Origin of the sequence: Amycolatopsis thailandensis (assembly GCF_002234405.1) — a bacterium.
Lineage (GTDB): Bacteria > Actinomycetota > Actinomycetes > Mycobacteriales > Pseudonocardiaceae > Amycolatopsis > Amycolatopsis thailandensis.
Genome location: NZ_NMQT01000041.1, coordinates 57,672 through 114,281, shown reverse-complemented (window position 1 = coordinate 114,281; position 56,610 = coordinate 57,672). Strand labels below are relative to the sequence as shown.

General features: G+C 69.3%; 12 protein-coding genes (1 of these 12 cut by a window edge). 2 read left to right on the top strand and 10 right to left on the bottom strand.

All coding sequences use genetic code 11. From position 1 onward, the window contains the following. Positions 1 to 289 precede the first annotated feature (289 nt). The 5 genes from CFP71_RS13095 to CFP71_RS13075 all read right to left on the bottom strand — a co-directional run bounded on the left by CFP71_RS13095 (position 290) and on the right by CFP71_RS13075 (position 35,516). Entirely contained in the window at positions 290 to 487 is a 198-nt protein-coding gene (locus CFP71_RS13095) for an MbtH family protein (RefSeq protein WP_093934128.1), read from the bottom strand. A gap of 13 nt (positions 488 to 500) precedes the next feature. Next, on the bottom strand, positions 501 to 1,736 hold the full coding sequence (locus CFP71_RS13090; protein WP_093934127.1) for an MFS transporter: 1,236 nt from the start codon (positions 1,734 to 1,736) through the stop codon (positions 501 to 503). Then, complete coding sequence (locus tag CFP71_RS13085; RefSeq protein WP_093934126.1) at positions 1,733 to 16,576, bottom strand: non-ribosomal peptide synthetase; 14,844 nt, start codon at positions 16,574 to 16,576, stop codon at positions 1,733 to 1,735. Before CFP71_RS13085 ends, CFP71_RS13090 begins: the two co-directional genes overlap by 4 nt. Positions 16,577 to 16,586: 10 nt before the next feature. Continuing rightward, on the bottom strand, positions 16,587 to 34,139 hold the full coding sequence (locus CFP71_RS13080) for a non-ribosomal peptide synthetase (protein WP_482746720.1): 17,553 nt from the start codon (positions 34,137 to 34,139) through the stop codon (positions 16,587 to 16,589). 78 nt (positions 34,140 to 34,217) lie between these two features. Further along, positions 34,218 to 35,516 carry a serine hydrolase domain-containing protein gene (locus CFP71_RS13075; RefSeq protein ID WP_244199656.1) on the bottom strand — a complete coding sequence of 433 codons (1,299 nt, stop codon included), beginning with the start codon at positions 35,514 to 35,516 and terminating at the stop codon, positions 34,218 to 34,220. Positions 35,517 to 37,478: 1,962 nt separating this feature from the next. On the opposite strand from CFP71_RS13075, the gene CFP71_RS13065 reads away from it, so the two are divergent. Together CFP71_RS13065 and CFP71_RS13060 are read left to right on the top strand one after the other, a co-directional pair. Beyond that, a complete protein-coding gene (locus CFP71_RS13065) occupies positions 37,479 to 38,114 on the top strand; it encodes a cupin domain-containing protein (protein WP_093934123.1) in 636 nt (211 codons plus the stop codon). Between the two features lie 55 nt (positions 38,115 to 38,169). Then, the gene (locus CFP71_RS13060) at positions 38,170 to 39,033 is read left to right on the top strand and encodes a LysR family transcriptional regulator (protein ID WP_093934122.1); all 864 of its coding nucleotides are present in this window, start codon (positions 38,170 to 38,172) and stop codon (positions 39,031 to 39,033) included. A gap of 47 nt (positions 39,034 to 39,080) precedes the next feature. Here CFP71_RS13060 and CFP71_RS44905 read toward each other — a convergent pair whose 3' ends face one another. From CFP71_RS44905 to CFP71_RS13035, 5 genes are all read right to left on the bottom strand, one after another. Then, the gene (locus tag CFP71_RS44905; RefSeq protein ID WP_093934121.1) at positions 39,081 to 40,562 is read right to left on the bottom strand and encodes a pentapeptide repeat-containing protein; all 1,482 of its coding nucleotides are present in this window, start codon (positions 40,560 to 40,562) and stop codon (positions 39,081 to 39,083) included. Between the two features lie 137 nt (positions 40,563 to 40,699). Further along, complete coding sequence (locus CFP71_RS13050) at positions 40,700 to 41,590, bottom strand: aminoglycoside phosphotransferase family protein (RefSeq protein WP_093934120.1); 891 nt, start codon at positions 41,588 to 41,590, stop codon at positions 40,700 to 40,702. 140 nt (positions 41,591 to 41,730) lie between these two features. Further along, positions 41,731 to 50,184, bottom strand: a complete 8,454-nt coding sequence (locus CFP71_RS13045; protein WP_244199655.1) for a SpvB/TcaC N-terminal domain-containing protein — start codon at positions 50,182 to 50,184, stop codon at positions 41,731 to 41,733. Between the two features lie 815 nt (positions 50,185 to 50,999). After that, positions 51,000 to 55,589 (bottom strand): RHS repeat-associated core domain-containing protein, encoded by a 4,590-nt coding sequence (locus CFP71_RS13040; protein WP_244199654.1) that lies wholly within the window; start codon positions 55,587 to 55,589, stop codon positions 51,000 to 51,002. Between the two features lie 253 nt (positions 55,590 to 55,842). Continuing rightward, a protein-coding gene (locus CFP71_RS13035) for an aldo/keto reductase (protein ID WP_093934118.1) crosses the window boundary here: on the bottom strand, positions 55,843 to 56,610 show its 3' portion. It continues 192 nt past the right edge of the window; the window shows 768 of its 960 coding nt (coding positions 193-960); its start codon lies beyond the right edge, outside the window — the gene reads right to left on this strand; it ends in the stop codon at positions 55,843 to 55,845.

Below are 56,610 nucleotides of genomic sequence, written 5' to 3'. Positions count from 1 at the left end.
AGGCGATCCACGAACATCTCGCGCCGAACACTCACCACGTGGGGCCTACTACTCTGCGCAGTTGAGTGACTGGGCCGCGATCGTGGCCCAGTGGGTGTCGAGCGACCCTGGGTCTCTCAAGGAGGCCTTCACGGACCGGCGCTCGACGGCGATCCGCGAGGCGAAGGGGACTTTCCCCTCATCACACGCGCGGAAAGTCCCCATCACCCCGGGGCATGCGGTCTCAGGCGGCGACGAAGGCCGGAGGTGCCCGGGCGGGTGCGGCCACCGCCGCGGGCACCGCGACCGGTCATTCGGCCGCCATGCGCTCCCTCAAGCTTCGGGGACGCATGTCCGTCCAGACCTCGTCCACGTGGTCCATGCACTCCTGGCGAGTGCCCGTTTTGCCATCGGGACGCCAGCCTTCGGGAATTTCCTTGTCCGCGGGCCAAAGCGAGTACTGCTCTTCGTCATTGACCAGGACCTGGAACGTGGTGTTGTCGTCCATCGGTTCTCTCTCCTCAACTTACGGTGGTTTTCACTTCGGATGGTGCGGACGTGGCGGAAAGCCCGCGCAGCGTGCGGTTGAAGGTGGTGAGCAACGTGACGACCGCGATGGCGCCCGCGCACGCCAGCACCGCCGTGGAGCCGGGCAGGAACTCGACCAGCCACCCGCCCAGTGCGGGCCCGAGCGCGGCGGCCAGACCGCCCGTCACCCCCAGCACGCCACCGAGGCGGCCGCGCAACTCGTCGGGTGTGGTGAGCAGCTGGTAGGTGCTGATGGCCGTGTTGGCGGCGGGCGGCAGAAAGGCGATCCCCGCGAACAGCAGGCCCATGAGGTATCCGCTGTGCACGAAGATCGCGAGCGGTGTCAGGACGGTCAGGGCCCAGAACACCCCGGCGATCAACACATACGGGCTGAACCTGCGGTACAGGACGGGTGCGGCCAGCGCGCCGAGCACCCCGCCGCCGCCGAGCATCGCGGCCATGACGCCGATCTCCCCCGACGGCATGCCCCGGCCGTCGGCGAGCACGATGATCACCAGGTAGTAGGCCGAAAAGAACAGGTTGAGACTGATCACGCAGAACGTCGTGACGCGCAGCGGCGGTTGCCGCCACACCCAATTCAGCCCTTCCGCGATCTCTCGGCCCAGATGCGCGGGTGGACGAGAGGCCGTGGTCCGGCGGACCGGCAGCCGGACGAACAACAGCGACACGAAGGCGACGAGGTGGGTCACGACGTCGAAAACGAACGGCACGAACCGGCCCAAGGAGAACAGGAAGCCGCCGAGCGCGGTACCCGAGAGCTGTCCGGCGCTCGTTCGCGCGGCGTTCAGCGAGACCGCCGACGGGACCTGGTCGGCCGGGACCAGCAGCGGCAGGCTCGCCTCCTCCGCCGGTTCGAACAAGGCCCGGCACACTCCCATCACGACCGCGACGACGACCAGGAGACCGACTCCCGCCACGTCCCGCCACAGCGCGAGGACGAGCACGACGGCCGCGATCGCCTGCATGGCCTCACAGCCGAGCATGATCCGTTTGCGGGACCAGCGGTCCGCCAGCGCGCCGGCCGGGAGCCCGGCGACCAGCTGGGCGATCGCCACCGCGCCGACCACGAGTCCCGATTGGACACCGGAGCCGGTGATCGCCAGTACCACCAGGGGAAAGGCGATCATGGTGGTGCTGAACCCGGCTTCGGACACGACCTGCCCGGTCCACAGGAGACGGTAGTCGCGATTGCTTCGCAGCCCGCTCACGTCTCGTCACCCCGGCAGTCGGCCGCGATGGCCCGCAAGGCGGCGGCGAAGTCCGCGGCGACGGCCGCCACCGTGGCGCGCGTGTTCAGATGGGGCTGGTAGTACCAGGAGAACTCCAGGCGGCCGTCCCGGACACCGCCGACCACTTCGAGCACGTGGGGCGGCCGGTTTTCCGGATCCTGTTCGCGGCCGAGGGGTGCGTGGGCTCGCCGGTAGAAGCCGGTCCCCTCGCTCGCGTGGTCGCCTTGCCCCAGGTAGTTGAACGCGACCTCCGGCGCGGTGTCACCGAGCTCGGGGAACCGGAAGTTCCGCAGGGCGCCGTAGCCGAAACCGTTGCGGGGCAGGGCGCGCAGCTGTTTCCGGGTCGCCTTGACGAGTGCTCGCCACCCGGCTGAGTCGTCGATCATGAGCCCGACGGGGAACAAGGTGGTGAACCAGCCGACCGTCCGGGAAAGGTCGACGTCGTCGAGGATCTCTTCGCGCCCGTGGCCTTCCAGGTCGACGGCGACGGCTCGCTCCCCCGTCCAGCGGGTGAGCGCCCTGGCCAGCGCGGTCAGCAGGACGTCGTTGATCCGGGTGCGATAGGCGCCGGGTGCCAGGTGCAGCAGGGCGTCGGTGTCCCGTTCGGCGACCTCGACGGTCACCGATTCCGGTGGCGCGGGCGGCACGTCCGTCCGGTCACGCGGAACGGTGCGGCCGGGCAGCTCGCGAGCCCAATGGCCGTGTTCGTCGTCCAGTCCCCCGCCTTGGACGAACTCGCGCAGGCGGTGGGACCACTCGCGGAAGGACGTCGTCTTGGTCCCGAGGTCGGTCTTCTCCCCGGCTTCGATCTGCCGGTACGCGCGTTCGAGATCTTCGAGCAGGATGCCCCACGACACGGCGTCGACGACGAGGTGGTGCGCGGCGAGCAGGAGGCGGGGATTCCCCGCTCCGTCCGGTTCGGTCAGCACCGCGCGCAGGTGCGGCGGCCGCGCGAGATCGAAATCCGCCTGCGCGACCTCGGCTTCGGCCTCCAACCGGTCGGCGGGCACCTTCTTCAGTACCGGCCCCGGCTCGGGTGGTTCGTTGTATTGCGTCCACCCCTCTTCGGTCCGCTCGAAGCGCAGGCGCAGCGCGTCGTGCTGGGTGATGACGGCGTCGAGCGCGAGCCGCAGCGATTCCTGTTCCACGGGTCCTTCGAGTTCGACGAGCACAGACTGGTTGAAGTGCGCCGGATTCGCCGGTTCGGAGGCGAAGAACCACTGCTGGATCGGGGTCAGCGGAACGTCGCCGACGACGACCTCGCGATCCGCGTCCGCCGTGTCCACCGGTTTCACCACTGTCGCGAGCTCGGCGACCGTCTGGTGGGTGAACAGATCCTTCGACCGCATCGCCAGCCCGGCCTGCCGGGCCCGGTGGACGACCTGGATGCTCAGGATCGAATCGCCGCCGAGGTCGAAGAAGTTGTCCGTGGACCCGACGCGGTCCACGCCGAGGACCTCGGTCCAGAGCTTCGCCAGCGACCTCTCCGTTTCGGTGCGCGGCTCCACGTGGTCCGCGCCCTGCGCCAAGGCCGGATCCGGAGCGGGAAGCGCCGCGCGGTCCACCTTGCCGTTGGCGGTGACCGGAACCGCGTCCAAGGGCACGAAGACCGAAGGCACGAGGTAAGCCGGCAACGTCTCGCCGAGGAAGGCCCGCAGATCCGCCGTCTCGCCGTCGACGTAGGCGACGAGACGCTTGTGCCCACCGATCTCGCGGGCGACCACGACCGCGTCGCGTACCTCCGGATGGCGTCGCAGGGCCGTTTCGATCTCACCGAGTTCCACCCGGAAACCGCGGACCTTGACCTGCTCGTCGACACGCCCCACGAACTCCAGCGCACCCGATGCCGTCCACCGGACCAGGTCGCCGGTCCGGTACATCCGGCTGCCCCGGCGCCCGAAGGGATTCGCGGTGAACCGGTCCGCGGTCAGGCCCGGCCGGTTCAGATAGCCGCGCGCCAGCCCTGCACCGGAGACGAACAGCTCGCCGGTCGTGCCGATCGGTACCGGCCGCAGCGCTTTGTCCAGGACGTGGACCTCGGTGTTCGGGATCGGTGTGCCGATCGGCGGCGGGGCGCCCGGGGTCAGCGGCTCGCTCCACGAGGTGACCACGGTGGACTCCGTGGGCCCGTAGGCGTTGATCATCCGCCGCCCGGGAGCCCATCGGTCCACCAGCACCGCCGGACAGGTGTCCCCGCCGACGATCACGGTCCGGAAGTCCGGGAGATCCGTCTCGGGCACGGTGGCCAGCGCGATCGGCGGGATCAGCGCGTGGGTGACCCGCGTGCGGCGCAGGACGTCGGCGAGGTCGGTACCGAGCAGCGGCCCCTCGGGCGGGACGACGAGCGCGGCACCGGCGGGCAGGGACAGGCACAGTTCCAGGATCGAGGCGTCGAAACTGGGCGAGCTGAAGGCCAGAACGCGGTCACCGGGCCGCACGTCGCAGTGTTCGATCTCGGCGGCTGAGAACGACGCGAGCCCGGCATGGGTGACGACGACCCCCTTGGGCCGGCCGGTCGAGCCGGACGTGTAGATCACGTAGGCGGGCTGAGCGGGATCGAACCGCACTCCCAGGTCAGTGTCGTCGTGGGCGCCCGCGTCGAGTTCGCCGTCCACCACCAGGACAGGGTCCGCGTCACGCAGCATGAACTCGATGCGCTCGGCGGGATAGCCGGGATCCACGGGCAGGAACGCGGCGCCGGTCTTGGCCACGGCCAGTTCGGTGACCACGAGCGCCAACGAACGCGGCAGCCGGACGGCGACGACCCGCTCGGGTGCCGCGCCCCGCTCCAGGAGCGAGCGCGCCAGCCGGTTGGCCCGCGCGTTGAGCTCCCCGAAGGTCAGCGAACCGCTGTCGGTCATCAGCGCGGGCGCGGTAGGTGTCCGCCGGACCTGTGCTTCGAAGAGTTCGGCCAGGGACGCGGCCGGGACGGCACGGGCGGTGTCGTTCCAGGCTCGCAGTTGGTCGAGCTCACCCTGGGGCAGCGTCGGCAGCGTGGCCATCGGGCGGTCCGGTTCGGCGGCGAGCGTGGTCAGGAGGGCCCGCAGCCGCGCGATGAGCCGCTCGATGGTCGCGGCGTCGAACAGTCCGGTGCTGTAGTTGATCGCCCCGTGCACCGTGTCGCCGTCCTGCTCGAACTGCACAAGGAGGTCGAAGGGGGCCGCCACCGCCGGCAGCGCGACCTCGCCCGCGACGAGCTCGCCGGAACCGGGCCGATCACCGGTGTTCTGCAGGACCACCATGGCCTGGAACAGCGGGGTGCGGCTCGGGTCGCGGACCGGCTGCACGGCGTCCACCACGCGTTCGAACGGGACGTCCTGATTGCCGAACGCGTCCAGTACCACGTTCCGCACCTGTGCCAGGAACTCCCGGAAGGACCGTTCGGTGTCCACAGTGGACCGAAGGGTCAGGGTGTTGACGAAGAATCCGACCAGGCGTTGCAGCTCGGTGCGCTCCCGCCCGGCGGTCACCGTGCCGACGGCGACGTCTTCCTGGCCCGCCCACCCGGCCAGCAGGACCTGGCAGGCGGCCACCAGGGTCATGAACAGGGTGCCGTCCTGGGCTTTGGCCAGTTCCCGGAGTCTCGCGACGACGTCGGCGGGAAGATCGAATCCGATCCACTCCCCCTCCGTCGTGCGCGTCGCGGGCCGGGGCCGGTCGGTGGGCAGCTCGAGGGGCTCGAGTCCGGCGAGCCGGTCCCTCCAGTGCTCCAGCTGCCCGGCGAGCGCGGAACCGTCGAGGAGTTCCCGTTGCCAGGCCGCGAAGTCCGCGTATTGCACGGGAAGCTCGGACAGCGACGGCTCTTCGCCGCGGACGAAGGCGGCGTAGGTCTCGTCGAGTTCGGCGGCCAGTACGCCCGAAGACCAGCCGTCGGTGACGATGTGGTGCAGCACCAGCAGCAGGACATGCTCCTCGGGCGTCCGCCGGAACAACCGGGCCCGCAGGAGGGGTCCGGTTCGCAGATCGAACGGACGGGACGCTTCCCGCGCCATCCTGTCCTCGTCGAAGTCTTCGACGGGAAGGTCGACGCGGTAGGGCTCGTGCACGAACTGCACACCGCGGCCGTCGATCGCGTCGAAGGTGGTGCGCAGCGACTCGTGGCGGGCTACCAGGAAGTCCAGCGCGCGGTTGAGGGCGACGACGTCGAGTTCACCGCGCAGCAGCAACGCGGAGGGCGACAGGTACTCGGTGCCACCCGGTTCGAACTCGTCCAGGAACCACAGCCGCTGTTGGGAGAACGACAACGGCAGGGCGCCGTCGCGGGCCACGACCGGGATCGGCCGCGTGCCGGCCCGCTGCTCCGGCAGGGCCGCGGCGAACCGGTCGAGGGTCGGTGCGGCGAACAACGCCCGCGGCGAGATGTCGACGCCCAGTTCGGCGCGCACGCGGGAGGCGATCCGCATGCTCAGGATCGAGTCGCCGCCGAGTTCGAAGAAGCTGTCCGTCGCGCCGACCCGGTCGACGTCGAGGACCTCGCCCCAGATGACGGCGAGACGACGTTCGGCCTCGGTTCGCGGCGCCACGTACTCGGCGGCGGTGTCGCGGCCCGGCGCCGGAAGCGCCCGCTTGTCGATCTTCCCGTTACGGGTGAGCGGAAGGGCGTCGAGTGCGACGAACGCCGACGGGACGAGGTGCTCCGGCAAGCGATCCCGCAGCCACTCCCGCAGTCCTCGCGGGTCGCCGACGATGTACGCGACGAGCCGTCCGTCGCGGGCGTTGACCGTCGTGTCCGTGACCGCAGGGTGCTGCCGCAGCACGGCTTCCACCTCGCCGGGCTCGACCCGGAAGCCGCGGATCTTGACCTGGTCGTCGACGCGGCCGAGGTAGTCGAGCCGTCCGTCGGCCGTCCAGCGGACACGGTCGCCGGTGCGGTACATACGGGTGCCCGGCGGGCCGAAGGGGTCGGCGACGAACCGATCCGCGGTCAGTCCCGGACGGCCGAGGTAACCGCGGGCGAGCTGAACGCCGGCGAGGAACAACTCACCGGGCATCCCCACCGGAACCGGCGTCCCGGTCGCGTCGAGGACGTAGGCGCGCAGGTTGGCCAGCGGAGAGCCGATCAGCGGCCGGTCCCCTGCCACCGGCGTATGCACGGAATCGACCGTGACCTCGGTGGGCCCGTAATAGTTGTGCGTGGTCACACCGGACGCCACCAGCTCACGCCACAGTCGCTCGCCGGTCGCCTCGCCGCCGACGAGCACCGTGCCCGGCCGATGGTCCCCGGTCAGCAGGCCCGCTTCGAGCAGCTGCTGGAGATAGGTCGGGGTCAGGTCGAGCAGGTCGATCCGGTGGTCGCGGACGTAGTCGACGGCGGCGCGGGGATCGAGCCGCGTGTCGTCGTCCAGCACGTGCAGCTCGTGGCCGTCGATCATGGCCAAAAGCGCTTCCCACGAGGTGTCGAACGACAGCGACGCGGTGAGCGCCACCCGTCGGCGCTCTTCGGTGAGGAAGACACGGCGGTGCGCGGCGAGCATGTTCATCAAGCCGCGGTGCTCGATGACGACGCCCTTCGGCGTCCCGGTCGAACCGGAGGTGTAGATGACGTACGCCGCGGTGTCCACGCTCGCCCTGACCGTGGTGGCTGTCGCTCGAACGGCCTCCGGCTCGCTCAGCACCACCACCGGGCGCGCGTCCTCCAGCAGGAACCGTTTCCGTTCCTCCGGCAGACCGGGATCGATCGGCAGATACACCGCGCCCACCTTGAAGATCGCGAGGATCGCGATCACGGCTTCGGCCGAGCGGGGCAGCGCGACGGCCACCACCGTCTCCGGCCCGGCGCCACGAGCGGCCAGTTCACCCGCCAGTCGCGTGGCGCGGGCATCGACCTCGGCGAAGTCCAAGACCGTGCCGCGGAAGACCAGCGCGGTCTCGTGCGGAACGCGGGCGACCGTCGCCTCGAAGACGTCCAGCACCGTGCCGGACGGCACGTCGATCACCGGGCCGCTGCCCGAGGCCAGCAGTTCGCGCCGTTCGGACGACGACAGCGGCGACAGCGCGTCGAGCCGGCTCCGCGGATCCGCGACGATCGCGCGGACGAACCCGGCGAGCTGATCCGCCAGACGGCGGACCGTGGCCGCGTCGAACAACCTCGGGTCGTACGACAGCTCGAGCCCGAGTTTGTCGTGCAGGTAGGCGGTGAGGTTCAGCGGGAAGTTCGTCGTGTCCAGCGACTCGACGTCCAGCACTCGCACGTCGGCCTGCCCGCTGTCCTCGATCGGGTAGTTCTCGAACACCACCACGCTGTCGAACAGGGCAGTTCCGGCGGGCACGTCCGTGAACGCCTGCAGTTGCGAAAGGGCGAGGAAGTCGTACCGGCGCGCGTCGGCCTGCGCCGCCTGCGTTTCCCGCAGCCAGTCGAGGGCGGATTCCTCGCCACGGACCTCCACGCGTGCCGGGACCGTGTTGATGAACATGCCGATCATCGACTCGACACCCGGCATCCCCTCCGGGCGGCCGGACACGGTCGTGCCGAACAAGACGTCGGTCTCCCCGCTGTACCGCGCGAGCAGCAGCGCCCAAGCGCCCTGCACGATCGTGTTGACCGTGAGCGCGGCGGACTTCGCCGTCTCGTGCAGGCGCGCGGACTCCTCAGGCGTCAACTCGACGAGGACGGCTTCCGCGGACTCGGCGCGGTGCGCTTCCTGCGGCCGCCGGTCGAAGGGCAACGGGGTCGGGGTGGTGAATCCGTCCAGGACCGCGCGCCAATGGGTCTCGGCCTCGGGGTGGTCCTGCCGGGCGAGCCACGCCAGGTAGTCGCGGAACGGCCGGCGCGGGTCCAGCCGCGCGGCGCGGCCCTCCACGATGGCCGCGTACTGCTCGCACACCTCGCCGAAGACCTGCGCCGTGCTCCAGCCGTCGAGCAGGACGTGATGCGAGGTCCAGACCAGCTGTACTTCGTCGTCGGCGACCCTCGCGATCGCCAGGCGCATCAACGGCGGGGCGGCCAGGTCCATTCCCGCCGCCACGTCGTCCGTCAGCAGCTTCTTCAGTTCCCGGTCCTGCTCGTCCGACGTGAGCGAGCGCCAGTCGTCCTGCCGGACCGGGACCCGGACCTCGCGGTGCACTCGCTGGACAGGCTCCTCGATGCCTTCCCAAGCGGTACTGCTGCGCAGGATCGGAGTGCGGTCGACCACCCGCTGCCAGGCTTCGGCGAGCGCGTCCGGACGGCTCACCCCGGCGAGCCGGAGCCGGAACTGGTCGAAGTAGGCGGTCGAACCGGTGTCGACCAGGCTGTGGAACAGCATGCCCGTCTGCAACGGCGTGAGCGGATAGATGTCCTCGACGTCACGGCCGTCACCGGCGACGCGGTCGACGTCCGCCTGCGCGAGCCGGGTCAGCGGGAAGTCCGACGGCGTGCGTCCCCCGTTGTCTGCGCAATGCGCGATGATCCCGCGTAACGAGTCGAGTGTGGCGTCGGCGAGCGCGCGTACCGTGGCTTCTTCGTGCACCTCATCGGAATACTGCCAGGTGAGATGGAGTTCGCCGCTTTCGACGACACCGATGACGTCGAGCAGGTACGGACGCACGCTTTCCGGGTCGCTGTCGTTCCCCAGGGCTTCGGCCCTGCCCCGGATCCATCCTTCGGCGGGACTCCCCATGTCCCAGCGGCCGTGATAATTGAAAGAAATTCGCGGTTCGGGAGCTTCGCGCAACGCGGAACCCGGCGTTTCTTCGGTGCTCAAGTAGCGCAAAGCCTCGAAGCCCGCGCCTTTGGCCGGAACCGCGCGCAGTTGTTCCTTGACGGCTTTGAGCACGTCGCCCCAGTCACCTTCGGGAACAGCGAGCGAGAGCGGGTACTGGGCGGTGAACCAGCCGATCGTGCGCGAAAGGTCGAAGGGGCCGGCGAGGTCTTCGCGACCGTGCCCCTCCATGGCGATCCCGACCCTCGACCGCCCCGTCCACCGGGCCAGCGCCCGGCCGAGGGCGCTGACCAGGACGTCGTTGACCTCGGTGCGGTACGCGTCGGGTACGTCGCGGAGGAGCGCGGTGGTCTCGGCCCGGCCAAGTGACACCGAGACACCGCGCTCCGACTTCGCGGTGTTGCGGCCCGGGCGGTCAACCGGAATGTCCATCCAGGCTCCGCGGAGCGAAGTTTCCCAGTACCCGATTTCCTTGTCGAGTCTTCCCATTTTCACGTTCTCGGCGAGAGAACGGGCCCAATACGTGAACGATGTCCGTACCGGTGCGAGAACCTCGCCCCGGTACGCGCGTTCGAGGTCGGACAGCAGAATCCGCCACGAAACCCCGTCCATGACGAGGTGATGGGCGGTGAGGAACAGTTGCGGCGCCCGATCGCGGAAGGTGAACAACACAGCGCGCCACAGCGGCCCGGTGGTGACGTCGAGCGAGGTCTGTGCCCGCACGGCCTCCGCGCGCATGGCCGTCGCCACGTCTTCCACGGGATCCACATCGGACAGGTCCACGTGCCTGAGGATGCTGTCCGGATCGACCGGGGCGGGCTCCTGCTCCCAGCGCCCCTCGGTACGGGAGAACCGCATGCGCAGCGCGTCGTGCCGCTCGGCGACCCGGTTCAAGGCGGAGATCAGCTTCGGCCTGTCCACGGACGACAGCACGACGTGCACGGACATGGACAGCCGCCACGGCGCTTCCAGCCGTTCGAACAGCCAGGACTGGATCGGGCCGAGCGGAGCCGGCCCGAGGTTCTCCGCCTCGACGTGCTCGGCAGGGGTTTCCGGCAGGGCGACATGTGCGAGTTCGGCGATGGTCTGGTTGCGGAACAGGTCCTTGGACGACAGCGTCAGCCCCGCCTGCCGGGCGGCCGCGACGACCTGGATGCTGAGGATCGAGTCGCCGCCGAGCCCGAAGAAGTTGTCTTCGACGCCGACCCTGTCGACCCCGAGGACTTCCGACCAGACCGCGGCCAGCACGGTCTCGGCGTCGGTGCGCGGTGCCACGTAACGGTTCTCGGTCCGCGCGCCCGGCTCGGGCAGCGCCCGGACGTCGAGCTTCCCGTTGGCGTTGAGCGGCAACCGCTCCAGCGGCACGAACACCGCGGGCACCAGGTGGGCGGGCAGGGAACGGCCGAGGAACTCCCGCAGCGCGGTCGTCCCCGGCACCGCCCCGGTCAGGTACGCGACGAGCCGCCGGGTGTCCCCCGCGCCGTGGGCGACGACAGCCGCCGTCTCGACGTCGGGATGGACGATCAGCGCCGCTTCGATCTCGCCGGGTTCGATGCGGAAGCCGCGGATCTTGACCTGGTGGTCGGCGCGGCCCCGGTAGTCCAGTTCACCGTCGCCGGTCCACCTCAGCAGGTCCCCGGTGCGGTACATCCGCGTGCCGGGCCCGCCGAAGGGGTCCGCGACGAAACGCGACGCGGTCAGTCCGGGACGGTTGAGGTAGCCGCGCGCGAGCCCGGCCCCGGCGACGTACAGTTCGCCGGTCACCCCGGGTGGGACTGGAGCGAGATCGGCGTCGAGCACGTAGGTCCGCAGGTCCGGGATCGGGACGCCGACGGTGGCCGTTCCGTCCGCCTCCAGCGCCCGGTGCGTGACGTGCACCGTGGTCTCGGTGATGCCGTACATGTTCACCAGCCGCGGCCCGTCCGGGTGCCGCCGGTACCACTCCGCCAGCCGCGCGGGATCCAGCGCCTCGCCGCCGAAGATCACGTACCGCAGACCGAGTTGCCGCGACGGCAGTGCGCTCAGCCGGTAGAACGCCGACGGCGTCTGGTTGAGGACGGTCACCCGCTGCTCGGCGAGCAGTGCCAGGAACTCTTCCGGTTCGCGGACCGCGTCCTGCGGGACGACCACGAGCCTGCCGCCGTGCAGCAGCGCGCCCCACAGTTCCCAGACCGAGAAGTCGAAGGCGTAGGAGTGGAAGAGCGTCCAGACGTCGTTCTCGTCGAAGCCGAACCAGTGCGCGGTCGAGGAGAACAGCCTGGTGACGTTGGCGTGCGGGATCAGGACGCCCTTGGGCACACCGGTGGACCCGGAGGTGTAGATGACGTAGGCCGCGTTTCCCGGCTCGACACGCGTCTGCGGAGCGGTGTCCGGCCGCCCGTCGGCCTCGACGGAGTCGACGACGCAGACCGGGCGCGCGTCCGCCACCGTCGCCTCGATCCGCGCCGCCGGGTAGGCCGGGTCGATCGGCAGGTACGCGGACCCCGACTTCAGGACGGCGAGTACCGCGACGACCAGATCCGCCGACCGCGGCAGCCGTAACGCCACCAGCCGCTCCGGCCCCGCGCCCTCCTCGATCAGCCGGTGGGCGAGGCGGTTGGCGCGTCTGTCCAGTTCGCCATAGGTCAGCTCGGTGCTCCCGCTCGTCACCGCGACGGCGTCCGGAGTGCGCGCGGCGCGTGCGGCGAACAGCTCGTGCAGCACCGGCGACGGTTCCGCGGCCGCCTTGCCGTTCCACTCCACCAGCACCCGGTCGCGTTCGGCCGGGCTGATCCAGGGCTGCCCGGCGAGCGGCAGCTCCGGAGCCGTCGCGATGCCGTCGAGCATCCGGCGAAGCCAGCCGGTCAGCCGCTCGATCGTGGCGGCGTCGAACAGATCGGTGTTGTAGTTGACGAGCGCGTCGAGCCGCCCGGCGGTCTCCTGGAAGTGGATCGTGAGATCGAAACCGGCGGTGACGACGGGCGGCGCCAGCTCTTCGACGTCCAGGCCCGTCATCGACGGCCGGGTGTCCGGGGTGTTGTGCAGGACCACCAGCACCTGGCACAGCGGCGTCCGGCTGGTGTCCCGTTCCGGCTGCAGGTCGTCGACGACCCGGTCGAAGGGCACGTCCTGGTGCGCGAAAGCGTCCAGGACGGTGTCCCGCACGTCATCCAGGAAGCTGTCGAACCCGAGCGTCAAGTCCACAGTGGACCTCAGGACGAGCGTGTTGACGAAGAAACCGATCAGGCCTTCGACTTCGGTGCGCTCGCGGCCGGAGACGACCGTGCCCACGGCGATGTCGTCCTGGCCCGACCAGCGGGCGAACAGCAGCTTGCTCGCGGCGAGCAGCGTCGTGAACAAGGTGCCGCCCTGATGCCGGGACAACTCCTTGAGCCGGGCCGCGGTCCCGGCGGGCACGCTGAATTCGTGCAGGGCGCCGTTCTTCGTCCGGACGGCGGGCCGGGGCCGGTCGGTGGGGAGGTCGAGGGTGGGCACGCCGTCGAGCCGGTTGCGCCAGTAACTGAGCTGGGCGTCGAAATCGTTGCCCCGCAGCCGTTCTCGCTGCCAGACCGCGTAATCCGCGTACTGCGCGGACAGGGGCGGGAGGACCGGCGCCTCGCCGCGGACGAACGCGCTGTAGCACGTGGCCAGCTCGGCCAGCAGCACGCCGGAGGACCAGCCGTCGGTGACGATGTGGTGCAACACGAGCGTGAGTACGTGGTCGCCGGGCGCGAGCCGGGTCAGCGCGACCCTCAACGACGGTCCGGCGTGCAGATCGACGGGGCCGGTCGCCGCTTCCAACGCGGTGTCGAGATCGCCGTCGGTGACGGGCACGTCGACGGCGTAGGGCGGGTGGATCACCTGGACGCCGCGGCCGTCGACGGTCGCGAAGGTCGTCCGCAAGGACTCGTGCCGGGCGACCAGAGCGGTCAAGGCGCGGTTCAGCGCGGCGAGGTCCAGCTCTCCGCGCAGCCTCAAGGCCGTCGGCGAGACGTACTCGGAACTGCCCGGTTCGAATTCGTCGAGGAACCACAACCGTTGCTGGGCGAAGGAGAGCGGCGCTTCGAACCGGCCGCCGTCCCTGGGCAGCACGGGGATCGCCGCCTGCGGCGCGGTGCTCTCGGGCAGCCGCCGGGCGAGGCGGGCCGGAGTGGGCGCGGTGAGGACGAGCCGGGCGGGCACCTCTGCGCCGAGCGCGTCCCGCAGCCGCGCGAGGACCCGGATGCCGAGAAGGGAATCCCCGCCGAGGTCGAAGAAGTCGTCGTCGACACCGACGCGTTCGACGCCGAGGACGTCGGACCAGATGGCGGTCACCAGCCGTTCACGGTCGTTCCGGGGAGCGACGTAGGGCGTAGTGGTGGTGTGTTCGGGATCGGGCAGGGCGCGGCGGTCCAGTTTTCCGTGTCTGGTCAGCGGCAGAGCGTCCACGCCGACGAACACCGACGGGACGAGATGGCCGGGCAGGACACGGCTCAGCTCCGACCGCAGCCGGGCGGGTTCGGTGTCACCGACGACGTAGGCGACCAGTGTGCCGTTCCGCGCGTCCACGGCGGCGTCCGTGACGGACGGCTGCGCCCGCAGCACCGCTTCGACCTCGCCCGGTTCGATCCGGAAGCCGCGGACCTTGAGCTGATCGTCGACCCGGCCGAGGTGCTCCAGCTGCCCGTCCGCGGTCCAGCGTGCCCGGTCACCGGTGCGGTAGAGCCGGGCTCCGGGCGGGCCGAACGGGTCGGCGGTGAAGCGGTCCGCGGTCAGCCCCGGACGGCCGAGGTAACCACGGGCGAGCTGGGCGCCGGCGAGGCACAGTTCGCCGGGGACGCCGACCGGGACGAGCCGGGATCCTTCATCGAGGACGTAGGCGGTCACGTTCCCCAGCGGCCTGCCGATCACCGGCCGATCGCCGATGACCGGAGCGCGCGTGGCGTCCACTGTGGACTCGGTGGGCCCGTAGTAGTTGTGGGCTTCCGTTCCGGACGCGGCGAGTTCGCGCCAGAGATCGCCGTCGAGGGCCTCGCCGCCGACCATCAGGAACTTCGGCCGACGCTCTCCTTCGAGCAGTCCTGCGGGCAGTAGCTGCCGCAGGTACGACGGTGTGACGTCGAGGAAGTCGACGTGCTCGTCGCGGACATAGCGGGTCAGCCCGGCCGGGTCGAGCCGGGTCTCCTCGGTGATGACGTGCAGTTCGTGGCCGTCCGCCAGCAGCAGCGGGCCTTCCCACGAGGTGTCGAAGGAAAGGGTCGCGGTCAGCGCGACGCGCATCCGGTCGCGGCCGAACACGGTGCGGTGGTTGGCGAGCAGGTTGACCAGGGCCGCGTGGCCGACGACGACGCCCTTCGGCGTCCCCGTCGAGCCCGAGGTGTGAATGACGTACGCGGCGTCCGAAGGCCGTGGCGGCGCCGGTCGCGGCCCGTCGGTGGTGACCTCGAAAGTGCCGTCGAGCACGACCACCGGCCGGGTGTCCTCCAGCAGCGTCCGGATCCGCTCGGGTGGCAGACCCGGATCGATCGAGAGGTGCACGGCGCCGGCCTTGAGCACGGCGAACAACGCGACAACCGCTTCGGCCGAGCGGGGCAGCAGCACCGCGACGACCTGGTCCGGACCGGCGCCGCGGGCGGCCAGCTCCGCGGAGACGCCGTCAGTACGGGCGGCCAGTTCGGCGAAGGTCAGCCGGGTTTCGCCGCAGACCAGCGCGATTTCGCCGGGCCGGGTCTTCGCCTGGTGGTCCAGCAGGTCGACGATCGTCGTGGCAGGCACCTCCAGCCCGTTGCTCCCCCAGAACAGCAGACGGCGTTCCTCGTCGTCGTCGGTCAGCGGCAGGTCGGCGATCCGGCGGCCGGGTTCGGCGGCGATCCCGGTCAGCAGCCGCAGCAGGTGGCCGATCAGGCCGTCGACCGTGGCGGCGTCGAACAGTTCGGTGCTGTACTCGACGAGCCCCGCCAGCTCGCCGCCGGACTCCTCGAACTCCACCGAGAGGTCGAAGTTCGCCGCGTCCCGCGCCACCTCCGCCGGTTCCACGGTCAGGCCCGGGAACTCGGGTCCGGCCCCGGAAGCGGAATGCAGCAGCACCATGACGTCGAACAGCGGGTTGCGCCCGGCGTCGCGGCCGGCCTGTACGGCGTCGACGACGGCGTCGAACGGCACGTCGTCGTGCGCGAAGGCATCCAGGACGGTCTGGCGGGCGCGAGTCAGATGCTCGGTGAAGGTCGCGGCCCGGTCGACGGCCGAACGCAGGACGACGGTGTTGACGAAGAAGCCGACGACACGTTCGAGTTCCGGCTTTTCGCGGCCCCGCACGACGGTGCCGAGCGCGATGTCGTCCTGCCCGGTGTAGCGGGCGAACAACGCCTGGCACGCGGCCAGCAGCACCGTGAACAACGTGGTCTCCGACGAGCGCGCCAGCTCCGCGAGGCGCCCGGCCACCTCCACGGGCACGGTGAACTCGCGTACCGCGCCGTCGGTGCTTCGCACGGGCGGCCGGGGCCGGTCGGTGGGCAGCTCCAGGGGGACGACGTCGGCGAGGTGCGCCTTCCAATAGTCGAGACCCGCTCCTCGTAACGGCCGATTTCGCTGCCATACCGCGAAGTCCGCGTACTGCACCGGCTGGTTGGGAAGCCGCGCGTGTTCGCCGTCGCGGTAGAGCAGGCCGAGTTCCTCGGTCAGTACCCCCATCGACGCGCCGTCGGTGGCGATGTGATGCACGCACACCAGCAGCACGTGCTCGGTTTCGGTGAGCCGCGCCAGCATCGCGCGCAACAGTGGCCCGCGGCCGAGGTCGAACGGCCGGGTGTACTCGGCGCGCAGGACGTCTTCCAGGTCGTCGGGCGTGACCTCCACGACGGGCAGTTCGACTTCGTGAGGCGGCCCGACGATCTGGAAGCCCTCGCCGTCGATCTCCTCGAAGGTGGTGCGCAACGGCTCGTGGCGCCGGACCAGCGACTTCAGCGCGGTGGCCAGCGCGGCGTGGTCGAGCATTCCGGTCAGGCGCAGGGCGAACGCGCTGTTGTACTCGGGGTCGTCCGGCCGCAGCCTGCTGAGGAACCACAGGCGCCGCTGGGCGGACGAGAGCGGGATCGGGCGGGAACGGTCGGCGGCGGCCGGGATCTCCGGCGCGGGCGCGGCCGTTCCCGCCATCCGCGCGCGCAGCGCCTCCCGCAGGTGGGCGGGCAGTGCCGCGATGCGGTCCTGTCGGGACGAGGTCATGATGGCGTCCTCACGCTTCCGTTTCGGAGGCGAGGCTTTCGAGCTCGCCCAAAATGAGTTCTTCGACCGTTCCGGCCAGCCCGGCGACGGTGCGCGCGGTCAGCACGTCGGCCGGGGTGAGCCGGACGGCGAACAACGCGCCGGCCTTGGCCGCGATGTGCAGGCTCCGCAGTGAATCCCCGCCGAGGGCGAAGAAGTTGTCCTCGACGCCGATCCGTTCCACGCCGAGTACGTCAGCCCAGATCCCGGCCAGCGCCCGTTCGGTTTCGGTTTCCGGCTCGACGTGGCCGGTCTTCGGCGCGGCGGGCGCGGGCAGCGCGTTCCGATCGAGCTTTCCGTTGGCGCTGACCGGGATCCGGTCCAGCGTCACGAACGCCGACGGCACCAGATAGTCCGGCAGCGTCGCGGCCAGGGAGTCCCGCAGGACCTCATGCCCGGCTTCCGAGACGACATAGGCGACGAGCTGCTTCACTCCGGGCGCGTCTTCGCGGACGACGACCGCGGCCTGCGCCACGGCGGGATGCCGCGCCAGGACGGCCTCGACCTCACCGGGTTCGACACGAAACCCGCGCAGCTTCACCTGGTCGTCCGCCCGGCCGAGGAACTCGAGAACGCCCTCCCCGGTCCAGCGGACGAGGTCGCCGGTGCGATACATCCGTTCTCCGCCCGGAGCGGCGAGGAAACGGTCGGCGGTCAGACCGGGCCGGTTCCGGTATCCGCGAGCGAGGCCGGCCCCGGCCAGGTACAGCTCTCCAGGGACTCCCGGCGGCACTGGGCGCAGATCCGGGTCCAGAACGCGGGCGACGATCCCGTCCAGCGGCCTGCCGATCGGGATCCGGTCCGGGACCGGGCCGTCCATCGGATGGGCGGTGGCGAAGGTGGTCGTCTCGGTCGGGCCGTAGCCGTCGACGACGCGCAGTCCCGGGCACGTGCCCAGCACTCGCCGCACCGACTCGGCCGGTACGACGTCGCCGCCGGTCCACACCTCCCGCAGTCCGGTGAAGCAGTCCGGGCTTTCCTGCGCCAGCACCCGGAACAGGCCCGCGGTGACCCACATGCCGGTCAGGCCGTGCTCGCGGATCAAGGCCCGCAGCCGGTGCGCGTCGAGGTCGCCGTCCGGCGCCGTGACCACACGGCCGCCGGTGAGCAGCGGAACCCACAACTCGTAGGTACTGGCGTCGAAGGCCGCCGGGGAATGCAGCAGCACGCGGTCGTGTGCCCCGCCGCGGAACCTGCTGTCCCTGGAAAGGGTAACGACGTCGCGGTGCCGCACGGCGACTCCCTTGGGAGTGCCGGTGGACCCGGAGGTGAACATGACGTACGCCAGCCGGTCGGGATCGACGACGACGCCGGGATCGCCGTCCGGTTCGTCGTCCACGGAGGACAGTCGGATGCTGTTCGGGTAGTCCAGGTCGGAGACGACGAACCGGACCCCGTCGAGCAGTGCCCGTTGCCGCTCGGCCGGGGCCCGGGTGTCGATCGGGAGGTAGGCGCCACCCGCCTTGACCACGGCCAGTTCCGCCACCACCGTGCCCGCCCTGCTCGTGACGAGGCCGACCGGTTCCTCCGGCCGCAGACCGAGCCCGATCAACCGGTTGGCGAGCCGGTTCGCCCGCCGGTCCAACTCGGCGTAGGTGACCTGCTCGCCGTCGAGGACGGCCGCCACCGCGTCCGGCCGGGCACGCACCTGGGCGGCGAACAGCTCCGGCAGCGACCGGGCCGGAGCCTCGGCGCCGGAGTCTGTCCACTTCGCCAGCTGAAGCTGCTCTTCCAGGGTCAGCATCGACACCTCGGAGAGCACCCGGTCGCCGTCCTTGGCCAGTTCCTGGATCAGGGTGAGGAGGTGCCCGGCGAGGCGGGTCACGGTCGGGGCGTCGAACAGGGCCGGGTCGTAGCCCAGGTCGACGTTCAGCTCGCGGCCCGGCGACGCGACGACGGTGAGCGGGAAGTTCGTCGTCTCGCGGGCCGACAGGTCGCGCACGGTCAGGCCGTGCCCGGCCTCGGCGTCGGTGATCGGATAGTTTTCGAACACCACCAGGCTTTCGCAGAGGTTCACTCCCGCGGGCAACTCCGCCCAGCCCTGGACGAGCGCGAGCGGAAGATGCCCGTGCCGGCGCGCCTCGGCCTGGCTCGCCTGCAGACCCGCGAGCCACTCCGCGACCCGGCTGTCCCGGTCGATCCCGACCCGGACGGGCAGCGTGTTGATGAAGATGCCGGTGATCTCGTCCACGCCCGTCACCTCGGGCGGGCGGCCGGAGACGGTGGATCCGAACACGACGTCGTCGTGACCGCGGTAAGCCGACAGCAGCAGGGCCCAGGCCCCTTGCAGGACCGCGTTGTGCGTGAGGCCGTGGCGTTTGACGAACTCGTCGAGCTCCCTCGTCGCCGTCTCGTCCAGGCGGACGGGCAGCCAGTCGGACGAACAGGCGATGTGGCCGGCCGTGGCCGCCCTGTCGCCGGGGACGGGTGAAGGAGCGTCGATCCCGGCGAGGGTGGCGCGCCAGAAGCGTTCGGCGTCGGTCCGGTCGAGGCCGTCGAGCCACGCGAGGTAGTCCCGGAACGGCGGCCTGGTGGGCAAGCTCTGCCCGGCGTACGCGCCACAGACGTCGGAAAGGACGTGGAAGACACTCCAGCCGTCGAGCAGCGCGTGGTGGAACGTCCACAGGACCTGGACCTCGGTCGCCGACAACCGCACGAGCGCCACGCGCGTCAGCGGTGCCTCCGCGAGGTCGAGTCCTTGTGCGCGGTCCTCGGCCAAGAGCCGCTGGAGATCGTGACCGGTCCCGTCGAGCACGCGGATCGGGAGCCTCACCTCGCGGCGCACCACTTGCAGCGGCTCCTCGACCCCGGACCAGACGAACGCCGTCCGCAGGACCGGTGTCCGGTCCACGACCCGTTGCCACGCCGCGGCGAGCCGGTCGAGGTCCGTGACGCCTTCGAGGACGAACGTCGCCTGCTCGACGTACATGCCTTGCGTGGTCTGGGACAGCCCGTGGAATACCATCCCGCCCTGCATCGGCGTCGCCGGGTAGACGTCCTCGACCGCGCGGCCGTCGCCGACCAGAGTGTCCACTGTGGATTGATCGAGGGCGGCCAGCGGGAAGTCCGACGGCGTGCGGCCACCCGCTTCCGGCGCGGCACAGTGCGCGATGATCTCGCGCAGGGCCGCGAGCATCTTTCCCGCCAGGTCTTCGACGGTGCCGCGATCGTGCCGGGTCGTGACGTGGGCCCACGTCAGCTCCAGCGTCCCGGCCACGACCCGGCCCACGATGTCGAGTGCGTGGACCGCGGGAGCGGCCGGGTCGACGTCGGCGTCGAGGGAACCGGTCCGGAACAGGCCCGCCTCCGCGTCGTCGAAGCGGCCGAGGTAGTTGAAGCCGATCTGCGGATCGATGTCCGGCGCGGTCCCGGTGAGGTACCGCAGCGCGCCGTAGCCGACGCCCCGCCGCGGCAGCGACCGGAGCTGTTCCTTCACCGACTTCAGCGCCGCGCCCCAGTCGTGCGGGACGTCCAGCGCCACGGGGAACATGCTGGTGAACCAGCCGACCGTACGGGACAGGTCGACGTCCTCGAACAGCTCCTCGCGTCCGTGGCCCTCCAGGTCGATCACGGGTGTCTGCCCGGTCCAGTCCCGCAGGACCCGGCCGAGCGCGGTGAGCAGGACGTCGTTGACCTGCGTGCGATAGACCTCCGGCACGTCTTGGAGCAGCGCACGGGTTTCCTCGGCGGTGAGCCGCACGGTCACCTCGCCGAGGTCGGCGATCGTGGCCGGTTCGGCGGCCGGCGAAGGCGGGATCCCGCGCCAGTGCGCCAGTTCGTCGTCGAAGCCACCGGCGGCGGCGTGCTCGGCCAGCCGCTCCGCCCACGCCAGGAACGACGTCGTCTTCGGGCCGAGCTCGCCGCCGCGGTAGGCGGTTTCCAGGTCCTCCAGCAGGATCCGCCAGGAGACACCGTCAACGACGAGGTGATGCGCGGCCAGGGTCAGCCGCCGCCCGTCGAGCACCGCCGCCAGCAGCGGACCTCGTTCGAGATCGAAGGCGATCTCGTCGGTGAGCAGCTCGGCGGGCCAGACCGGCTCACCGTGCTGGACGCCTTCGCGCTCGAACCGTAGCCGCAGCCCGTCGTGATGCGCCCAGACGGTCTCCAGCGCGCGGCGCAGCGCGGCTTCGTCGACGTCCTCGGTGAAGTCGAGCACCACCCGCTGGTCGAACCGATCCGGCTGGGTGGCGAAGTACCAGCGCTGGATCGGGGTGAGCGGAGCCGTTCCGGTGACCGGCCCCTGCTCGGCGCGCGGACCGGTGCCACCACCGGCGTGCGCGGCCAGCGCGGCGAGCGTCGGATGCCGGAAGACGTCGTGGGGCAACAGGATCAGCCCGGCACGGCGAGCGCGCGACACGACCTGGATGCTGAGGATCGAGTCGCCACCGAGTTCGAAGAAGTTGGCCTGGGCCCCGACGTCCGGGACACCGAGGACGTCCGCCCAGATCCCGGCCAGCGCCCGTTCGGCCTCCGTCGTGGGTGCGGTCCGGGCGGTCTTGTCGCCGAAGTCCGGCGCGGGCAGGGCGCGCCGGTCGATCTTCCCGTTGGCGTTCAACGGGAAGCGGTCGAGCCGGACGAACGCGGCCGGGACCATGTAGTCGGGCAGCGTCAGGCGCAAGAACCTGGCGAGGTCGTCCGCGTCGCCGGTGTGGTAGGCGACGAGCCGTTTGACCCCGTGATCCTCCCTGGTCAAGACCGCGGCCTGGCCGACGCCGGGATGCGCGGTCAGCGCGGTCTCGATCTCCGCCGGTTCGATCCGGAAGCCGCGGACCTTGACCTGCTCGTCGGCGCGGCCGGTGTACTCCAGCTCTCCACGCGGGTTCCAGCGGACGAGGTCGCCGGTGCGGTACATCCGCTCCCCCGGCGGACCGAACGGGTCGGGCCCGAACCGGTCGGCGGTCAGCGCCGGATCACCGAAGTACCCGCGAGCGAGCCCGGCGCCGGCGATGTACAGCTCGCCGGGCGCGCCCTGCGGCACGAGCCGCAGATCGGCGTCGAGGACGTAAGCCCGCATGTTGTCGAGCGGTTTCCCGATCGGCACGGCTCCGGCGACGTCGTCCGGGATGGGGTGCGACGTGGCGAAGGTCGTCGTCTCGGTCGGTCCGTAGCCGTCGACGACGATCGTGCCCGGGCACGCCTCCCGCACCCGCCGGACCGCGGCGGCCGGGACGACGTCACCGCCCGCCCAGACCTCGCGCATCCCGCGGAAGGTCTCCGGAGCCTCCTGGGCGAGCAGCCGGAACAGGCCCGCGGTGAAGAAGGCCCCGTGGACGTCGTACTCGGCGATGACGCGCCGGAGCGTGTCCACGTCGAGATCGCCGGGTGGCGCCAGGACGACGGCACCGCCGTTGAGCAGTGGGACCCAGAGTTCGTAGGTGGAGGCGTCGAACGCCGGCGAGGCGTGCAGCAGGACCCGCTGGTGCGCGGCGAATCGCCGGTCGGCCGCGAGGGCGACCACGTCGCGCTGACGCACTGCCACGCCCTTCGGCTTGCCGGTCGAGCCCGACGTGTACATCACGTACGCGAGGTTGTCCGGCGACGCCTCGGGAAGCGCGACCTTCGCGGTCCGGCCGTCGGGGACGACGATCTGCCCGTCATGGACGACGGAGCGGGCGCGGGTCCGGTCGGTGACCAGGATCGGCACACCGTCCAGCAGTGTCTTCAGCCGTGCTGCGGGCGCGCGGGTGTCGAGTGGCAGGTACGCGGCACCGGCCTTGACGATGGCGAGTTCGGCGACGACCAGGTCCGCTGTGCGGTCCATGAGCACCCCGACGACGGTTTCGGGGCCGGCCCCGAGCGACACCAGATACCGCGCGAGGCGGTCCGCCCGCACGTCCAATTCCGCGTACGTCAGGCGAGCGTCGTCGCCGATGAGGGCGAGGGCGCCGGGAGCGCGCGCGACTTGCCGGGCGAAGAGCCCGGCGAGACTGCCCTCCGGCAGCGGGTGGGCGGTGTCGTTCCAATCACCGAGGATCTGCAGCCGTTCGGCGTCGGTGAGCAGGTCGATCCCGTCGAGCGGCCGGTTCAGGTCGTCGGCGAACGCGTCGAGCACGCCGACCAGCCGGGCCGTGATCCGCTCGGCCGTCGCGGCGTCGAACAGATGAGGGTCGTAGCCGACGTCGATACTCAGCCGCTCTCCCGGCGACGCGACGATACTGAGCGGGTAATTCGTCGTCTCGGCGGCGTCGACGTCGCGCAACCGGAGCCCGTCCCGCGTCGCCGCGTCGATCGGGTAGTTCTCGAACACGACGATGCTGTCGAAGAGACCGCCGTCGGCCCCGCTCCACGCCTGGAGCTTCGTCAGCGGCAGATGCCCGTACCTGCGGGACTCCACTTGCCGGTCCTGCAGCGCCGCCAGCCACTTCGCGACCGGAGAGCGATCGGTGGTGACCCGCACCGGCAGCGTGTTGATGAAGATGCCGGTGATGTCGTCGGCGCCGGCCAGCTCCACCGGACGACCGGACACGGTGGTGCCGAAACAGACGTCACGTTCCCCCGTCAGCCGGGACAGCACCAGCGCCCACGCGCCTTGGAGGACGGTGTTCATCGTGAGCCCCGCCTTGCGTGCGGCTTCCCCGAGTCGCGCGGAGCTTTCGACCGGTACCCGCAGCCATTCGGCGGACCGGCTCGTGTGGTCCCGCGCCGCGAGCCGGGCGGAAGCGGTGAAGTCGCCGAGTTCGCGACGCCAGTGCCGTTCCGCTTCGGTGTCGTCCTGGCGGTCCAGCCACGCCACGTAGTCGCGGAAGGGCGGCCGATCGGGCGGTTCTTCTCCGGCGTACGCGGCGAAGACGTCGGACAGCACCCCGAAGACGCTCCAGCCGTCGAGCAGGACGTGGTGGAACGTCCACAGGACGCGGACTTCCGTGTCCGACAGTCGCGCGAGGGTCAGCCGCAGCAGGGTTTCCCCGTCCAGGTCGAGCCCCTCGGCCCGATCAGTGGCGAGGACTTCCTGCCAGAACCGCTCCTGAGCCGCCGGCGTGTGGGCGCGCCAGTCGAGCCGGGTGACCGGGACGGTGACCCGGCGCCGCACCACCTGCACAGGCTCCGGCACGCCTTCCCAAGCGATCCGTGTGCGCAGCACGGGCGTGCGGTCGACGACGTGCTGCCACGCGTGTGCCAGCACATCGACGTCGCCGACGCCTTCGAGGACGAATCCGACCTGCTGGAAGTAAAGCCGTTCTTCCTGCTGGGAAAGGGAATGGAACACTATGCCCGCCTGCATCGGCGTCAGCGGGTAGACGTCCTCGACGTCCCTGCCGTCACCGACCAGGTAGTCCACTGTGGATTGGTCGAGGGCGGTCAACGGGAAGTCGGACGGGGTCCGTCCACCGGCGCCCGGCGCGGCGCAGTGCCCGATGATCTCCCGAAGCGCCGTCAGCATCGCCTCGGCAAGCCTGTCCACAGTGGACTCTCGATGGACGCCTTCGTTGTAGTACCAGGTCAGTTCCAGTTCGCCGGACTCGACACGGCCGACGACGTCGAGCAGATGCGCTCGCGCCGAAAGCTCGCTCTCGTCGGATTCCAGCCTGCCCGACGTGAAGCGGCCGAGGTAGTTGAAACTCACCACCGGGTCGATCGCCGGCGCGGTTCCGGCGAGGTGCCGCAAAGCGCCGTAGCCGATTCCGCGCCGGGGCACCGCCCGGAGCTGTTCTTTCACCGACTTCAGCGCTGTGCCCCAGTCTTCGGGAACGTCCAGCGCGACCGGGAAGACACTGGTGAACCACCCCACGGTGCGGGACAGATCGACGTCGTCGAACAGATCCTCGCGCCCGTGGCCCTCCAGATCGACCACCGGGACCCTGCCTGTCCAGTCCCTCAGCACCCGGCCGAGCGCGGTCAGCAGGACGTCGTTGACCTGCGTGCGATACGCCGCGGGCACCTCCCTCAGCAGTGCCTCGGTCTCCGCCTCCGAAAGCCGCGCGGTGACCTCGCGCATCGAGGCGACCGTCGCCTCGCCTTCACCGTCGACGGGGATCGAGGTGTCCTGGGGAATCCCTCGCCAGTACGGCAGTTCGTCGTCGAACCCGCCGTCGGCGGTGTGCTCGGCGAGCCTGATCGCCCACTCCCGGAAGGACGTGGTGCGCGGTCCGAGGTCGATCGGCTCGTCCCGCAGCGCCTGGGCGTAACCGCGGTCGAAGTCCTCGGCGAGCACCCGCCACGAGACGCCGTCGACCACGAGGTGGTGCACGGCGAGGATGACACCGTGCTCGGAGAGATCGAGGCGGATCAACGGTGTCCCGGCGCCGACAGGCCCGTTCTCCTGCTTCCGGCCGTCGTCGGTGAACCGCATCCGCAGCGCGTCGTGGTGTTCCAGCAGCGCGTCCACGGCCTTGCGTGCCACGGCGGTGTCGATCCGTTCCGGACCCAGTCGGACGAATTGGTGGAAGTGGTCCGGATCGGCGGTCTGGGTCGCGAAGAACCACCGCTGGATCGGGGTGAGCGGCACCTCGCCGTCGACCGGGCCGCGCTCGATGGCCTCGGTGGCGGTGCGCGCGGCGGCAGCGAGCGCCGCCGGGGTCCGGTGAGTGAACAGGTCACCGGGCAGCAGTTCCAGCCCGGCGCGACGGGCCCTCGACACCACCTGGATGCTGAGGATCGAGTCGCCACCGAGTTCGAAGAAGTCGTCGGTCGCCCCGACCCGTTCGACGCCCAGTACCTCGGCCCAGATCCCGGCGAGCACGCGTTCGCGGTCGGTGCGCGGCGCGACGTGGTCACCAGCCCCGAAATCGGGGGTGGGCAACGCGGCGCGGTCGAGCTTTCCGTTGACGTTGACGGGGAACTTCTCCAGCCGGACGAACGCGGCCGGGATCATGTAGTCCGGCAGGGTCCGGCGCAGGAACTCCCCCAGCCCTTCGGTCTCGCCGACGACGTAGGCGACCAGCCGTTTCACCCCGCCGTCCGCGCGGGCCAGCACGGCGGCCTGCTCGACGCCCGGGTGTTCGCCCAGTGCGGCCTCGATCTCGCTCGGTTCGACGCGGAAGCCGCGGATCTTGACCTGTTCGTCCACCCGGCCGACGAATTCGAGGGCCTCCTGCTCGTTCCAGCGCACGACGTCGCCGGTGCGGTACATCCGCTCCCCCGGCGGGCCGAACGGATCCGCGACGAACCGGTCGGCGGTCAGCCCGGGACGTCCGAGGTAGCCGCGCGCGAGCCCGGCCCCGGCCAGATGCAGCTCGCCGGGCGCGCCCGGCGGGGCGAGCCGGAGGTCTTCGTCGAGGACGTAACCGCGGGTGTTGTCCAGCGGCGCCCCGATCGGCACGACGTCGGGCACCTCGTCCGGCAGCGGGTGGACGGTGGCGAAGGTCGTGGTCTCGGTGGGGCCGTAGACGTCGGCGACCAGGGTGTGCGGGCACGCGGCCCGGACCCGGCGCAGCGCGACGGCGGGCACGGCGTCCCCGCCGGTCCAGACCTCCCGCACCCCGGCGAACATCTCCGGCGCTTCCTGCGCGACCAGCCGGAACAGACCGGTCGTCATGAAGACACCGGTGACGGCGTGGGCGGTGATCACCCGGCCGAGGGTGTGGACGTCGAGGTCGCCCGGCGGGGCCAGCACGACCGTGCCGCCGTTCAGCAACGGCACCCACAGCTCGTACGTCGAGGCGTCGAAGGCCTGCGGCGAGTGCAGCAGGACGCGGTCGTGGGTCGCGAAACGCTGATCGGCGGCCAGCGCGAGAACGTCTCGATGCCGGGCGGCGACGCCCTTGGGTTTCCCGGTCGATCCCGAGGTGTAGATGACGTAGGCGAGCTGCTCGGGGTCGATCCTCACGACGGGCGGTGTGTCCGGCGCGTCGCCCGCGTCGGTGACGATCACACCCTCGTGGATCTCTTCCGCCGTGGACAGCCAAGCCTGATCGGTGACGAGGACGTCGGCCTCGGCCTCGCTCAGCAGCAGCCTCAGCCGCTCGGCGGGTGCGCGCAGATCCAAGGGCAGATAAGCGCCGCCGGTCTTCAGGATCGCGAGTTCGGCGACGACCAGGGCGGGCGAACGGTCCATCAGGAGCGCGACCCGGTCTTCTGGGCGGATCCCGAGTTCACGCAGCCGGTTCGCCAGCCGGTTGGCCCGGACGTCGAGTTCGCCGTAGGTGACTGTCTCCGTGTCGGACAGCAGCGCGACGGCGTCGGGATCCCGGCGCGCGCGGGCCTCGAACAGCTCGGGCACCGCTCCCTCCCGCACCTCCCGGGCGGTGACGTTCCGCTCGCGGAGCAGGTGCCGGATCTCCGGCTCCGACAGCATCGGCACCCGCGTCACGGGCTCGTGCGGTGTGTCCGTGAAGGCGCGGATCAGCGTTTCGAGGTGTCCGGCGAGCTGCCGGGCCAGGTCCGGGCCGATCAGCCCGGGGTCGTGGGTCAGCATCAGGGAAAGCTGCCGTCCCGGGTACGCGACGACGCCGAGCGGGTAGTTCGTGCGTTCGGCCGCGCGGACGTCCCGCAGCCCGGCGACGTCCGCCACCGGGTAGTTCTCGAAGACGATGATGCTCTCGAACAGGCTGCCGCCGGTGTCGCTCCAGGACTGCAACCGCGGCAGGCCGACGTGGCCGAAGCGGCGCGATTCCGCCTGCGCCGCCTGTAGTTCCCGTAACCAGTCGACGAGGCCGCGCTCCGCGTCCAGCCTGACCCGCACCGGCAGGGTGTTGATGAACAGACCGGCGATGTCGTCCGCTCCCGGCAACTCGACCGGGCGCCCCGAGACCGTCGCGCCGAAGCACACTTCGGTCTCACCGCTGTAGCGCGCCAGGAGAACCGACCAGGCGCCCTGGACGATCGTGTTGAGCGTCAGGTGGTGCCGTCGCGCGAACGCGTTGATCCGGCTCGTCGTGGCGTCGTCGAAGGTCACCGGGACCCGGGCCGACGAGCTGGCCGTGTGGGCGCGGGCACCTCGATCACCGGGCAATGGGGTCGGCGTCACGCCGGCGAGTTCGGCCCGCCAATGGGTTTCGGCGGCTTCGTCGTCCTGCGCGGCGAGCCAGCCGGCGTAGTCGCGGAACGGGCGCCGCACCGGCGGCTCTTCGCCACGCAGTTCGGCGAGGACGTCGGACAGGACGCCGAAGACGCTCCAGCCGTCGAGCAGCACGTGGTGGAAGGTCCAGATGACCCGGACCGAGGTCGCCGACTCCTTCGCGATGACCAGCCGCATCAGCGGAGCGCTGGTCAGGTCGAGCCCTTCGGCGAGGTCTTCGGTGAGTCGCTGTCGCAAGGACTCCTCGGCGTCCCCGGCGGACCAGTCCGGGTAGAACACCGGGATCCCGACGGACCGCCGCACGATCTGCAGTGGCTGTGGCACCCCCTCCCAGACGATCGAGCTGCGCAGGACCGGTGTTTGCTCGACCACCCGTTGCCAGGCCGCGCCGAGCGCCCTGGGCCCGGGAACGTCGTCGACGGTGAAGGAGACCTGCTCGAAGTAGTTGCGGTCGCCGGGCTGGGCCAAGCCGTGGAAGACCATGCCCGCCTGCATCGGCGTCAACGGATACACGTCCTCGACGTCCCTGCCGTCGCCGACGAGGGAGTCCACTGTGGACTGGTCGAGACCCGCGAGGGGGAAGTCCGACGGCGTCCGGCCGCCCGCGCCGGGTTCGGCGCAGTGCCCGAGGAGTCCGCGCAGGTTCTCCAGCATGCCGTCGGCCAACCGGGTCACGGTGGCTTCGTCGTGCACGCCTTCCGCGTAGTGCCAGGTGAATTCCAGCGTGTCGCCGGTGACCTGGCCGACCACGTCGAGCAGATGAGGACGGACGCCGCCGGGGTCGGCGGCCAAGGACAGTTCGCCGTGCGAGCCGGTGTAGAGCTCACCGGCCAGGTCGAACTGTCCGAGGTAGTTGAAGCTGATCTGGGGATCGATCGCCGGCGCGGTATCGGAGAGATACCGCAACGCGCCGTAGCCGATACCGCGTCGCGGGACCGCGCGCAGCCGCTCCTTCACGGCCTTGATCGCCTCGCCCCACTCGTCCGGGACGTCCAGCGCCACCGGGAACAAGCTGGTGAACCAGCCCACCGTGCGCGACAGATCCACGCCGTCGAACAGTTCCTCCCGGCCGTGGCCTTCCAGGTCGATCACCGGAACCCGGCCGGTCCAGTCCCGCAACGTCCGGCCGAGCGCGGTCAGCAGGACGTCGTTGACCTGCGTCCGATAGACCTCGGGGACCTGTCGCAGCAGTGACCGTGTCTCCTCGGCGGTCAGCCGGACCGTCACCGCGCGGGCCCTGCCCACCGTGTTCGCACCGATCCCGTCGACGGGGATCGGCGTGACGTCGGGGATCGCGCGCCAGTGGGCCAGCTCGTCGTCGAAACCGCCGGACTCCGTATGCGCGGCGAGGCGTGCCGCCCACTCGCGGAACGACGTCGTCCTCGGCCCGAGATCGGCCTGCCGGTACGCCTGGTCGAGGTCGTCGAGCAGGATCCGCCAGGACACGCCGTCGACGGCGAGGTGGTGCGCCGACAGGTGCAGCACACGCCCTGCCGGAGGACCGGACAGTGACCAGCGCAGCAGCGAATGTCCCTCTTCGACGCCGGCGATGCGCAGCCGCCACTGGCCGCCGTCGCGGGTGTAAGTCGTGCGCAACGCGTCGTGATGCTCGGTCACCGCGGCGATGGCGACGGCGAGCGCGGCTTCATCGGTGCCCTCGGCCAGTTCGACCGCGATGGCCTGGTCGAAGGTGTCGGGTCCCGCGATCGTGTCGAAGAACCAGCGCTGGATCGGGGTCGGCACGACGTCACCGGACACGGGTCCCCGGTCCGGGGCCGTGGAGACGCCGGTCAGGGTGGGGGCGAGGGCGGCGATGGTCTGGTGCCGGAACAGGTCCGCCGTGGTGATGGCCAGCCCGACCTTCCTGGCCCGCGCGCTGACCTGGATGCTGAGGATCGAGTCGCCGCCGAGGGCGAAGAAGTTGTCCTCGACACCGACCCGGTCGAGGCCCAGGACGTCCGCCCAGATCCCCGCGAGCACCGCTTCACGCTCGGTCCGCGGCGCCCTGCCTCCGGTCGCGGCGGGCTCGAAGTCCGGTTCCGGCAAGGCTCGTCGATCGACCTTTCCGTTGGCGCTCAGGGGAAGCGCGTCAAGGACGACGAACGCCGACGGAACGAGATAGTCCGGCAGGGACTGTCGCAACGCTTCGCGCAGTGTCCCGTTGTCCACTGTGGAGCCTTCCGCGGCCACGACGTAGGCGACGAGGTGCTTGCGACCGGCGCCGGTACGCGCCGTCACCACCACTTCCGCGACCTCGGGCCGGGCCGTGAGGGCACGTTCCACTTCACCGGGTTCGACCCGGAAACCACGGATCTTGAGCTGGTCGTCGGCCCGGCCGGCGAACTCCAGGGTCCCGTCGGCACGCCACCGCCCCCGGTCACCGGTGCGGTACATGCGCTCGCCAGGGGCGCCGTACGGACAGGCGACGAAACGATCGGCCGTCGCGCCCGGCCGGGCGGCGTAACCGCGGGCGAGCCCCGGACCGGCCACGCAGATCTCGCCGAGCGCGCCGCGCGGAACCGGCCGCAGCCCTTCGTCGAGCACGTAGACGCGCATCCCGGTCAGCGGGGTCCCGATCGGGATCGTCGAGGGGACCGTGTCCGCCGAGGTCATGCGGAACGAGGTCGCGAACGTGGTGGTTTCGGTCGGCCCGTAGCCGTCGACGACCGTGAGGCCAGGGCAGGTGTCCAGCACGCGGCGCACGGCTTCGGGCGGGACGACGTCACCGCCGGTCCAGACTTCCAGCAGGCCACGGAAACACTCGGGCGCGTCACCGGCGAAGAGCCGGAAGAGACCGGCGGTGAGCCAGAGCGCGGTGACACCGTGCCGTGCGGTCAGCTCCCGGATGACGTGCGCGTCGACGTCCCCCGGTGGCGCGACGACCACGGTGCCGCCGTTCAGGAGCGGGACCCACAGCTCGTAGGTGGAGGCGTCGAACGCGAGCGGCGAGTGCAACAGCACGCGTTGGTGGGCGGCGCCGGTGAAGTGGGGGTCGGTGGCCAGCGCGACCACGTCGGTGTGCCGGACCGCCACGCCCTTCGGGACGCCGGTGGAGCCCGAGGTGTACTCGACGTAGGCCAGGTTCCCGGGGTCGACCGTAGCCGTGGCCGCCTCCCCCGACGTCGGCAGCGTCAAGATCTGTCCGTTGTGGACGGTGGCGGCGGTCTCTTGCCAGGTCTCGTCGGTGAGCAGAACGGGGGTGCCGTCGAGGAGCAGGCGCAAACGCTCGGCCGGGGCACGCAGATCCAGCGGCAGGTAGGCGGCACCCGCCTTGAGGATCCCCAGCAGCGCCACCACCAGATCGGGCGACCGGTCCATCAGCACGCCGACCCGGTCTTCGGGGCGCACGCCGAGCTCGATGAGCCGTCCCGCCAGCCGGTCGGCTTCGGCACGCAACTCGCCGTAGTCGAGGCGGTCCTCGCCGAAGAGCACCGCGGGGTCGTGCGGGTGCTGTTCGGCGTGCTGGTCGAACAGGCGCGTGATGGTCATCAACGGAGCGGGGTCCGGCGACGGCAGGAGCCCGCGGTCGGCCTCGGCGAGCAGCGGAAGATCGCCCACCAGGCGGTCGGGATCGGCGGCGATCCCGGTGAGGAGGACTTCCAGGCTCGCGGTCAGCCGCTCGATCGTCGCGCTGTCGAAGAGCGCGGTGGCGTACTCGACGGTGACCCGCAGGCCGTCTTCCGTCGGCCAGAACTCGACGACCAGGTCGAACCGGGCCGACGGCCGGGGCAGGTCGTGTTCCGAGACTCGCAGGCCGTCGACCTCACGTGGGCGGACGAGCGGGTTTTGCAGGACGACGACCGCCTGCACCAGCGGCGTCCGCGACGGATCGCGCTCGGGCTGTGTCTCTTCGACGACGCGGTCGAAGGGGACTTCGGCGTGCGCGAACGCCTCCAGCACCGTTTCCCGGAACCCGGCCAGGAACTCCGGGAACGGCCGGGCACGGTCGACCCGCGAGCGCAGGACGAGGGTGTTGACGAAGAACCCGGTCAGCGACTCCCATTCGGGCCGGTCGCGTCCGGCGACAGCGGTGCCCACCGCGATGTCGCGCTGATCCCCGTAGGCCGACAGGAGCAGCTGCACGGCCGCGGTCAGGGTCATGAACAAGGTCGCCCCGTGCGGCCGTCCGGCGGCGGTGAGACCTCGGACCAGATCCGCGGGCAGATCGTGGCGGTGCACCGCACCTGCCGTACTGCGCTCGGCCGGCCGCGGGCGATCGGTCGGGAAAGCGAGCGGTTCGAGCCCGTCGAGCGCTTCACGCCAGTAGCCGAGCTGGGCGTCGTCGTCGGACTGACGGCGCCAGTGCGTGTAATCGCGGTAGCCCGACTCCAGCGGCGGCGGGGCCACACCGGCGTAGAAGTCCAGCAACTCACCGGTCAGGATTCCGATCGACCGGCCGTCGGTGACGATGTGGTGCTGACACAGGACGAGCAGGTGTTCTTCCGGCGCCTGACGGTAGAGCGTGGCCCGGGTCAGCGGGCCGGTGCGCAGGTCGAACGGGACGCTCAGGTCCGCCGCCAGCGTGGCGTCGTCCGCGGCGGTTTCCTCGACGCGCAGGGGTATCCCGGCCGTGTCGGCGATGCGCTGGAAACCCTCGTCAAAGGTGGTTCGCAGGGATTCGTGACGGGCACAGAGCGCGGCCAGCGCACCGCGCAGGGCGTCGAGATCCAGCGGCCCGGAAAGCCGGAGACCGACCGCGGTGTTGTACTCCGCGCTGTCCCCGGTCAGCTCGTCGAGGAACCACAGGCGCCGCTGGGCGGGCGAAAGCGGCGACATCCGGGATGGCGGTGCGGTCGGGATCGTGTCGTTCGCGGCCGGCTGTGCCTCGTCGACCAGCCGGGACAGTCCGGTCACGGTGGGCGCGTCGAACACCGCGCGAGCGGACAAGGTCACGCCGAAGGTCCGGCGCAACCGGGACAACGCCTGCACCGCGAGGATCGAGTCACCGCCCAGGGCGAAGAAGTCGTCATCGACGGCGAGACCGTCCGTTCCGAGCACGCCGGCCAGGACCTCGGCGACGGCGCGTTCGGTGTCCGAGCGCGGCCCGGTATCGGTCCGGATCTCTTCCAGCGGAGCGGGCAGTGCGCGGCGATCGACCTTCCCGTTGGCGCTGAGGGGAAGCGCGTCGAGGACGACGAACGCCGACGGCACCATGTAGTCGGGCAGCACCGCCGCCGCGGACTCCGCGAGGTCGCCGAGCGCTTCTCCCGGCTGGGCCACGACGTAGGCGACCAACCGCTTGACGCCCGGCCGTTGCTCGCGGGCGACGACCACGACCTCGCCCACTCCCGGCGCGGCGGCGAGCACCGATTCGATCTCGCCGGTCTCGACCCGGAAACCGCGGACCTTGATCTGGTCGTCGGCCCGGCCGAGGAATTCCAGTTCGCCGTCGTCGTTGTACCGCACCAGATCGCCGGTCCGGTACATACGACCGCCGGGTACGCCGGGATCGGCCACGAAGCGATCCGCGGTCGCGCCGGGTCTGCCCCAGTAACCGCGGGCCAGACCGGCTCCGGCCAGGTGCAGCTCCCCCGCCTGCCCGGCCGGGACGGCGTTCAACGCGTCGTCGAGGACGTGGGCGCGGACGCCGTCGAGTGGACGGCCGATCGGCACGGAGTCCGGCACACCGTCCTTTGACGACATGGGCCGTGACGTGGCGAAAGTGGTGGTTTCGGTGGGGCCGTAGCCGTCGGTCACGGTGAGGCCGGGGCAGGCGTCGAGCACCCGACGGACAGCCGCCGCCGGGACCACGTCCCCGCCCGTCCAGACTTCCTCCAGGCCGAGGAAACAGCCCGGCGCCTCCTGTGCCACGACACGGAAAAGCCCGGCGGTCAGCCAGAGCGACGTGATCGCGTACCGGCCGACGATCTCGCGCAGCACCTCCACGTCCAGGTCTCCCGGAGGCGCGATCACCACCGTCCCGCCGCCGAGCAGCGGAACCCACAGCTCGTAGGTGGACGCGTCGAAGGCGGCGGGCGAATGCAGCAGGACGCGGCGGTGCGCGCCGCCCGCGAACCGGCTGTCGGCCGCCAGCGCCGCGACATCCCGATGCCGGACCGCGACTCCCTTCGGGGCCCCTGTCGAGCCCGACGTGTGCATGAGATACGCCAGCTGATCCGCGTCCACTCGCGGCGGCGCCGCTTCCGGCGCGGGAAGCGATCCTCCCGCGACGACGACATGTCCACTGTGGATCCGTGCCGCCCGCTCCGGCTCGTCGGTGACCAGCACCGATACCTTCGCCGAAGTCAGGACCAGCCGTGAGCGCTCGTCGGGAGCACGCCGGTCGAGCGGCACGTAGACCCCGCCCGCCATCACGATCGCCAGTTCGGCGACGACGAGTTCGGCGGATCTTTCGAGCAGCAATCCGACCCTGTCCTCGGCACGCACTCCGAGCCGCGTCAGCCGGGCGGCGAAGCGTGCGGCCCGGTCGGCCAGTTCGGCGTAGGTCAGCTGTCCACCGTGACCGTCCACGGCGACCGCCTCCGGGGCGGAACGCACCCTCGCGGCGAACAGTTCCGGCAGGGCGGCGGCTCTTTCCGCTTGAGGGGCGGCCGTCGTGTCGAACACGGTCATCTTTTCGGTACCTTCCGGGCACAGCAAGCAAACCCACCGAGATGGGCAGGGGGACGGGGAGGGAGAAACGGCTCAGTGACGCCGCGCGAGGCGGCCACCGATTTCGATCGCGGTGGCCGCGCCGGGCGTTCCGCGCAGGCGGCCGCACGGCGTCGGGCGCCCGGTGACGGGGTCGCGCACCGTGAACGAGGCGTCGTCGTGGAGGGTGAACTCGGGGAATACCTCGCCGTCGACGACCAGGTCGGCTCCGGCATGTCCGCCGGGACGGATCGTGTAGTCGAGAGCGCCGTTGCGGTAGGTGCCGAAGTCGCCGGCCGGGAACGGGACGGGACGGGCCGGTACGGGCTGCCGTCGTTCCGGGATCGCGATATCGAGCGCGCGGAGCTCGGCGACGAGGTCGTGCCACATGTCCGTGCCTGCGGCGCCGTTCGCCGTGAACGCGACGACGCAGGCGCCCCCCTGATCGATCCGCAGCTGGCAGGAGGTGCCGTCGGCGGTGCCGTCGTGGCCGAGCCAGACTTCACCGTCTTCCTCGTAGTGCGCGATCCCCAGACCCCAGCCGTCGGCCAGACCGAACGGCTCGGCGTCGGGCACCCGCCGGTGCATGTCCGCCGCGGTCACGACGTCGAGCAATCCCGGCTTTCCCAGGTGGACCCGGCCCAGTTCGATGAGGTCCGCGGCGCTCAGCGCCAGCGCGCCCGCGGGTTCGAGCATCGGCGGCAAGGCCTGCTCGACGGGGCGCGCACCGGACGGTCCGGTGGCACGGCCGTGTCCGGTGACGGTTCTCGGGCTTCCGGCGTAGGAAGGCTCGATCTTCAGTGGTCGCAGGAGTATCGCCTCGACGGCTTCACGCCAGGTCATCCCGGTGACCGCTTCGATCACCGATCCCACCAGGGCATAGCCGAGATTCGAGTACGAGAACGCTGTCCCGGGCGGGGAGACGGGAACCGCCGCCCGGATTTCACGCAGGCATGCGCCGGTGACGTCGGCAGGATCGGAGGGCAGGCCGCTGGTGTGGCTCAGCAGATGCCGTGGCGTCATTCCCTCGGCGAGACCGGGGTCGCCCAGTATCTCGCCGACCGGCTGGTCCAGTTCGAGGTCGTCGTCCGCGATCAGCGCCATCACGACCGTGGCGGTGGCCAGTTTCGTGACCGATCCGATCGGTACGGCGGAAGACGGGCTCATCGGTCTCCGTCTGTCCTGATGTTCCACACCGGTCTGGACCACTGTCGTCAGGCCGGCTTCGAGCACCGCGAGCTGTGCTCCCGGAACGCCGTGCCTGCTCGCCAAGCCGGCCAGTACTTCTTGGAACCGCCGCGTCGGCACCTGTTTCCGTCCAGTGTGGCCGTACTGTTCTGGCGCAGGCCGCATGACCGATTCCTCCCCTGTCAACAGAAAATCCGAGTTGAGAGCCGCGTTCCGTACCGCGTCACGTTCCTTGTTCCCCCACCCGTGGAACGGTGTGTCCACATCGGGCCGGAACAACACGCTGCCCGGGGAGGGAGATCGTCTGTACCGCCAATGGTGGGAAAGGCTGCTCGACCGAAAAGCTCTCGGCACTACACAGGGTGGCAATATCTGGCATTCATTTAATTGAACCAGTGTCAACCCGACGCACATCCTGGAACCACATCGAGCACCGAACACAAAGAAGGCAAGCTCGAAGTAACACATCCACGGGATGGCGGATGCGTTAAGAACAAACGAAGAGGGAAGTTCCACCCGCCGGACTCGGCGCCCGACGGAACAATCGCAGACCCCCTCCCTTCTTCGACTTTTTCCAGTTCAGGCCGTTTTTCGACGTAGGCGACGCCATGACGGCGCCTCCTGGTTCCCTGCGGACCGTCGATTCAAACGCGGAAAAGCGGAAACGGGAGCCCGAAGATCACTTCTCCCCCGTCCACAACGCCACCAACTGCGGAAACGCGAAAATGATCTTGCCAATCCGGATTCTCATCATGTGAGCAGCACGGTCATGCGCACGTGCAGCGTATTGTGCAACCCCCGAAAACGGCCTTATAACGGCCACTCTCGATCATCGATGACATCGGGGTGATACGGAAGAACGCGAATTCACCCGGTTGCCTGTAACGGAATCTGCTCCATGACTGACCCGACCTTCGTCGGTTGCCTACTCGAACCTCCATTGGTAGATACGGACCCGCTCTCGAATGTGGTCCAGACCACAATGGGAACTCGCCCAGGCGCGCCGGACAGCAACAAGGCTTCGACACCGGGGCGCGGCCGACACCCGAAATCGAGTCGATGCCGGTGAAGCGCACTTCGACCACGGTCACGCGTCCGTACCGCTAGACGTCCTGAGAACGCGGAGGTCTTCTTTCCGGTGGAAGGAGATCATCGGTTCGGAGTCGTCGCCAGGCTTCACGACATGGACTCGGCGCCTCACCGCAACCCGGTCGGCAAGCTGATGAACAGACAGGCGAACCCGAGTTCGCTCTACAACGCACACAGGAGAACCAGGATCCGTGCCTGGATGGTGACGTCGAGGGCGCTCGTCGGCCTAGTCGGTCCGGATCGAGCGCCAGCTCCCTGGCGATGCAGACCCGCTGGCGCTGCCCTCCGGAGAGCTGGTGCGGATGCCGGCCGCGCAGATCAGAGGAGAGCCGCACCGATTCGAAGAGCCCAGCGAGCCGGTCAGCCGCAAGCGCCCCCAACTCGGAACCCCAATCAGATCGACCACGCCTACTACATCCGCTCGGGCGTCTGCCCGGTGTAGCCGCGTCCGAGGGGCGCCTCCTGCGACAGACACCCAACGGCACCCTCGGCGCCATCAGTGAGGTCGAACCACAAAGCTCCCGGCGCACGGTTGGCGACGGGGTCGAGACGAGCGAGCCGGACGGTGCGCGGTACCCCTTGCCACGCGTCGATCGCCACCGTCATCCGACCACAAGACCGGCTGCCGCTCCACGAGATGGATCGAGCGATCCGCCTCCGACGGAAACAGCCCCTTCTCGTCCGGCCAATACGCCACCAGCGTCTCAAAGAGTCCGCTCTGTGAAAGTTCGTGTCCTGTTCAACATGGTTCGGGTACAGCGATGATGGCCATCCGGCGAACCCCGACGTCGGACAGCTCCGGCGAGAGCCTGGACCATACCCGAGCCGCACCCTCGGCCGGCCGCCTCCGCCGCTGCGGCCTCGACGGCCTCAGACCGAGCGCGCCGGAAATGTCGTTGTTCCACAGATTCAGGAGCGCGGCCGCTCATCGCGGCACGCGATAGCAGTGATCCGCGCGAGACACTTTCCGGTCTTCGTATTTCTGGAAAGAATCATGAGGAAGCTAATCTTCCTCGTTCTTTGGGAAAGGCGGAGAGAATGTCGGAAATCAGCAGGCGGGGTGCGCTCGGCGCGGGTGCGGGAATCGCCGCCGCGACTGCGCTCGGGGCGACCGGGACGGCGGGGGCGAGCTCGGCGGAACCGGCCAAAACGACCACGCCACCGTATGTTTTCCCGCTCGTCAAATCCGCGCCGGTTGTCCATGACGGTGGGACGTTGCGTGGAGCCCACGAGAAGAACTTCCCGGTGCTGGCCGGTCAGCAGGGCTCGGTGTATCTGGTGCACCTCGACCCCGGCGGGGTCCGCGAACCGCACTGGCACCCCTCCGCGTGGGAGCTGAGCTACATCATTTCCGGCAAAGCGGACTGGAGCATTCTCGGCACGCACGAGGACGGCAGCTATCACAACCAAGTTTTCAGCGCGAGTACAGGGGAACTCGTCTTCGCCCCGCAGGGGTTCTTTCACTATTTCGCGAATGCCAGCACCACCGAAGGTCTGGACGTGCTCGTCATGTTCAACACCAGTACCGGGGAGCCGAACGACGACATCGGCATCGTCGGGACGCTGAACTCGCTACCGAGGGAGATTCTCGCCGCCTCGTTCGGGGTTCCGGTGTCCGCGTTCGCCGCGATCCCCAAGGACCTCAAGCCGGTGGTGATCACCCGCCGCCGGTAGTGGCAGCGCACACACCTGGTAGACGGTCGTGCACTGACAGTGGTACTCCGGAGTAGTGATCGATCCGGTGCTGCTGCGCACTTTTCTCGCCGTGGCCGAGGCGGGCGGGTTCTCCGAAGCCGCCCGCCGGCTGGATCTCGGGCAGTCGACGGTGAGCCAGCATGTCCGCCGTCTCGAGACGGCGCTCGGCAGCGTGCTGTTCGAGCGCGACACGCACAGCGTGCGGCTCACCGGCGATGGCGAGACGATGACCGGATTCGCCCGTGGCATCCTCGACCAGCAGGACCGCGCACTGCGATATTTCTCCCGGCCGGGCCCACGCGGACGGGTCCGGTTCGGGGTGTGCGAGGACTTCCTGCTCGGCCACGCCGCGGACGTCCTCGGCCGGTTCCGCAGCGCGCATCCGGGGATCGACCTCGAACTGTCGGTCGAGCTGAGCGAGGTGCTGCACTCCCGGCTCGCCGACGGAGACCTCGACCTGGTGCTCGCCAAGCGCGACTCCGGACAGGGCGTGCGACGGGATCCGCTCGTGTGGGTGAGCTCGCCCGGACTGGACCTGATCCCGGGCGAGCCAGTGCCGCTGGTCCTCTACCCGGAGCCGAGCGTCACCCGGGCCCGCGCGCTGAACGCGTTGCGCCGTAACGGTGTCCAGTGGCGGATCGGCTGCGTCAGCGAACGGCTCAACGGCCTACGGGCCGGGCTCGAAGCAGGACTCGGCGTCGGCCTGTTCGCGGCGTCCGTGGTCCCGGACGGGCTGGTCCCGGTCAGCGGGTTGCCCGATCCGGGATCGGTGACGTTCGTGCTGAGCCACCGGGGAACGGCACGGGGATCGACGGCGGCGTTGGCGGACACGATCCTGTCGGCCCAATGGAGTCGATCGCCGCTCACGTTCCGGCAGCCACCGCTTCCGCAGCGATAGCCGAAGTGGGCCGGAAGACCTCCCGAAAACACCTTCACCAGCGTCAGTCAGCCCTGGCTGGTGGGGACATCGCCTGTTCTGGAGAGGCCAGCGAGGCTAAAGGCCTTGTCATCGACCCTCGAGTCGTCAAACGAGCATTCACCGCTGAAGGTCGCCTCATCGAACTCGGGGATACCGGAGAAGGTCGCCTTGTCGAACCAAGCGTCACCGGTGAAGGTCGCCTCGCCGAACCGGGTGTCACCGTTGAAGGTCACCCTGTCGAACCGGGCATCGCCGGAGAAGGTCGCTTCGCCGAACCAGGCGTCACCAGTGAAGGTCGCCTCGCCGAACCGGGCGTCACCAGTGAAGGTCACCTTGCTGAACCAGGCGTCGCCGATGAAGGTCGCTTCGCCGAACCAGGCGGCATAGGAAAAGGACGCCTGGCTGAACAGAACGTCACCGATGAAGGTGGCCTGACCGAATAGAGCGTCATCAGTGAAGGTCACCCTGCCGAAGTAGGCATCGCCGGTGAAGGTCGTCCCGCCGAACCAGGCAGCTCCGGTGAAGGTTGCTTCGTCGAACCGGGCGTCACCGGTGAAGGTCGCTTCATCGAACCGGGCGTCGCTGGTGAAGGTCGCCCTGCCGAACCGGGCAGTGCCGGAGAAGATCGCTTTGCGGAAAGTGCTGGTGCCGACCCGGGCGCCGGTCAAGGCGAAGTCGATGAGCTGGGCGCCGGTGAGGTCGAGGTCCAACGCACCCCAGTAAGCGGTGTCACGGATGGGGTCGAGGTGATCGTGGAGGAGGCGTTGAGCGGTGAGCCGCACTTCGCGTTCCTGTACGCGCTCGCGATAGTTGTCACTTCTCTCGGTACCGGCGTCATCGTCATGGTCTGACTCGGCTGGAGGATCGTAGGGCATGCGGAGGTAGGCGCAGAGGACGTTGACGATGGTCTGACGCTGGGTTTCGTTGTCCTGGGCGAGGCGTTCGAGGGCGTAGAGGCCACCGAGCCGGACCGGGGCCTTGTCGGACCCGAGTTGTTCGACGGCCTTCGTGTACAACTCGGTGATCCGGCGGGCGGCGGCATCGACGTGGGCCTCGTTGGCGACGCGTTCCTGGTATGCCTGAGTGGCGGCGGCGACGGCCTGTTGGTGGGCGAGGACTTCGTATTGCTGGGCGAGGACGCGTTCGCGGTTGTCGAGGTCGGCTTCGGTGGAGTGCTGGCGGCGCCACGCCAGGTAAAGGGCGACCACACCGCCGCTGCCGACACCGACGCTGAGCCCGATCTTCAGCGCGTCGAGACGGGTCTTCACCAGGTCCGCACCGACGAGTCCGGCACCGGCGGTGGCCGGCCACCACAGCACAGTCACCACGCCCGCGGTCAGCACGGTGATCACGATCGCGGTGGTCCACATCGCGGCCCGGGTCAGCTCCGGCAGCCGCTTCACCGAAGACGGTGCCGGACCCGGCGCTGAGGAGGTGCTCGCGGCTGCCGGCCGCGCGTCGTCGGTCATGTCGAGGACGTCGCGGAAACCGGCCAGGACGTTGCACACCCACTGGCACCTTCGGAATTCCGGCCCTCACACGAGCCGCCGACGGGTAGGAGAAGCCGGAATGCCCCCCGAGCACCCAACCAGCCGAGGAGTACTGCCGCGCGGTCCTTAAACAAGCAGGTTCAACGAAGCGTGCGTCAAACACCCTTCAGAACACGATCGAGTGCGGCCCGACCCGCAGGCCCCCAGTGAGGCTTCCCGCCAGGAAGTCCCCGATCTCCGTTCTGCCCCATGAGCATCAGGAAGAGGCTCTTCATCGCGGCCAACCCGCGGGCCCGCCGGATCGTCGCCTCGTCCGCATGCGCGTACGTGTCAAAGAATCGTGAGGCCGTGCCCGCGGGGAGCAGTACCCATGCGGCGGCGAGGTCCCACGCTGGATCACCGGCGAACAGGTCACCGAAGTCGACGATGCCCGACAACGTTCCGTCCGAGACGACCACGTTGGCGGGATGGAGGTCGCCGTGCACCCACACCGGCGGGCCCTCCCACGCCTCGGCCGCAACGGCGTCGTCCCAGACGGCCCGGACGTCGGCAGCGATGTCGTCAGGAGCAACGGCCTGGAAGAAGTTCTCGAAGCCGCCTGTGCAGTCCTTTGGATGGGCACCGCGGTCTTTAGCGATCGGCGCCTCGGCGGGCGCCGCCACATGGAGCGCCCGGAGGAAACCCGCCAGCGTGTCGGCCGCGTGGGCGCCGCGGTTGATCGAGCCGTGGTCTCCCGGCTCACCAGGAACCCACGTCATCACGGTCCAGTGCTTGGGGAAGCGCTCGGACGGTTCGCCGAACCGCACCGGGGTCGGCACCGGCAGCGGCAAGCGCGGGGCCAACACGGGTAGCCACCGCCGCTCCTTGAACTGGAGCTCCGGGGTGGAATCCATGCGCTGCATGCGCACTGCCAACTCGTTCCCGAGACGCCACATCTGGTTGCCCCAGCCGCCCGCCACCTCACGGATGGCCAGCCCAGCAAGGTCTGGATGTTGCTCCCGCAGCAGGTCGCGGACCAGGTCTCCAGTGATCTCGATCTCGGTCATACGACGTCACAGTACTGAGACGGCAGGCAGAGCGGCTCGACCGCCGGACCGGCGCACAAGCCGAAGGGTGGGTCGGCGAGATCGAAGACATCGACATGACCGTCACTCAAAGGACTCCTTCACGGCAACCTGGTCAAGAATCACGAAGGCGGGACATGGAAGGTTCGCGGGCTGGACCTTCCGATGACATCGAAGTTCTGTGCCCACCCGGCGCGATGCAGATCATTCAGATCGGATGCCTGCCGCCACGGGCGCCAGCCGGTCGATTCCCAGTTGTAGTAGTCGTAGATGCTCACCTGATAGGTGATGTCGTAGCCACCGTCGGCGGTCGGCGTCACGACACCGCTGATCTGGAAGTCGAACGTACCGAGCGCGGCATACCAGTCCGGGTTGGACTTGTAGTCCGCTCGATAGTTGTTCGAGTAGCCGGTTTCGAAGGCAAAGGACTCTCGATGACCGGACGGGAATCCACTCCATACCTGCATCGCCGTCCTGAGGGCGACACCCTCGACTTCGCTTTGGAACCCGTCGATCTGTTTCAGCATCTTGTCGACATTGACGGTGTACTGACTCCCGGAATTGCCGAGGAAGTGCACCAGCATGTCCGCCGCGATCACCATCCCCGCATCACTGGCCGCCCCCGCGCCCAGCAACGCTTGCGCCCTGAGCGTCTGCAGCGTCGATTTCTCCACCAGGCTGGGCTTCCACGTGTCGTAGTTCTTCGGCCCCGATCCGTCCTTGTTGGCTTTCTCGTGGTTCTCGGCCGTCGGCGGTGGCGGCGGCGACGGAATCGCCGGTCGAGGTTCCCTGCCATCGGGGTCGGTCAAGATCACCGGGTTGTTGTGGGTGTAGCTGTACACGGCGAGGTTCCGTGAATCGGTGATACCTCCCGCGGTCTTCGATCCGGCCATGAATTCGGCGAGGGCGGGATCGGTGCCTGCCCAGAGTTGTGTTCTGGGGTTGTAGTAGCGGGCGCCGTGATAGTAGAGGCCGGTCTCGTCGTCCAGTTCCTTGCCGGTGAACTTGTACGGAGTCCCACCGCGCCCGGCTTGTTCCTCCACCCAGGTTTCCCCGAACGGCATGTACTCGAGATGTTCGGTGACGGTGCCCAGGTTGTCGGTGACGTAGCCGGACGAGCCGAGATGGTCGGCGTGGAAGAAGGACTGGGCGTTCTCGACACCCTCGGCCGCGACGGTCTTCGTGGCGAGGCGATTGTCGCCGATGAAGATGTGCTTGTAGCCGGTCCCGTTCCGTTCGCTGTAGCCACGGTTGGGATAGAGGGATTGACCGTCACCGTTCTTGATCACGCGTTCACCGGCCGCGTCGTAGGTGTAGGTGACGGCCGCACCGGTGCAGCCCGCCGGTGTCTGAGGAACCGCCGTGGTGGCGTCGTCGGAGTTGCAGGCGAGGCGGTTTTCCTCGTCCCACACGTACTGACGTCGTTTGCCGCCCGCCGCGGTGTTCACCGTGTCGGTGAGATTGCCGTTCGCGTCGTAGGCCTGGGTGATCGGGCCGACCTTGCTCGGCGCGTGCGGTTTCCCGCTCCCGTAGTCGTACCGGTAGTCGTAGCTGGTCTTGTCCTGGACCTCGGCCGGGTTGGCCGGATCCTCGACCGGCTCGATCGGGCCGGACCACGTCGGGCCCGACGCAGGGCTTCCCCCGCCGCCCCCGACCGGCGACGCCGCGCCCTGGTTCGACGATGCCTTCTCCACCCCGGCCGGAGCGAGGGTTCCGGTTATCTCGTGGTGCTGGGTCTTGGTGGTGGTGTTGTGGACGGAGTCATAACCCAGCGCCAGTGAGTACTTGTCCTGTTGGTTGTTCTTGGTGGTGTACTGGCCATTGGCGCTGGTCAGCCGGTAGAGGTCGTCATAGCCGTAGGTCTGGCTGCTGGGCCCGCCGATCGTTCCGTTCCCCGGCACCTCGTTGGCCAGCTTCGTGATGTTGCCGACCTTGTCGTAGGTGTAGCCGAGATTCTGGAATTCGGTGCCGCCCGGCGCTTTCGACTTCAGGGTGGCGAGCCTGCGGTCGGCCTGGTCGTAGGTGTAGGTCGTGCGTACCCCGTTACCGGCCTCCTGCACGACCTTCTGGCCGAACTTGTCGTAGTCGAGCCGGTTGAGATACGTGTAGCCGGTCCCGTTCTTGGTGCCGGTGGCGCGAACGACTTGACCGCCGCTGTCGTAGGTGTAGGTGAGGACCTCGGTGTCCGGATAGGTCATTTGCAGGACACGGTTGAACGCGTCGAAGCGCCACTGGGTGGTGTAAGCGCGGTCCGCCTGCCCGGCGATCTTGATGGTGCGGGTCTCGCGGACGGTCTCCCCGAGCGGGCCGAAACCGCGCGTGACGGTACCCGCGGCGTCGCGGATTTCGGTGACCCGACCCGCGGCGTTGTCGGGGGCGCCCGGTCCGCCGTAGGTGTAGGTGACGTTGTTGGCCGGGAAGGTCGGATATCGGACCGCCTTGAGGCGATTCTGGTCGTAGTCGTACTCGACCTGTTTGGCCGCCGCAGTCAGGCTCGCGGTGACCTTCGCCGTCGTGTTCCCCGCCAGGTCGTAGCGGGTCTCGGTGCGACCGGCGTCAGGGCTGTCCAGGACGGTGCGGCGGCCGAGGGTGTCGTACTCGGACCGAGTGGTGTTGTTCTTGTCGTCCACCACGGTGGTGAGCCGGCCGAGCGGATCGTGGCCGTAACCGGTCCAGATGACCGGCTGCCCACCCGCCGGATTGAACTCCTTCACCGCGGTCGTCAGTTCGCGGACGTCCTGGTAGGTGCGCTTCTGTTTGCCGTTGCCGTCGGTGACGGTCGTCTCGAACCGGGTCGTTCCGGCCCTGTCGGGGCCGAATCCGTAGGTCGCGGTGCTGGTGACCTCGTCCGGCTCGACCGTCTTGACCGGCCGGTCGAGCGCGTCGAACGACACGCGCGTCGGCGCCACCGTGTCGAAGGCGGCGTTGAAGGTGCTGTTGTCGCCGGCCTTGGGTTCGGTGACCGGGTGGTACTGCTCCACCACCCGCCCGGCGAAGTCGAACTTGACGCGCCCGGACACGGTCATGACCTGTTCCGGCTCGTCACCGGGCTTCTCCGCGACGGTGGCGTCCTTCTTCGTCTGCAGGAGACGCTTGAGGCCGTCGGCGAAGGTCACGGTGTCGATGGTGTCCTCGCGCACGCCTGCGGCGTCGCGGTCGAGGTGCCGGGTGGTGGCGTAGGGAACGGCGGCTTCGGGGTGGTAGTCGAAGTCGATCGTGGCCTTGCCGGACCCGATCTCGTACGGCCCGGTGACGGTGTCGAGCCGTCCGACACTGTCGTAGCCGCGCAGTACCAGTTGGCCGTTCTGGTCGGTGGTGCGCTCCGGCTGACCGTACTTGAGGTTGTGCGTCGTGCTCGATCGCAGTCCGAAACTGTCCACGATGGACTCGATGTGGACGCCGACGACTGTGTCGTAGCCGTACTCCAGCCGATAGCGCTGACCGGACCGGTTGGCGGGATTGGTGACCGATTTCAGGTTCCCGTCCGGGTAGTACTCCATGTCGGTGTCGGCCGAAACGCTGTCGGTGAGGTACTGGCGGATCTGCCGCATCGCCCCGGATCCGCAGTCCACTGTGGATTCACTGTGCCGGGAGGCCGCGTCGCCGACCGTACCTCGCTGCTTGACCAGGTTGACGACACCGACGATGTTGCGGTCCCGGCAAGCCGGATCGGACGCGCTGTAGCCGTAGGTGGTTTCCACGTCGTCGGCGGCGCCGACATCGGCCGCGTCGAACGACCGGATCAGGTTGCCGTACTCGTCGTAGGACATCTCGACCCGCGTGGACTTACCGGGTTCGGCGGCGCCTTCATAGAAGTGCTTGTCCACTTTGGTCAGTTGCGGGAACACACTGGCCGATTTCGCCGCTCCCCCATCGGCGGCGTCGCGGAGCTGATAGGTGTTGACGGTTTCGGTGAGTGGCCGTCCGGCGCCGTCCGCGGTCAGGGTGCGGGCGAGCAGCCCGACCGTGTACGGGCCGTCGGTGCGGTATTCGTCGGTGGTCGAGCGATAGAGCGCGTCGGCCGCACCAGGGTCGCGCTGCTCGGTGACGACCTTGCCGAAGCCGCGGAATTCGCGTTCGAGCCGGTCGTACTCGCCGTTTTCGTAGCGGTAGGTGGTGAGCTGGGTGTCGGCTCCGTCGCCGGGATGGCCGTCGGACACCGTGGTACGGGACAGGACCCAGCGGGATTCGGGCATGGCCTGGGTGTTGCCGGTGCGGGTGTAGTCAAGGTCGACGCGCCCGCCCATCGGCCTTGTCATCGAGCGGAGCAGGTTGGTGCGGCCGGTCTGGTTGGACGCGACGAGCAATTCGTTGTCGCGGGTGGATTTGACGTGGTCCGCCAGCCCGTCGCCGTTGACGTCACGGAGGCCGATCTCGCTACGGCCGATGCCGGTGGAGGCGTCGGCGCCGGGGTTGAACACCAGGAAACCACCGAAGGGCATCGGGAAGCCGAAGGTGAAGTAGGCGCCGCCGGCGAGGTTGGCGTTCTTGTCGACCGCGACCTCGCTGAACCCGCCGCGGAACGGCACGGGCGCCGCGAAACCGCTACCGGTGTTGACCGCCACGGAGATCGGCTGCCCGGCGTCGCCGGCGAACACGCGGTCGGCCAGGCCGTCCCCGTTGACGTCGGCCAGGCCGGCCTTGGTCGTCGTCGCGCCCAGCGTCGCCGACACGCCGCCCGCGAAGCCGTAGTTGTCGAGGTTGACCCCGAGGTTGACTCCGACGTTCCCGGTCTGGGCTGTGTTGACCGCGCCCGCGGGCCACGGCTCCGGGTCAGCGAACGAGTAGCCCAGATTCAGCGCGACCTTGCCGTCGGCGTGGACCTTGTCGGGCAGGCCGTCACCGTTGATGTCGAGCAGATCCCGCACCGTCGCCGACTCACCACCGCCGACGCTGCCACCGATTCCCAGCGCGGGCATTTCCAACCCCGCCCTGGCTGTGGTCGAAGCGGCGTCCGCTTCGGGCGCGTCGGTACCGCGAGCGGTACCCATCGTCCGCGCGGGGCTACCCGCCCCCGCGGACGCCGACACCGCGACCGAGTTCGTGTCACGCACTGTCCCGTTCAGCGACCCCCGGGTCCCACCGAGGCCACCCGTCATGTCGGAGTACTGGATGCCGCTGCTTCCCACGACATCGGGAAATCTGTCCCCGTTGAGGTCGAGGAAGTCGACACCACCGGCGGTGATACCGCCCGCCAGGCTGCCGCCGACCGGGCCGACGCCGAGCGTGGTGGAGACCTGCACGGTCATCCCCCGGCGTGGCACACCCTTCGCCCCGGCCACATCGGCGTCGGAGACGACGTCGATGGTGTCCATGCCGTACCGGGAACTGGCGGTGGTGCCGGGCCCGACCCAGGTGTTCTCGTCCGCGCCCGCCCATCTGCCCTCGGCGGGCATCGGCACGAGCACCGCGAGCCTGGGCATGGTCACCTTCGGATCCGCCTTGAACCCGGGCACGTCCTCCTCTTTGGGCGCCTTGGGCAGCGAGTCACGGAAGCTCTCGTCCAGCACCAGATCGCTTTCCACGATCGGCTTGGCCGCCCGGTCACCTTGCGCCTGATAGCCGATCACCCCCCACCCGCGGTAGGGCTGGGCGAACGCGCCCGGCTTCGCGGACGCGGACACCGTGGCGGACACCTGCGGCAGGAAGAACGGATTGAAACCGACCATCGCCGACGCGCTGATCAGCGTGGGCGCCTTCTCTTCTTGGGAGGCGAAGTCGAAGAACAGCTCATCGCCCTGAGTGACCTGCACCGTCATCCGCGGCGGCGTCGGCTTGGGAGTCAGTCCGCCGGGGATCTCGATGACCTGCTTGCCCAGCAGCTGCCCGCCGCGCTTCTTGATCGTGAACACGAACGTGTGGTTGTCCTTGTCCATTACGATCGGGTTGATGAAAGGCTGCACGAACAGTTGACCGGTCTGGCCCGCCGTCCAGGCCTTCTGTGGTGTGGAGCCATTCGACACCGGATACATGTCGAGGTCGTACGGCGGGTTGATCACGATCGTCGGCTTGCCGTTCTCGTCGACAACGGTCTCCACTCCTTCCGCCTGGGTGTAGTGCGCCTGAGGCACCCACTTCAGCGCGCTCGGGTCGATCGCGGAATCAGCCCGCAAACGCCACGACAAACTGTCCTTCGCCGTCACCGGAACGCTCACGTCGATCGGGGTGGTACCGGTCGAGGCGGCGGGCAACTTCTTGTTGACTACGTCCTTGCCGTTGCGGGTGATCACCACGCTCAGGTCGTCGGAGGTCACCTTGTCCTTGACCACGTCACCGGTCAGCTTCAAGGTTCCGGTCACCGGCGCGGTGACCTGGGACTGCCGCCCGGACAGGGTGAAGTCCTTGGACGCGGAGAACACGGAGTTGCTCAACCCGTTGACATCGACACTCGCGCTGCCGGCATAGGTGATCGTCGGATCCCATGCCACGGTGTCGTACATCCCGTCCAAAATGGACTGGGTGCGGAAGTAGATCGCCTCTCCCTTGCGCACCGCGATCGCGCTGACACCTGTCGGCGCGAACTCCAGGTAATCGTCCGGCCCGATCCGCTGGGCCCACAACTCGGTGCCCTTGTGCTGGATCGTCACGCGCACCCCGTCGGCCTTCTGATAGGCGGCGCGCTGCGGCGACGTGTCTTTCTCCAACCGAACCCGCCCGTCGATGCGCACTGTCCCGTCGAACGGCGCGACCCACCGGCGCACGCTGTCCAGCAACGGCGCGGTGTCCACCGCCCGGTCGAACGCCGCCCGCTGGTCGCCGACGAACTCCCCCGACGCCACTCCCCCGGACACCGGGACCGAGGTCCGCTTGCTGTCCTCGCTGTAGGCGGGCTGACCTTTCGCGTCCAGATAGCCGAACAACACACCGCCGTTGTTGACCAGGTCGGTGATCCCGTCGCCGTTGACATCGGAGAAGTAGCGATCCGATGTGGTGATCGTGGAGACCAGATCCAGCTGCGCCGCGGCCCCGGCGAAGGCCTCCACGCCGATCGTGCCGGACAACGTCGACTCCGAAGAGATGGCGGGGAGCCCCGGCAGCTTGAGCGCGGTGTCGCCGAAGCGTGGTTGCCCGCCCGGTGTGGCCAGATTCGGCCGGTACCAGACCTCGCCGCCCTTGCGGAACACCTTGTCCGGCAGGTTATCGCCGTTGACGTCGGCCAGCGCGAGCAGCCCGTCGGCGACACCGGCGTTGGCGCCGATCTTCACCCCGGCCGAGCCCGATTTGATCGGCGCGACCGGGTTGTAGCCCGTGTACAGATGCCCGCCCGCGCTCACCGACGTACTCGCCGACAACGCGGACGCCTCCCCCTCGCGTACGTTCACCCCGAGGTCGTCGTCGGCGACCGCCCATTTCGCGCCCTCGGCGAATCCGCGGTAATTACCGTCCTTGTCGCGGACGTCATCGAAGTAGTCCATGGAGTGCGTGGTGAAAAGGCGGTTGTCCGCACCGAACTGCGAGATCGACGCGAGCAGCGTCTTGGCGAACGCACCGGTCCGGTAATTCAGCTCGTAGGCGCGGACCAGTTGGTCGTCCAGCTTCACCTCGACCCGTCGCAGCAGGTCAGCGGTCACCTTCTTGAAGCCGCCGCGGGCGTCGATCTGCACGTCCGCGCGGCGCGGCTCGCCACGGTCCCTGTCGCGCAGGAACGTCACCGAGTATCTGCCTTCGGCGTCGCCATGGCCTGTGTAGGTGATCCGTTGCGGATACATGTTGCCGCCCGGCACCTTCGCTTCGGCGGTCCCACCGTCGTTCACCTTGGCGTGGCGGTAGCGCATGACATTGTCGTGGGTGTCACGGATCTCGCGTACCGCCCAGGTGGCGACGCGGCCCGCCTTGTCGGTCAGCGTCGTGTCGGCCGTCCCGCCGAACAGCATGCGGGTGCCCGCCTTGTCGGTGACCTCCCACCAGTAACCGGCCGGATTGTCTCCATGGCGCACGATCCGATCGAACCGGCTTTCCACCCGGGCGTGGAACACCTTCTCCGCCGTCCGCTTCTGTAGCTCGCCCCGATGGGCGACGGGGGTGAGCTGCGCACCGTTCAGGAGGTAGGTCTCGGTCTCCAGGCCGGCGTCGTACCGCGGCACTCCCCAGCGGGTGTCCACCGTGATGGACGGCAGGGCGACGTCCCATCCGACACCCAGCCAGCCGTTCGCACCTCCGGAGCCGTACTTCACCTCCAGCTTCGGCTCCAGGCCCGCTCTCCCCTTGGGCACCTCCAGGGGATACGACAAGCGGGCATCGCCCATGGCGTTCGCCGACGGCGGCCCGATCAGGTTCACCCCGGCCCCCGGATCAGCCGCTTTGATGTCCTTGATCTGATTCGGATCGAAGGCCGTCCCCTCCGGATGCTCCGGAGTCGTCAACGCCCCGTTCTCACCCGAGACCCGCACCGAGGCGGGCGGCCCCGCGCTCGGAACCGCCATCGCCACCAACGCCAGGAACAACGCGACCACCATCGCCTTGTGGCGATGACGAACAGGACGAGCCCACGCGAAGGCAAACATGCCCTCGACCCCCTTTGGAATCAGGAAATCGGCTTCCGAGTCCGGCGAAGAACAGAGATTTCTGTCGCGCACGGAATAGAGCGGTGACGCATTCGGCCGAACTGCTCCATTCGGATCAGCTGTGATTCCTGCGAAAAGACGAGAGATTCGACCTCGGATGAGGCTATCGGCTGTCCATGAAATTCTGATGAAACGCCCGTCATCGTCCTGCATTGGGAACAAGGAAGGCAGGCTGTCCGATCAGTTGGGGAAAAACCGTCCGGTTCGGTGCGCCTGACGCGGGCACGACTGGGCGGGCTACGACTCATTGAGGAGAGGGGCAAACGTGTCGTGTTCGCAAGCGAGCCGTGCCGGACCGAGGGCTCCCTTCGCCGCGTCCGATGCGCTGAAGGGAGGCTTCAGTGTCGCGGATCCGAATCGGCCACCCTCCGACCGTCCACCAGGACGCTCCCCCAGTGATCGAATGTCCGATTGATGCCCATGTGCACGCTTTGCGAAGGCGGTCGTGAGTGGCAAAGCGGGTTCTAACCCTCTTTGCCACTCACGACCCCCGCCAAAACTGCACATCTAGCCATCAATCGGACATCAGGAAGCCATAGGGCGTCCTCTGTGGACACTCAGGAACGACTGCCGCCCGCAGCCCGGCCCAGAAGCACGCCACAAAGGGCACCTCCGACCTCGGATCCAGCGAAGGGTCCTTCGCCGCAAGAGGCCCAGTCACGCCACATTTGACTTACCCCTCAATAGATCCGGGATGCTTGTTCGCCAGTTCTCTCGCCGGACTGGGAAGTGAGCGCCGACCTCGTCGACCAGATGGTCGACGAGGTCGTCCCGCGCCATCGACTGAATCCCGTCGGCATCCGAGCTGCCGACCGGACTCTCGTTCGTCATGTCGGATTCGCGGGAAGAGGGAAGATGAATCCGGTCTGCCCGGTCCCCTCGCCCAGGTATTCGGGCCCGACCACCTGCGCACCATGCTGGTTCCACAATGTCGTGCCACAAGGCGTACACACGGGCCTACTCGCGCCGCCGGCTATCGGCGTCCATCCCTGATTCCGGATGACGGCCATCCCGTTCATCTCGGCGTGCCGATCGACTCCACCGGGTACGCGAACCAGCAGATCGCCGGGCTGAGCGGCTCCTCGCTGCGCTTTGGTGAAATCGTCTCCGCCATTCTGCGTGACAACATTGAATTCGTTGCCCTGACTGTCGCGCACCCTGATCACGGACACCGTGTTGTATTCGCCGGTTCGCGGATTGAGCATGCGGTGGTAATAGGAGGCCCGGTCGCCGAGATCGGCGGCGAGCTGTTCCTGGCACGGGGTGAGCCCGAGCGGGTCCAGCCAGGTGTGCGGGTTGGGCACGTACTGATGGGGGTTGGCTCCCCCTCGCAGGCCGATCGGGTCGGCGCTGCCGTATCGGGCGGACTCGGGATCGTAGTGGCGCAGGACGTTGTAGTTGAAGCCGGTTTCCGGGTCGTGGTACTGGCCGGGGAAACGCAACGGGGTGCCGGTTCCCGCGCCGCCCCGGCTCAACGCCGTGGCACCCCAGAGCGTCGTGCGGTGGAACCAGGCCACGTCGCCTCGGTCGTCCACCAGCTCGGTCGGCGTGCCCACCAGATCGGTGATGATCGAATAGAACCGTTCGTCGATCCATTGCTGCGGCGCGTGGCGCAGCGGTGATCGCTCGGTCTGGGTCAGTGGGCGGCCGGTGTCCGGTTCGCAGTTCCACACCGTGACACGGGCGTCCCCCGGACCGGTGCCGACCGTGTGCGCCTGTTCGGCCAGTACGAGCCCGTCCCAGGCGAATTCGATCTGCTCCAGCACCCCGGAACCGTCGGGAGTGAGCCGCTGCTTGGCGATCCGGCGGCCGAGCGCGTCGTAACGGTAACGCCAGCGGGTGCCATCAGGGGTGAGCACCTCGGAAAGGCAGTCGTCGGAGTTCCAGAAGTACCGCCAGGTGTCGGGGCGACGGGACAACCGCTTCCGTTGCCGCAGCACCACCCGGCCCTGGGCGTCGTGCTCATAGCGGACGTTGCCGGCCCGGCGGATCAGTGTGCCACGGTATTCCCGTGCGCCGAATTCCTCGCCGGTCGGCTCGGGAGCGGTCGGCAACGACGCGTGCGCGACGTTTCCCGCGGCGTCGTAGGCATATCGCTCGCTCCAGCCCGAGCCGCTGACAGCCACGACCCGGCCCACTCGATCGAGGTCGAACCGGCGCGGACCGGTGAGCCGATCGTCCATGGCCGTCAGGAAACCGTCCTCGCGGTACCGGTAGGAACGTCGCTGTGTCTCGGTTCCCGTGGCATCGGTGAGTGACTGCGAGCGCAGCCGGTGGCCGCCGTCCCAGGACTGGGCGAGTACCGCCTGGCTGCCCCATTCCCGCCGGGTTTCGTTGCCCGCGCTGTCGTAGGCGAAGCGCAGCGTGCGCCCGGCGGTGTGCAGCGACACCGGCCGGGGACCCGCATCGTAGTCCCACACGCTCTCCGCTCCGGACGGCGTGCGGCGGCGGACCAGCCTGCCGAGCGGATCGTAGACCGAGGCGACGGTCCGGCCGTTGACGGTCTCGGTGAGCACCCGTCCGTCCAGGTCCCGGGTGAAGGTGACACGCGCGTCCGGGTTCGTCGCTTCGATCACGCGGCCCGCCGCGTCGTAGGCGAACGTGGTGACCGCCGCGCCGTTGCGGCGTTCCACGACGCGCCCGAGGACGTCGTAGTGGAACTGCGCGGTCTCCCCCACGCCGTTGACGCGTTCGACCAGCTGCCCGGCCGCGTCGTGCCGGTACGTCAGCACCCGGCCGTTGAAGTCGGTCTCCCGCACCAGATCGCCCGCCACGTTGTATTCGTAGCGCCACACGAGGCCTTGCTGGTTGGTGACGCTGGTCAACCGGAGTTCGGTGTCGTAGCCGTACTCCATGCGGGTGCCGTCGGGACGAGTCTCGGCGGAGGGCAGGTCGGCATGGGTGACCTCGGTGCGATGGATCTGGCCGAGGGCGTCGACATAGGTACGCAGGTTGCCTTCGCCATCGTAGATCCACCGTTGCGTGGTCCCGTCCGGCGAAGTCTCCCAGGCAGGCAGGCCGTCCACGGTCCAGCCGAACCGCGTGGCGGCTCCGGCCGGATCCACCACGGCGGAGACCCGCCCGAATCCGTCCCGCTCGTACCGGGTGACCGCGCCCGAGGGATCGGTGACCGACACCGGCAGTCCGGCGTCGTTGCTCAGGATGGTGCGCACTCCGCCGAGAGGGTCCGTGATCGTGGAGAGGTTCCCCTGCTCGTCGTAGCCATAGCCGCTCGCGCGGCCCGCCGCGTCGATCGTGCGGGTGAGATTGCCGCGCTCGTCGTATTCCTGCCGTGAAACCGTTCCGTCCGCCGCGATCATCGTCACCGGCAGCCCGAGACCGTTGTGCTCCCACCGGGTCTGCGAGCCATCCGGCCGGGTCACCGCCACCACGTTCCCGAACTCGTCGTGCTCGTACCGCACTGTCCGGCCCAGCGGATCGGTCCAGGAGAGCAGCCGGTCGAAGGCGTCCCATTCCGAACGGACCTCGTGCCCTGCCGGGTCGACCTCACGCACGGTCTGGCCCAGTTCGTTGAGGTGGTAGACGGTCTGCTGTCCCAGCGAGTTGGTCCATCGCCGCACCTTGTCCTCGTACGCCATGGTGCCGCTGAGGAATCCGCCGGAACCTTCGGCCCGCACCACCCGCCCCTCGGAGTCGTAGCCGTAGCGGTACCAGGCACCGTTGCGGTCGGTCCAGCCGGTCATCCGGCCGGCGCCGTCGTAGCTGAACCGCAGCGGCGTCCCGGAGGCGTTGGTGACCTCGGCGAGCCGGCCGTGCTCGTAGCCGTACCGCAGTAGCAGCAGGTCGGCACCGTCGTCAGCGCCACACAAGTGCAGGGCGCGGATCATCCCGCCCGCCGACTCGACCCGGATGCGATAGCCCCCGCTGTGCCGGATCTCGGTCGGCACCCCGGCGTCGTCGCGGACGAACTCGACGCGGTGCCCGTTGCGATCGGTGATGGCGCGCAAGGGCAGCACCCCGGTGCCGCCGCCGAAATGCAGCGTCCGGCCCTGCTCCGGCAGGGTGACCGTGTAGCCCTCGCCGGTCAACGCCAGCGGCCGCCGCGGCCCTGCCAGCGGCAGGGATTGCGGCATCGGATGCGGGTAGAACAGGAGCGTGCCGTCATCGCCGGCGAACGACACCCCTTCCCCGTCGACCTCCAGCCGTTGGTCCACAGTGGACGCCCAGTTCGGGCCGAACGACCAGCCCGCCCGGTAGGAGGACAGGTGCACGCGGCGCAGCACCAGCGGCAGCGCCGCGGCCAGTTCGACGTCGGTCTGCGCGAGCACCACGTCACCGGCGGCCACGTCGATCGGGTCACCGCAGGTGTTCTTGTTCTTGTCGGGTACCCCGTCCTGCCGCGGACCGCGGCTGTTCCCCCGGACACCCGGCCCCGCACCCGAAGCGGAGGTCGAATTGTTCCCGCCGGAAGGGCCACGACCCGGTGGCGGCGCCCCGCCCGGCCCGTGTGTGCCGCCCTGGTCCGTCTCGCCATGCGGCCGCGAACCGCCGCCGCTGTTCCCACCACCGGTCCCGGCATTGTTCGTCGATCCCGGACCAGCGCTGGAGGTCGTGGTCGAGTCCCCGGACGAGTTGCCGTCCTTGCCCGGCGATCCCTTCGAGGAGTTGATGTCCTTCGGTTTGGGTGGGGCCTTGGGCTTGCCGCCCCTGAGGCTCTTCAACGCCTTCCCGGCGTCATCGAAGAGCGTCCCGGCCTTCTTCAGCAACGGCACCAACGCCTTGAGTGCCTTCACCAGCTTCGTAGTGACGCTCGCGATCTTCGACGCCGTCTTCGCCACCGCGGCCACCACCTGCGGCACCACCCACGTCATCCCGATCCCGAGTGTGAACACCACCTGCAATGCCCACGAGATCAGATGCCCGACCAGTTCGGCGATGATGTCGCGGACCAGCGTGCGGACCGCCGCCACCACCTCGCCCGCGGTCTTCACCCCGCTGGCCGCGCCCTCGGAACCCTTCTGCGCGCTGGCGATCAGGGTCGCGGTGTTCTCGGCCTGCTTGCGGTACGCGTCCGCCGAGTCACCCTTCCAGCTCTGCAGATCCTTCTCGACCAGATCCACCAGCTCCGCGGAGACGCTCTCCAGCTCCTTGGCGATGTTGGTCCAGGTCTCCGACTGCGCCGCGATCTCGTCCGCGTTGCCCGTCAGCGCGTTCAGCGCCTCCTTCAGCGGGCCGACATGCTCGATCAACCAGCCGACCCCGGCGGCGAAGACCGCGCCGATCGGGTCCATCGCCATCGTCAGGGCGTCCAGGGCGGTCCCCACCGCGCCCATCGCCACACCGGCCCAGTCCTTGCTCTCGATGGCCGTCTTCAGCTCCGTCGCGCCCTCCAGCAACGGAATACCGGACACCGCCGTCGTCGAGTCCTTCACCGGCGCGACCAACGGATTACTCACGAGATCCTGCTCACTTCCCAGTCGGTATTGTGTACAGCCCGATCAGCGGCGACACGACAACGTCACCGTGAATCCCTCCTGCTTCACTCTCCCAGCTCAGCACACCGGGTCACCGGCACACCACCCACCGCGCGGTCGCTCCTGACCGGGCCATTCCCGATATAAGGCGACATTTGCCGACCTCGGTCGCCAGGGGAACTCGACCCGAAAGGGCAACAGATTGGAACCTGTGCCTCCTGACCGCGGGCACCGGTCAGGAGGAAGCGGAGGTGAGCGTGCGCAACTCGGCGTCCGAGAGGTGCAGGTCCTGGGCTGCGAGCAGAGCGGGCAACTGCTCGACAGTGCGCGCGGAGGCGATCGGCGCGGTCACCGTCGGCTGCTGCCCGAGCCAGGCCAGCGCCACGGTGGCCATCTCCACCCCGCGGGCGGTGGCGACCTGGGCCACGGCGTCGAGCACCCGCGCGCCGCGTTCGGTGTCCGCGTAGCCGCCTGCCAGTCCGGGCACGTTGCGCACGTTCTCGACGGTCTGGCCCGGACGATACTTGCCGGTGAGAAAACCCGATGCGAGCGCGAAGTACGGCACGCACGCCAGCCCCTCGCGCTGCACGATCTCGCGTCGCGCGCCTTCGTAGGTGTCGCGCGAGACGAGGTTGTACTGCGGCTGGAGCGCCACGTAGCGGGCGGTGCCCGCGCGGTCGGCGAAGGCCAGTGACGCGGCGAGCCGTTCGGGGCTGATGTTGGAAGCGCCGATGGCGCGCACCTTGCCCGCCTGCACGAGTTCGTCCAGTGCGCCGATGATGTCGTCGACCGGAATGGATTCGTCGTGGTCGAAGTGGGTGTAGTAGAGGTCGATGTGGTCGGTGCGCAGCCGCCGCAGCGACTCCTCGGCGGCGGCCTTGATGGTGGCGGGCGCGAGGCCGAAGTAGTTCGGGTGGTCGCCCACCTTGGTCGCCAGGACAACGTCGTCGCGATTGCCGCGATCGGCGAGCCAGTCGCCGATGATGGTCTCGGACTGGCCTGG

What these genes read in the sequence shown, in the direction of transcription:
- CFP71_RS13075 (WP_244199656.1), bottom strand. Translation starts at nt 35,516, where the DNA reads ATGCGGCCTGCGCCAGAACAGTACGGCCACACTGGACGGAAACAGGTG.
- CFP71_RS13095 (WP_093934128.1), bottom strand. Translation starts at nt 487, where the DNA reads ATGGACGACAACACCACGTTCCAGGTCCTGGTCAATGACGAAGAGCAG.
- CFP71_RS13085 (WP_093934126.1), bottom strand. Translation starts at nt 16,576, where the DNA reads ATGACCTCGTCCCGACAGGACCGCATCGCGGCACTGCCCGCCCACCTG.
- CFP71_RS13050 (WP_093934120.1), bottom strand. Translation starts at nt 41,590, where the DNA reads ATGACCGAGATCGAGATCACTGGAGACCTGGTCCGCGACCTGCTGCGG.
- CFP71_RS13065 (WP_093934123.1), top strand. Translation starts at nt 37,479, where the DNA reads ATGTCGGAAATCAGCAGGCGGGGTGCGCTCGGCGCGGGTGCGGGAATC.